The sequence below is a fragment of the Oryzomicrobium terrae genome (assembly GCF_008274805.1).
Classification (GTDB): Bacteria; Pseudomonadota; Gammaproteobacteria; order Burkholderiales; family Rhodocyclaceae; genus Oryzomicrobium; species Oryzomicrobium terrae.
On sequence record NZ_CP022579.1, the window covers coordinates 3455887 to 3511109 of the forward strand.

The following is a 55223-nucleotide window of genomic DNA, read 5'->3' on the forward strand; positions in this document are numbered from 1 at the left end:
GTGAGCCGCTTCAGCCCAGTGAGCTCAAAAGTAAAAAACGCCGCACGTCCACTTCTCTGGCCGTCTTGTTGAGTTCGGCAAGCCGTCAGATTGAGCGGGGTGCCAGTGATGCCAGCATGCGTTCGTGGCTGGCCGGGCAGACACATGCGTTATGCAACGACCTGGAACCCAACAGTTATGAGTGGGTCGAGGCAGGATATGCGAACCACCTCTGTGGGCGACGGATTGAGATCTCCTCCATCCGGAAATATCTCAACGATGCCACCCCATTTTTGCGGCCACTCACGAATCACCTGTTTGAGCAGGGCATCAATGGCATTGATTGGCAGAAGGCATTTGCGGACGTCAAAGACGAAGCGCCCCTCACGGCGATTCGTCACTTCCAACGGTGGTTGGGGATCACCCCCGAATCTCCTCGAGCCCGCCCTCTTGGCGCTCAGCAATACGCTGAAACGCTCTCCCAAGAAGAAGGAAAGGCGGCGTTTCAGTATCTGGTTCGGGAGGCCAAGGCCACCGGCGACTTGTATGACCGGGCAGCCACGGTTCTGCTGCTTTTGCTGAACTGCCCAATGAGATGGCAAGAAGTCATGGGCTTGCGGGTGCTGGATGTCTGTGCTGAAGAGAAGCATCCTCATGTGGTCGTGACTGCTGAGGCAGGGACTGATCTGAAATCCGAAAATGCCAATCGTGTCATTCCATTTTCAGATCCGGTATTGCAAAAACGCCTGCAGGCGTTACACACCTTACAGCGGCAACGACACCCGAGCCAGCAGCGGGTCCCGCTCTTTGGAAACCCATTGGATGTGCAGCGGAACTCCGCTGACGACCGTCTTCATGATCTGTTAAGCATGGCTTTGCGGCTGGCGACGGGGAATAGCCAGATTCGCATTCATGCTCTGCGGCACACAGCAATCAACTGGCAACTGCAAGTGCTGCTGTCGCCAGAAAAGTCTTGGCGAGATTGTCTGGACCAGCGGCAAGCGTTGTTTGTGTTGTCCGCTCAGGCAGGGCATGGCACGCCGGAGACGACGTGTGAGCACTACGCACAGGGGTTGGATTGGGCCCGCCGGAAATGGCTAGATCGATTACAGCCTCAACAGACATCCAACTACGGGGATGCGTTTTTAGGGGTACTGACGGGAGCCACCCCTGCAGCCATCCGGCAGCGGCGTCATCGGCATGGCAGTGTCGAGTTGCCGTCTCAGGAAGGGTTTCAGATCTCTGGCAATGACTTGGCAGCAGGGCTGCAGGAGCGCCCTTCAGCACTGCCACCTAGCGAATTGGTGGCGGATCGAAATCGGCGAGCCGCTATTCTGGTGGGATTGCTGATTTTGGGTGACTCGCTCGAAATTGCGGCGCTGGTGGCTGGGGTGGAACAGGCTGACGCCAAGTCCATTCAGCAGGGCTTGCGAAGGCATCTCGACCGGTACGGCATCTCGGATCCTGTGATGACGGGAATCTGCCGAGAAAAATTTCTTGAGCAAATGGAAACGATTCCGTTCGTCGAGTCGATGGCAAACGGAGCGCCAACCAAGGCCATTCTTCGACAACTCTGTGCACGAGTTTTACCGGCGGGAAATCCTTGGTCTTTTACATTTTATGAGGATTTGACGGAGCTACGGGACTGGATATCCCGCTGGCACGAGTTGGACATCAATCCCATTGTTTTACTCAAGCAGGAAGGACAGTCTCAGTACCGTCAGCAGAGAAACGTTATGTTACGTGCTACAGGCTACCAATTAATCAAAGAACTCAAACCCCGCCATTTTTCAACTGGTGTACAGGCCTATCTCAAGTTCGGGTACAGAAACCCTTCCCAGTCGGCCCCACTTCGAGGTGTCCAGCTCCTCAATTTCCTGCTCTCAGTTAGCGTACTTTCGATCTACCTGCAAACGACTTGATCATGAGGACTCAATGAATCCCAACCTGAATAAAAGCCATATCGACACCTTACTAGCCGAGGGGAAATATGCCGTTGTAAACTTCGCCCACCCGGTGTTTTTCTGCACTGTTGTCAGCATAAAAACATTTCTCAACGTGATGAAACATACCATCAAGGCGATTAGGGCCTCCATCCCATCCAATAGCAAGGGGCAAGTCGCCGTTCAGATAAAAGGCGAAATTCTGGTGATGCAAGTTGTTGACCACAGCGAAGCACCGGGTGGGGATTTGTTTAGTCAGACTGAGAGTGACGAGTCATCGGCGGAAACATCAGCTCGTGCCGCCCAGTCAACCGCGGAAATCAAAGCAGAAGCAGCCCGCCAAGCCTCCTCAAAATTCGTCAACGCTGCACAGGAGCTGGCAAGCGATGCAGAAACTCATCCCCGCACACTTGAAGATATTAACGCTGTGATTGCGCTTAACGACGACCCTACTGCCTTGCGAAGTGCCTATGTCGCAGCCCTCCAGCCAGAAGTCACCCTCGATTTTATCGAGCACCAGCAGATTCTGGGGGGACATGGTAGTGCCCCGGCCGGTTTTGTTTCCAAGGAAACATTCGTCTTACATAACTGCCGGCTCACCATCAACAACACCCAACTCTCGGTGACGGCTCCCAACCACGACGCAAACTGGCAGCGAATTCAAAAGAGTTTTGGGAAAACGACTCCGCTTCGAGCACACAATACTGACATCATGCGCCGTCTGCGAATTGCGGCGGCCCTAGACGTCCAAGTCAGTCTCGAAGTCAGTGTTTTTGAGTTAACCGGAAAGCGCAAACGATATCTGACCCCCCTGCGGATTCTCAACGAATCTGAAATTGTTGAAAGCTGCAAACAGGAGCTAGAGCTACTGAGCAGTAGCTAGATGCCATGACCTCGATACCTTAAGTTTTCGAAATTTCGACCAAGAAGGAGGAGTACTTAGCCACATCGCTCCTCCGACTACATTTCGTCTGGTCACCACGCCAGTGAAAAAACATCGTGATTCAGTTGTACAACAACAGCCGACATTGCGCCACTGACCAGACTACGGCGGCAATGCGCGGGGGATCTGCCGCTCAGGCGCTGAAGGCGGGTAATGGATACTGTATCGAGATTGACCATACCATTCAGCTGTCGTCCGGAGTACAGGCGCAGGAGAATTCCCAGAAGGTCCGATCAGCAAGAGAAAAGCGATCAGGCATCATTCCCCCGTCTTGGCACTGCTTTGCCGCCACCGGATTGGCCCTGTACTTGGTGCAATGCCACGTGAAAGTGGAGTGCTTAAACGTCAAACCCCGCTAATCAGCAGCTTGTTCTCGCCTGATGAGAAAAGGCTTTTCAGCTCCCGATCCCGACTCAAGATGCTTCCTGAAAGCTTGTTTCCCTTGACTGCGAGCTTTACTTGATCATTGCACCAGCCTTTGTAGGTGGCCATCAAGCCGACATAGCGATTTCCGGCATGCTCTATCAACAAATCAGATAATCCATATTTCTCGATGAAAGCGTAGAGTTCCTTTTCGACGAAGGCGCCCTTCGGCAGCATATCGAGGGCCATCGAGACAAAGTCGACGATCAACTCATAGTGCCGTTGAGACAACGTATCCGTCTTGGCAAGTTCCAAAATGTTTTCGATAAACGAGAAGAGTTGATTTCTGCGGATGGCCAAGTCAGCAAGGACTGGTACGGCGATATCTTTAACCTCATCTTTCAAACTACGGTCCAGCATAAAGATGCGTGCCGACTCGACGGACCCGAAATAGTCCGCAACTTTGTTCATGTAAAAAACAATGTTCTGCGCGTGAATTTCCTCAGAGACAAGGTCAATCGTCTTTTGAAGCTTGTCTAGCTTCCGTGCGAGATACATCGTTTGAATGACGATGGCACCGACGATCACGCCGGTTGAAATGCCAAGAGCGACCAACTGAGCTTGTTGTGCGGCCTGAATAATTTTTGCGGCATCCATAAGGTTGCCCGCATCGGGCATGTTCGCGGGAATAAACGGAAGGTGCTGAACCGCCCCCGTATTGCCCGATCCGCGCGCCCAGTAAGCCACTCCGTTTGCAGACGACATCCGCATCGTGCCTTCACTTAGCCCCTTGACAACCTCTGGCGTAACAGCGCTCCAATCGATTCTGAAAAAAGTCTCCATCTCATAGCCCTCAAATCAATATCGATCTGCCTGAGCCAATGCTCGACGCATGTAAGCCACTTGAATCACGCACGGAACGGTAACGCGATAAGCGGTGCCTGTGAGCAATGGCACCGAAAACAACAACGAGATCAACCAGCCTATCGGGCCAGCAAAAATTCCCAACATGCGACCTAGGCCAAGGTTCGCAACGACCGGTATACCTCGGCCAAGCAGTGACAGAGCCAGACCATCGGCAAGTAGCATCGAAATCTGATAGGAAACCACCGGACTCCGTTTCAGCGCTTCGAATATTTCATCCAGCACCACCTTCCCACCGGTGAAGGCACTCGTGCCGAGTGCATCTGCCATTTCGCTCCTGTGCTCTGGTGTTAAGTACTCCCAGGATTTCGCAAAAATTTTGCTGAGTGCGGCATTTTCGATGTCATAGGCGGAATTATTCTTGTTTACCTTGACACCTAGAAAGTCACAAACGTCACAAAGAATTTCCTTGTATGGCACGCCGTGACCACGAAAAAAATTGACGAGAGAATCACCGCCAAAGAGCTGCAATTCACCAGCAATCAGGTCCCAGACCTGTGTCAGGTTGCCTCCGGCACTCTGGAAGCGAGGCTCCTTCAGCAGTTCCTGCGCCCAGCGAGTTTCCCCGTCTTTATCTCTGGAAAGGTATCCAACCAGAATCGCCAAGTCGTCATTTTTGGCGTACGCCAAAAATTGGAGATCTACGTCTCCAAGATACTTAATGCCCATGCTTGCTCACTCGACCATTATCTTTTGCAAGGACAGCACTTAGTCGTTTGTGTCCTTGTGCCACCACAAATGCACTTTCGGCCCTTCGCGCCATTCTTGAAGCCCTATCCCGCGTGCAACTTGCCACGAAGGTTCTCGATTAGTTCGGAAATATGATCCTGAAGCAAAGATACATTGAAATTTGACCAGTGGTGATAGTCGTCCGTCATCGGCCTTCGAGGGCGACCAGTTCGGCGTCCATGTCGGTGAGGATCGACACTATCGCATCTTGCTCATCGCCACACCGCCACCAAGGAGGCGAAGTACCCCTTCGGCGTTTCCTTCGCCCCCTTGCAAAACCCTTCCTAGAAATCGTTCATGACATCCGCCTCGATTTCTTCAGCAGGAGACTAGCCCATCCAGCCTCCCGCCGAGGGAGCAATTATGGATTGAGCACCAGCCGCAGTTTTGGCTGCTTCGGTTTGCGCTGATGGTTTTGTCCTTGTACCAGCAACCACGTCAATTCGGCCAGGGCTTTGCCAGACAGCCCAGCGTTATGCATTCCGGCCTCCGCCAACCAAAGCAACGCCTGACGTACGGTGGGTACTCCCCCACCTTGATTTGCTGCTGCCCACAGCAACATTCGAGCAAGGCCTTCGCTGGGATTGGTGATTGAACGCGCAGTGTTTTTGGCTTCATCGAGCCAGCCTGCTAGGCCACCGCCAGTTAGGAAATGCTCCAACCGTTTATGCTCCCAGAAAACCTGGTTGAACACATGGCGAACCAAGGTTGGCAGCTTGTTGATCTGTTGCTTGGCTTCGCTCAGCAGCATTGGGCTCACGCCCCAACGATCTGGAACGGTCTCGAAGAGATTGATCCCAGAGACAGCCTGCTCCACCCGCACCAGCTTCCCGAGCAGGATCGGGCCATAGCCTTCAACCTCGATGATCTTGCCGAACACTTTCACAAGGCAGCCTACGGTGAGATGTGGATCAGTGACTTTGTCCCACCATTCGACGCTGCACCGGAAAGGGTGGCAATACACCTCGGCCTTCACATGCTGACCACCCCAGGGATGCGGTAAACGGATGATCGAGAGCAGCCGGTAGATCTCGGGATACTTAGCCATGACTCACCTCCTGTGGGAGAGATGGGGTCATGGTACTGACCAGTAACCGTTCAAAGGCCGAGCCGTCCCGGCGGGTAAGGTTGGGGACGTAGCGGGAATACACCCGGAAGAGCATCTCGGTGGTGGTGTGTCCCAACTGGCGGGCAATCCACTCGGGGTTTTCTCCCGCACCGAGCCATAAGGTGGCGGCAGTGTGCCGACACTGATAGGGACGCCGGTCTTTGAGGCCCAAGTGCCGGAGTAACGGTTTCCAGACCCGCTTGGTCACGTTCTTGTAGTCCAGCGCTTTGCCTTCCCGGTTACAGAACACGAGCTCGGACAGTTTCCGGGTGCCGGCTTGCTGGCGACGCAGGGCTTCGAAAACCATTTGCGACATCTGGATCTCCCGCTGGGAGCCATCTGTCTTGGTGTAGCTCTCTTCACCATCGACCACGGTTTCCCGCACCAGGATCAGTCGCCGATCAAAGTCCACATACTTCCACTTCAGCCCATGGACTTCCCCGGTACGCATCCCAGTGAAGAAGCGCACGATGAAGTAGTCTCGAAAATCGGCTCGGACGGTATCGATGATCCGTTTGACCTCTTCCAGGCTGAAGGGATCGACGTCGGTACGCTTGACCTTGAGTTGTTTGATGTTCTGGAAGGGCGTGCGAAAATCGAAGCGGTCGGCGGCTTCGCAAAGGATTTGCCGCAGCGGGTTCAATATCTTGTTGATCCGTGGGTTGGATAGCGTTTGTTGCTTGCCCCGCGCCTGAACTTTGGCGAGATCTGCGCGGAAGGCAAGGATGTCCGCCTTGGTGATGCAGCCGACCTCCATTTCTCCGAACCGGGGGATGAGTCGTTTATCGAGATCGTCCCGGATCGTCTTCTGGTGGGAGTTTCTCCACTCCACCGATTTCTCTCCGAACCAGACCTCAGCAAAGTCCTTGAACAATGGCGTCGGCGGCTTGGCCGGTTGCAGGACCTGCACAGGAGTCGAGATCACCGGGCTGACTTGGGGAGTGACCGCGTCAAACTTCTGGGCGTTCTTGCTGGTGGGGAAAAACTGGCGGTAGTTGAAGGTACCGGAGGCAATCTCCTGTTCCAACCGTTCGAGAACCTTTCCCAAGCGTTTCCGGTTTGTCGCCGTGTCGGGTAGTGCTGTCTGTTCGCGACAACGGATGCCTTGGTAGTAAAAATCGATTATCAAACACCCCGTTTCTTTGCGAACCTGGATGCTAGCCATGGCACACCCCGCCGTTTGCCATAGGAATCCCGAATTGCTGCGGGGTCATCCCGATCATGTCTGATTCGATTTTTTCCCAAAGGAAAAGAATCTTCCGACCACCAAAGGGACGGATGTAATGCACCCCCTCAAGCAGCACGCTGTCCTTTAAGCGCTCGCGAATAGTTCTGGCGTCGTACTTGATGCGGAGAGCCAGTTCATCAGTTGTGAGATATGTGGTCGTAGCCATGATTCGCCTCCTGTGAGCAATTAGCATCGTTTGTTCGCATTTCGATCCAAACGTTAATATAAATTAACACACAGGGGCGTGTTTGCAAGTATTTTTTTACAAGCGTTAAGATATGCGAACAATGATTCGCTTTCGCTTACAAGAACTACTTGCCGAAAAACACTTTAAAGAGGGGCGTCGAGTGACGCTGCTGGAGGTGTCACAGGCCACGGGTATCAACCGTGTCACGCTGTCCAAGATGGTTAATCATCTTGGCTACAGCACTGTCACGGACAACTTGGACAAGCTGTGCAAATACTTCGATTGCAAGCTAGAGGATTTGGCTGTGTACGTGGATGCCCCTGCAGAGCAGGAAGACGGTCACAGAGAGAAGTAGTCGCTTTGTGCGGCTAATGAGAGATCCCAATCAAAACCCAGTCACATCGCAGTCACGACTTGGTCACAGATTGGTCACCAAATAAAAAAGGGTTAGACCATGACGGTCTAACCCTTTGATTTTTTTGGCGCGCCCGGCGCGATTCGAACGCACGACCCCTGCCTTCGGAGGGCAGTACTCTATCCAGCTGAGCTACGGGCGCTTGGGAGAGGCGTGAGAATACCGAATTTCCCTGCCAGTGTCCAAATTTTCCACGCAAACCTCGCCAAAACAAGGGGTTCCTGCGGTTATAATCGCCGTTTTTCCCACTGTGCATGTAAAAGGATTCAGCATGGCCGAGCAGAAAGGTTCTTCGTCCAAGATCATGGTGATCACCCTGGTCGCCGCCGTGGCCCTGATGGCCGTGGTGGTTCCCTTCGCCTACGTCGGCAAGCCCATCGGCAAGGCCGGCAACGCGGACGACGTGGATTCCCGCATCGCCCCGGTGGCCCAACTGGAACTGGCCAAGGCCGCTCCCGCCGCCACCGGCCCCCGCGACGGCAAGACGATCTTCGAAACCGTTTGCGCCGCCTGCCACGCCACTGGCGCCGCCGGTGCTCCCAAGGCGGGCGACAAGGCCGCCTGGGCCCCGCGTATCGCCCAGGGCATGCCCGCTCTGATCAACAGCGTGACCAACGGCAAGAACGCCATGCCGGCCAAGGGCGGCGCCAACCTGTCCGACGATGAAATCAAGTCGGTCGTGAAGTACATCACCGACCTGGCCAAGTAAGCGCCCTGCGCTTTACGCGCCGGTTCAAGCAAAACGGGATGCCTAGGCATCCCGTTTTGCTTGGTGGCACTGCCTGCCGATTACTTGGCGGCAGGAGCAGCGGCCGGAGCGGGTGCAGCTTCGGTGGCCGGCTTGGCTTCCTTGCCTTCGGCCTTGTGCGCCTTCTTGGCGTGGTGCTTTTCGGCCTTCTTCTCGGCCTTGGCTTCCATCTTGGTTTCGTCCTTCTTCACTTCCGGCTTGGCCGCTTCGGCCTTGACCGCGGGAGTGGCCGGGGTGGCGGGAGCAGCGGCCGGAGCCTGGGCGAAAGCAGCGGCGGCGAACAGGGAAGCGACGGTGGCGGCAACGATCTTCAGCATGATGTTTCTCCTTGGGTGACGGGCGGGCCCTCTGGGTTAGGGGCAACCGCCGCGTAATCCGGGGAGCGGGACGCTCCCCGGCGGATAGCGATACGGGTGATGGGGCTTGTGTGGGACTCAGGCCGACTTATTTCGTGGCGGGAGCAGCGGTTTCACCGGCGGGCTTGGCTTCCTTGCCCTCGGCCTTGTGGGCCTTCTTGGCGTGGTGCTTTTCCACCTTCTTCTCGACCTTGGGAGCACCTTCTTCCTTCTTCACTTCCGGCTTGGCGGCGGCTTCGGCCTTCACCGGGGCTGCCGGGGTAGCAGGTGCAGCAGCCGGAGCCTGGGCGAAAGCGGCGGCAGCGAACAGGGAAGCAACGGTAGCGGCAACGATCTTCAGCATGATGAAACTCCTTGAACGGGCACAACGTTAGTAGCGAAAGGCACTGCTTGAAGTCCGGCCCGGGCGGCGCTTGGTTCACCGCGCCGGGCCTTGAGTGCATTAACGCTGCCGCTGACGAATTCGATGTCAGCAGCCACGTGACAAGGCGTTTCAACTTGTAATCGGGCTAACTGCCGCTCCCCGGGCCCGGGCCGCCACCGGCGAGCATGGCCTTGAGGTTGCCGAAGCGCTTTTTCACTTCCTGCTTTTCCGGCGGGGCCGATTGCTTGCCGCCGGAGATGCGCAGGTCCTCCTTGCCCATTTCCTCGATGAAGCGGGACGGTTCGCAGGGAATCCACTCCTTGGCCTGCTTGCGCCGCTCGCAATAGGACAGATGCAGGCTGCGCTGGGCCCGGGTGATGCCCACATACATCAGGCGGCGCTCTTCCTCCAGCTTGTCCGGGGCGGTGGATTCGCGGTGGGGCAGGATGCCCTCCTCCACCCCGACCAGGAAGACGTGCTTGTACTCCAGCCCTTTCGAGGCGTGCAGGGTGGACAGTTGCACTGCGTCGATCTCGCCACCGTCGGCATTCTTCTTTTCCAGCATGTTGATCAGGGCGATGGTCTGGGTCAGCTCCACCAGGGTCTTGCCATCCTCGTCGCCCTTCTTGGTCAGCCAGGCGGCGAATTCCTGGACGTTGGCCCATTTGGATTCGGCCGCGCGGGCCTCTTCATGGTCGAACAGCCAGCGCTCGTAGCCGATGGCGGCGAGCAGGTCGGCCAGCACCGGCCCGGCCGGTTCCTTCTTGGCGCGCCATTCGAGACGGTTCATGAACTCGCCGAATTCGAGCAGGGGCTCGAGCTGGCGGGCACCGACGCGTTGGGCGAAGCCTTCCTCGAACAGGGCGGCGAACAGCGAGATGTGCCGCTCGCCGGCGTAGCGCCCGAGCACTTCCAGGGTCGAGGTACCGACGCCGCGCTTGGGCGTGGTCACGGCGCGGATGAAGGCCGGGTCGTCGTCGCTGTTGGCCAGCAGGCGCAGGTAGCTGGTGATGTCCTTGATCTCGGCCTTGTCGAAGAAGGACTGGCCGCCGGAGATCAGGTAGGGGATGCGGGCGTCGCGCAGGTACTGCTCGATAGTGCGGGCCTGGTGGTTGCTGCGATAGAGGATGGCGTAGTCGGCGAAGCGGGTGCGGTTCTCGAACTTGTGCGCCTGCAGGCGCATCACCACCGATTCACCCTCGTGCTCGTTGTCCTTGCACACGGTGACGGTGATCGGGTCGCCGATGCCCAGGTCGGACCACAGGGTCTTGTCGAACAGCTTCTCGTTATGGGCGATCAGGGTATTGGCGGCCTTGAGGATACGCACCGTGGAGCGGTAGTTCTGCTCCAGCTTGATCACCTTCAACTTGGGGAAATCCCGGGGTAGGCCGCGCAGGTTCTCGATGTCGGCACCACGCCAGCCGTAGATGGCCTGGTCGTCGTCGCCCACGGCGGTGAACATCGCCCGGGGGCCGGTGAGCAGCTTCAGCAGCCGGTACTGGCAGGCGTTGGTGTCCTGGTACTCGTCCACCAGCAGGTAGCGCAGCTTGTTCTGCCAGCGCTCGCAGACGTCCGGGTGTTCTTCGAACAAGCGCACCGGCAGGCCGATCAGGTCGTCGAAGTCCATGGCCTGGTAGGCCTTCAGGGTCGCTTCGTAATCCCGGTAGACCCGGGCAGCCAGGGCCTCGGTCTCGCCCTGGGCAACGCTGACGGCGGCGTCGGGGCTGACCAGGGCGTTCTTCCAACTGGAAATCTGGCTCTGCACCGCCCGCACCACCTTCTTGTCCACCGTCTTGGTCAGCTCGCCAACCAGGCCGAAGCAGTCGGTGGCATCGAGGATGGAAAACCCCGGCTTGTAGCCAAGCGCCCGGCATTCCTGGCGTAGCAGGCGCATGCCCAGGGAGTGGAAAGTGGAAATGAGCGGCGACGGACCGCTGCGGTGGGTGAGCAGGGAGCCCACCCGCTCTTCCATTTCCCGCGCCGCCTTGTTGGTGAAGGTGATGGCGGCGATGGAGGCGGGCGGGAAGTCGCAGTCCTCGATCAGGTAGGCGATCTTCTGAGTGATCACCCGGGTCTTGCCCGAGCCGGCGCCAGCCAGGACCAGCAGGGGGCCGTCGAGGTAGCGGATCGCTTCGCGCTGGGGAGGATTGAGTTCAGCCATGACAAAACAGCGCGCCCCGCGATGAGCGGGGCGCCGAAAAAGCAAAGCGCCATTTTAGCCCAGCCCCCGCGCCATGCTGCGGCAATGGGCGGGGCCCGAGAGGGATCGGCCGGTTTGTGCAATAATCGGGCCATTCTTGCAAAGGACTTGCGACATGGACGAAAACAAAGCCAAAGCCCTGACGGCCGCCCTGGCCCAGATCGAAAAGCAATTCGGCAAAGGCTCCATCATGAAGATGGGCGAAACCGAGGTGGATCAAGGCCTCCAGGTGGTTTCCACCGGCTCCCTCGGCCTCGACATCGCCCTGGGCGTCGGCGGCCTGCCGCGCGGTCGCGTGGTCGAGATCTACGGCCCGGAATCCTCCGGCAAGACCACCCTGACCCTGCAGGTCGTGGCCGAAATGCAAAAGATGGGAGGCGTGGCCGCCTTCATCGACGCCGAGCACGCCCTGGACCCTCAGTACGCGCAAAAGCTCGGGGTCAAGATCGGCGACCTGCTGATTTCCCAACCCGACACCGGTGAGCAGGCCCTGGAGATCGCCGACATGCTGGTGCGCTCCGGCGGCGTAGACGTGATCATCATCGACTCGGTGGCCGCCCTGGTGCCCAAGGCCGAAATCGAAGGCGAGATGGGCGATTCCCTGCCCGGCCTGCACGCCCGCCTAATGAGCCAGGCCCTGCGCAAGCTCACCGCCAACATCAAGAAGACCAACACCCTGGTGATCTTCATCAACCAGATCCGCATGAAGATCGGCGTGATGTTTGGCTCCCCGGAAACCACCACCGGCGGCAACGCGCTCAAGTTCTACGCCTCGGTGCGCCTCGATATCCGCCGCATCGGCGGCATCAAGAAGGGCGATGAGGTAATCGGCAACGAGACCAAGGTCAAAGTGGTGAAGAACAAGGTCTCGCCCCCGTTCCGCGAAGCCATCTTCGACATCCTCTACGGCGAAGGCATTTCCCGGGAAGGCGAGATCATCGACATGGGCGTGGCCCACAAGATCGTCGAGAAGTCCGGCGCCTGGTATGCCTACAACGGCGAGAAGATCGGCCAGGGCAAGGACAACGTGCGCGAGTACCTGCGTCAGCACCCGGAAATGGCCGCCGAGATCGAAGCCAAGGTGCGCGCTGCCGTCGGCGTGGCCTCGCCCACCGGCGTCGCGGCGCCGGCCGAAGCGTAAGGCGGGTTGCGGGGGAGAATGCGCGCGCCGGTGGAACGCACCCTGCGGGAACGGGCGCTCTCCCTGCTCACCCGGCGCGAGCATGCCCGGGCCGAACTGGCGCGCAAGCTGGCGCCCCACGCCGAAAGTAGCGAGGAGCTGGAGCGGCTGCTCGACGAGTTAGCCGCCCGCAAACTGCTGTCCGACAGCCGTTACGCCGAAATGCGCGTCACCGTACGGGCCGGTCGCTACGGCGATCAGCGTCTCCGCCAGGAACTGGCGGCGGTCGGCGTCGATGAAGACACCATCGCCACCGCCCTGGAAAGTACCGACGACGAGCTGTCCCGGGCCCGCTCGGTCTGGCTGAAGAAATTCGGCACCCCTGCCGCGGACGCGGCGGCACGGGCCAAACAAATGCGTTTCCTCGCCCAGCGGGGTTTTTCCATGGAGATCATCCGCCGCGTACTACGTGGCCTCGATGATGAATAAAACCGCATGAAAGCTGCCACCCTGTCCCCTGCCGAGACGGCCTCGCCGGTGCCGCCCAGCCACAGCCGCCTGTCCGCCCACAACCTGAAGAAGCGCTACAAGAAGCGCACTGTGGTTCATGACGTCTCCTTCGACGTGGCCAGTGGCGAGGTAGTGGGTCTGCTCGGCCCTAACGGCGCAGGCAAGACCACCTGTTTCTACATGGTGGTGGGCCTGGTGGCCGCCGACGGCGGCGAGGTTTACCTGGACGAGGCCCGCCTAACCCACCAGCCGATCCACCAGCGCGCCCACCAGGGGCTCTCCTACCTGCCCCAGGAAGCCTCGGTATTCCGCAAGCTGAACGTGGCCGAGAATATTCAGGCGGTGCTGGAACTGCAGAACCTGCCGGAAGACGAGGTGAAGAACCGCCTCGAATCCCTGCTCGACGAACTGCACATCGGCCACTTGCGCGGCACCCTGGCGGTGGCCCTGTCCGGCGGCGAGCGGCGCCGCGTCGAGATCGCCCGGGCCCTGGCCACCAACCCGCGCTTCGTGCTGCTCGACGAGCCCTTCGCCGGGGTGGACCCGATCGCCGTGCTTGAAATCCAGAAGATCATCCGCTTCCTCAAGGCCCGCGGCATCGGCGTGCTGATCACCGACCACAACGTGCGCGAGACCCTGGGCATTTGCGACCGGGCCTATATCATCAACGAAGGACGGGTACTGGCAGCCGGCCGCCCCGACGAGATCGTGCACAACGAAGAAGTGCGCAAGGTCTACTTGGGCGAGCACTTCCGCCTGTAACGGTCCGCGCCATGCTCCTGTTTCACCTCCCCCGCCGCATCGCTGCGCCGCCCCGCCGGGCGGCCTGCTGCCGTAGCCGATGAAACCCAGCCTCCAGCTCAAGCTCTCGCAACACCTGGCGCTCACGCCCCAGTTGCAGCAGTCGATCAAGCTGCTGCAACTGTCGACCCTCGAGCTGAACCAGGAGATCGAGCATTACCTGCTGGAAAATCCGCTACTGGAACGGGAGGACGATTACGAGCCCAGCCCCCCCCCGACCGATGCCGGCTTCGCCGACGCCCCGGGTGGCGCCCTGCCGAACGACCGGGACGAAGCGGACGCCCGTGGCGAGCGTGAGGAGGCGGCGGACCCTGGCGATAGCAACGAATTCAGCGCCGAGAACAACGCCGAAGGTAGCCTCGACGACGGCTGGTTCGCCGAAGGCAGCTACCCGAGCGGCAGTCGCGACAACGATGGCGACGACGAGGGAGATGGCCAGGACATCCAGGCCGCCACTACCAGTCTGAAGGAACACCTGACCTGGCAGTTGGGGCTGATCCCCCTGTCCGACCGGGACCGCAGCCTGGCCTGTTTCCTGGTCGAGGCCCTCGACGACGACGGCTACCTCGACCAGTCCCTGGAAGAACTGGGGGAAGCACTGCCCGCCGAACTGGAGGTCGAGCCGGAAGAGCTGGAGATCGCCCTCAAGCACATCCACAACCTGGAGCCGACCGGGGTGGGGGCCCGCAGCCCTCAGGAATGCCTGGCATTGCAACTCAAGGCGCGTCCCGCCGAACCGCTGCGCAACCTGGCCCTGACCCTGGTGGAAAAATACTTGGACCTGCTGGCCAGCCGCGACTTCACCCGGCTGAAGCGCCAACTGGGCTGCGACGACGATACCCTGAAGGCGGTGCAAACCCTGATCATGGGCCTCAACCCCCGCCCCGGGGCCCAGTACGCGCCCCTGGAAACCCGCTACATCGTGCCCGATGTCATCGTGCGCAAGGTGCGCAACCAGTGGGTGGCGAGCATCAACCCGGACGCCTTCCCGCGCCTGCGGGTCAACCGCCTCTACGCCGACCTGCTGCAGAAGCACCGCACCCGCGGCGACGGTGGCGGCATGTCCGGCCAGTTGCAGGAAGCGCGCTGGCTGATCAAAAACGTGCAGCAGCGCTTCGACACCATCCTGCGCGTCTCCCAGGCCATCGTGGACCGGCAGCGCGCCTTCTTCGACCACGGCGAGGTGGCGATGCGCCCCCTGGTGCTGCGCGAGATCGCCGAGATCCTCGATCTGCACGAATCCACCGTCTCCCGGGTGACCACCCAGAAGTACATGGCCTCGCCCCGGGGCATCTTCGAACTGAAATATTTTTTCGGTAGCCACGTGGCCACCGATACCGGTGGCGCTTGCTCGGCCACCGCCATCCGCGCCCTCATCAAGCAATTGGTGGGGTCGGAAAACGCCAAGAAACCCCTCTCGGATAATCAAATTGCCGATATTCTCGGACAGCAGGGCATTGTCGTAGCCCGCCGGACGATAGCAAAATACAGAGAGGGGATGGGCATTCCAGCGGCCAATCTCCGTAAGTCCCTCTAAAGGAGTAGAACCATGAATCTGCAGATCAGTGGGCATCACCTGGAAGTCACCCCGGCGATCCGTGAATATGTGACCGGCAAACTGGACCGCGTCATCCGTCACTTCGACAACGTGATCGACGTGAGCGTGATCCTGTCGGTCGAGAAGCTGAAGCAAAAGGCCGAAGTGACCGTCCACGTACGCGGCAAGGACATCTTCGTCGAAAGCGAAGATACCGATCTGTATGCCGCAGTCGACAGCCTGATCGACAAGCTGGACCGCCAGATCATCAAGCACAAGCAGAAAATCCAGGATCATCACCGCGACGAGAAGAACATCCCCGTCGCCGAGTGATCTAATCTTGCGGATCGGCCAGGCCCCGACGGGGCCGGCCGTCTGTTCCCTCACGGGCCTTTTTCACGCTTCCGGCAAGCTTTTCGCCCCCGTCAGCGCAACCTTCCGGAAATCCTGTATCCTCCCGGCCACATTGCGTGGTTGGTGCCCAAACGCCCCGGCCCGCTTTCCTTTCCCGGCCCGCCCCGTATTCACAGCCACCGTACTATCCCGTGTGCTCGGGCAGGCTCATTCAACGTCTCCGTGGATCATCCTATGGAGCTCATCGCTAAACTTCTCCCTCCTGAAAACGTCGTCCTGGACCTGGAAGCCACCAGCAAGAAACGGGTCTTTGAACAGGCGGGCATTCTTTTCGAAAACCAGCACGGGGTTGCCCGCGCCACGGTGTTCGACAGCCTGTTCGCCCGGGAAAAGCTCGGTTCGACCGGCCTCGGCCAGGGTGTCGCCATTCCCCACGGCCGCATCAAGGGCCTCAAGGAAGCCGTTGGTGCCTTCCTGCGCCTGACGGCGCCGGTGCCCTTCGATGCGCCCGACGGCAAACCGGTGAACCTGGTGTTCGTGCTCCTGGTGCCGGAACAGGCCACCGAGCAGCACCTGCAGATCCTCTCCGAACTGGCCCAGCGCTTCTCCGACCGGGGCTTCCGCGAGCAGCTGGCGAGCGGCAGCGATCCGGCCGCCCTGCGCGACCTGTTCATCCACGGGGCCTCCCATGCGCCAGATCAGCATCGCGCAGCTGTTTGAGGATCACCGCGACAAGCTCGACCTGACCTGGGTTGCCGCCAGCGGCGCCAAGCGCCATCTCGAACTCAAGGAACGGGGCAACTACGGGGCCGACGTGGTCGGCCACCTCAACCTGATCCACCCGGAGCGCCTGCAGGTGTTCGGCCTGGCCGAGCGGGAATGGTCGCTGCGGGTCGCCCCCCAGCGCCTCAAACAGCAGGTGGACGACCTGATCGCCGCTCACCCCCCCGCCATCATCATTGCCGACGGACTGGAAGTCCTGCCCACCATCCAGGAGGCCTGCGAGGCCACCGGCACGCCCCTGTTCGCCACGCCCAAGCCATGCTCGGCAGTGATCGACCTGCTGCGCATCTACCTGTCGCGCCGCCTGGCCGACACGGTGGCGGTGCATGGCGTGTTCATGGACGTGCTCGGCATGGGCGTGCTGATCACCGGCGACTCCGGCGCTGGCAAGAGCGAACTGGCCCTGGAGCTGATCTCCCGTGGCCATGGCCTGGTGGCCGACGACGTGGTGGAGCTGGCACGTATCGCCCCCACCACCATCGAGGGTCGCTGCCCGGGGATGCTCAAGGACTACCTGGAAGTGCGCGGCCTCGGGCTGCTCAACATCCGCACCATCTTCGGCGAGACCGCCTCGCGGCGGAAGATGAAGCTGAAGCTGATCGTGCACCTGCAAAAACCGGTGGCCGGGGTGGAAAGCCCGCGCCTGCCGCTGGACGCCCAGACCCAGGACATCCTGGGGGTACCGGTGCGCAAGGTGATCATTCCCGTGGCCGCCGGGCGCAACCTGGCGGTGCTGCTGGAAGCGGCGGTGCGCAACACCATCCTGCAGCTGCGCGGCATCGACAGCATGGAAGAATTCATTCAGCGCCAACAGCGTGAATTGTTGGACGAAGACCTGTAAGCTAGGCTGACGTCATTACCCCACCAGGAGGAAGTGCCATGAAGTCGATTGCTGCCGCTGTTGCCCTGACCTTCGCCACCCTCGCCGCCGGCTCCGCTCTGGCGGCCGAGGAAAAGAAACCCACCCCACAGCAGGAACGCATGAAGTCCTGTAACAAGGATGCCGGCGAACAGGCGCTCAAGGGGGATGCACGCAAGAAATTCATGAGTTCCTGCCTCAAGGGCGAAACCGCCGCGGCCGACACCAAGGCCACCCCCCAGCAGGAAAAGATGAAGGCCTGCAACAAGGAAGCCGGCGACAAGGCGCTCAAGGGCGACGAGCGCAAGAAATTCATGAGCGGTTGCCTGAAGGGCTGATCCCGCCTTTCGCATCCCTGCCGCATCATGCAAAAGGGCCGGTCAGCTGACCGGCCCTTTTACGTGGTTCGATACGGCGTTCAGAGGTGCTCGAAGGTCACCACCTCCACTCCCGGAATGGTGGTGGAATGGCCAAACGCCAGTTGCCCGGCACCACGCAGGACGATTTCCTCGCGGCGCAGGAACAGTTCCGGATCACCGGCGAACACCAGGTAGGTGCCGTTGGTGCTCTGGTCCACCAGCACGTAGCCGTCGTCGCGCCGCTCGATGCGGGCATGGCTGCGCGAAACCTTGCTGTCGGCGACGATCACGTCGTTGCCATTGCCCCGGCCAATCATCAGGGCGACCGAACCCGAATCGAGCAGGTAGGCCTTGCCCCGGTAGCGCACGCAAAAGCGCCCGCTGCTGGCAGCCGGGCTCGGGGTTGCGGCACGAGGGGCGGCGGTGCGACTGCTGGCGGCATTGAGGCCGGCAACCGTGGTCGCAGCCAGGGGTGAAGCGCTGGCCGCAGGCTCGCCCGCTTCCGGATCAAAGACGTAGACCGGGGCCAGTTCGCTGGGCACCTCGGCCACCTCGACCAGCTGCTCCTGCTCCTCGGCGCTCAACAGCGCCCGGGTACCGCTGTCGAGGGCGACCCGCCCAGGCACGCAGACATCGGCAAGACGCCCCGCCCGCTCGACAACGGCCGCGTCGTCCAGCGGGCCGGCGCAGAGGCCAAGTTGCAGGTCGAGCTTGATTCCCGATACCGGCGGCAGGTCCTCGACCCGCACCAGCATCTCCAGAGTGCCTTGCCAGGCCGCTTCGGCGGCGGGAAAACCGGCCACCATCTGGCCAGCCACGCACTGCCCGACGGTGCCCCCCGCCCCCAGGACGGAACGCTCCACCCGCTTCAGGCAGCGGTCCACCGCGTGCTGGGCCTCCAGCCGGCCGATCTTGCCTGCCAGCCGGGCCGCGCCCACCACGTCGATGTGCAATACCAGCGCAGCCGGACTACTCATGGCGCCCCTCCCGTTGTTGCCATCCCCTTACCACCCCCATGATGTACTGATCCCTTGTTGAGTTATTGGTATGAGGCTGCCCCCGATCCCTCCCGAAATCGGCGGGACAACCCAGTGTAGCAAACCTCGGATTGTCAAAAATCCACGTTGCCGGCGGATGTCACCGGGTCACCACCGGCAACGGAAAACCTGCGGCCACGACGCTGTCCTGCTCATCCCCAGCCATACCGCCGGCTCGGGCCCAGGCGCCATGGTCGATCGAAGGCAGTTCCGGCGCGTCGAAGGCCAGGTCGCCGCCATCGGCATCGGCGGGGTCCATGCCCAAGCGCAAGCCCTTGAAGTCGAACAGGTTGTTATCGGCCAGGTGGGACGGCACCACGTTCTGCAACGCCGTCAGCACCGCCTCGGTGCGGCCGGGGAATTTCTGGTCCCAGTCGGCCATCATCTCGCGGATCTTCTGCCGCTGCAGGTTCTCCTGGGAGCCGCACAGGTTGCAGGGGATGATCGGGTAGCCCATACCCCGGGCGAAGCGGGCAATCTCGGCCTCGGCGCAGTAGGCCAGGGGACGGATCACCACATGGGCGCCGTCGTCGGTCACCAGCTTGGGCGGCATGGCCTTGAGCTTGCCGCCGAACAGCAGGTTGAGGAACAGGGTATGCACCATGTCGTCCCGGTGGTGTCCCAGGGCGATCTTGTTGGCGCCCAGCTCCTTGGCGGTGCGGTAGATGATGCCGCGGCGCAGCCGCGAGCACAGGGAACAGGTGGTCTTGCCTTCGGGGATCTTCTCCTTGACCACCGAGTAGGTGTCGGCCTCGACGATACGGAAGTCGATGCCCAACCCGGCCAGGTAGGTGGGCAGCACCTCGGCGGGAAAGCCCGGCTGCTTCTGGTCCAGGTTCATGGCGATCAGGCGGAAATCCACCGGCGCCCGCTCGCGCAGGGCCATCAGGATCGACAGCAGGGTGTAGGAGTCCTTGCCGCCGGACAGACACACCAGCACGGTATCGCCGTCCTCGATCATGGCGTAATCGCCGATAGCCCGGCCGACCTGGGCCTCGAGCTTCTTCTTGAGCCGCAGGAAATTATTCGAAAAATCCACGATACCGCTTCTTTCATCGGCGGCGGAACCGGGCCCGCCGCCCAAAACAGGGTCAGAGATGGGCGCTGCGCCCACCATCGACATTGATCACCTGGCCGGTGACATAGCTTGCCTCGGCCAACAAAAACCGTACCGCCCGGGCGATATCGTCCGGGCTCCCCTCGCGCTTGAGCAGGGTATGGTCGACGATGGCCTGGCGCTCCGCCGCCGGAAAATCCTCACCTTCCGGCCACAGGATGGGACCCGGCGCCACCGCATTGACCCGTACCTCGGGCCCCAACTCTACCGCCAACGCCCGGGTCAGAGTCAGCAGCGCTCCCTTGGCCGCACAGTACAGGGGATAACCGGCCAACGGGCGCTCGGCATGGATATCGGTGATGTTCACCACGCCTCCCCGGCTCGCCTTGAGGGCGGGCCACGCCGCCTGGGTCAGAAACAGGGGGGCCTTGAAGTTGCTGCCGACCAGGTCATCCCAAGCCGCCTCGGTGATCTCCCCGACCGGGGTGGGGTAGAAACTGGAGGCGTTGTTGACCAGGCCGTCGAGGCGACCGAAGCGTTCCAGCACCGCCGCGATCAAGTCGGGCACCCGCGCCGTATCGAGCAGGTCGGCCTGCAAGCAGGCCGCCGAGCCGTGGCGCAGGGACTCGAACTCGGCGGTCAGGGCCTGGGCGTCCTGGGCGGCGTGGCGATAATGCAGCACCACCGTCGCCCCGGCCCCGTGCAGGTTGCGGGCAATCGCCCGCCCCACCCGCCGGGCAGCCCCGGTCACCAGAATCACCTTGCCCGCCAGCTCGTTCATCGCTCCCTCGGTGTTTTGCCAGACTTTGCGCTAAGTTTGCGAATTTTAACGGATTGCCCGATGATTCCGGCCTTTTCCTGACGGCGGACCGCCGTTAAAAATTTCACAAAAGCGGAAATATTTCACACTTCATTTCCGGCAATCTTTCCCGCCTCCCCCAGCCCATGGCCTTGCCTCCGCCCTCCTCCGACGCCCAAGCCGCCAGCGATGCCCTCGTCGCCCAGATCCGCCAGCAGATCCAGGACCAGGGCGGCTGGATTTCCTTCGCCCGCTTCATGGAAACGGCGCTGTACGCCCCCCGCCTCGGCTACTACGCCGGCGGGGCGCACAAATTCGGAGCCGCCGGCGATTTCGTCACCGCACCGGAACTGACCCCCCTATTTGCCTACGCCCTGGCCAATCAGGTCGCCCAGGGGATGGCGCTGAGCGCCCCCCAAGTGCTGGAAGCCGGCGGCGGCAGTGGCCGCCTGGCCGCCGACCTGCTGCTCGCCCTGGAAGCCCGGGGCGCCGTGCCGGAGACCTACGCCATCCTGGAAGTGTCCGGCGAACTGGCCGCCCGGCAGCACGCCACCATCGCCGCCGCCGCCCCACACCTGCTGCCCCGGGTGCAGTGGCTCGACCGATTGCCCGAAACCTGGCGCGGGGTGGTACTCGGTAATGAAGTGCTCGACGCCATGCCGGTACAACTGGCGCACTGGACGGCGCACGGCGTGGAGGAGCGGGGCGTCGCCCTGGCCGCCGACGGCCGCTTCGTCTTCGCCGACCGGCCGGCCTCGCCCTCCCTGGCCAGCGCAGCCGCCCGCGTCGGCAGCGACTACCGCATCGCTCCGGGTCACCTGTCGGAGATCAACCTGGCCGCCGAAGCCTGGATGGGCGAATGGGGCCGGCGCCTGGAAGCCGGCCTGGTGCTGCTGCTCGACTACGGTTTTCCGGGGCGGGAGTACTACCACCCGGACCGGACGGGGGGCACCCTGATGTGCCACTACCGTCACCACGCCCACCCGGACCCGTTCTACCTGCCCGGGCTACAGGACATCACCGCCCACGTCGATTTCACCGCCATGGCCGAGGCCGCCTACAACGGCGGCCTGGACGTGCTGGGCTACACCAGCCAGGCCGGCTTCCTCTACGACTGCGGCCTGCTCGATGGGCTCAACGCCCTGCCGGCGGACAGCACCGCCCGGATCAAGGCGACCAGCGCGGTCCACAAGCTGACCTCGCCGGCGGAAATGGGGGAATTGTTCAAGGTACTGGCCTGCGGCCGGGGCCTCGCCGCGCCGCTGCTGGGCTTTGCCCACCACGACCGGCTGGCCGCCCTCTAAACCGGCCGCGGCACCGCCCTAGCGGCCGTCCTTGACCTGCCACAGGGCCTTGGCGAAGGCCTTCCAGGCATCGTTACCATGGGCCAGGATGCCCTGCTCGGCACTGTGCTCCATGGACTTGAGCATGATTCCGGACAGGCCGAACAGGTCGAGCTTGGCCTGGGCCAGGTGATCGCCGCCCCCCGCCTGTTCGCGGATCTTGTGCAGGGTGGTCGGGGAGAGCATTTCCTCGGCCAGGGCGCGCATTTGCGCCGGGTCGGCCCAATCGGCGCCGAGGGCGATCAGGCGGCGGGTGATTTCGTGGGAAATGGCGTCGGCGTCTTGGCCGTAGCGCAGGGCATCGATCATGGAACAACCTTATGGACGTGCCGCCGGCGGGAGGGCGACCCGATGGCGGCGACTGGGACGTCTATAATAAGGTGGTTTTCGCGCCCGCCGAATAAAGGAATTCCATGGACATCAACAGCATTGCCTCCACCGCGACGGCCATGACCACCCTCAACCAGGTCAACCAAGCCCAGCTGAGCGTGCTCAAAAAGGCCCTAGATATCGAGCAGCAAGGCGCCATGGCCCTGATCGACGCCCTGCCCCAATCCGGCGGCCCCAATCTGCCGCCCAACCTGGGCCAAAACGTCAACACCACCGCCTGAGCGCCAGGCGATCCAGGGCCTGGCGGATTACAGCCCCTGGGCGTGCAGCCAGGCGGCCAGATGTTCGGCCACCTGCTGCCACTCCGCTTCCAGCATCATGCCGTGCCCCATGCCGGGGAAAATGTGGGCGGGGACATCGTAGGCCGCCGCCGTGGCCCGTACCTGGGCGGCAGGAATCAAGCGGTCCTCTTCCGCCCCGAGCACCAGCAGCGGCGGCACTTCCATCGAATACAAGCGGGGCAGGTCGAACAGGCTCATGTCCCACAGCGCCCGAGCCGATTCGCCCTGCATCAGGCCGTAATAGCGCTCCAAGCGCTCGGCGGCCACCGGCTGGGCAAACAGCACCTCGGCGAGCAGGTCCGGGTGGGTGGCATGCCCGGCCATGTAGCGGTTGATCTCACCGAACAGGTCCGGACGCGCCACCGCCAGGTGCATGGTGCTGGCGGCCAGCCCCTGGGGCGGCACCGAGGCCAGCAAGGCCGCCGCCGGCCAGGGTTCGTCCTTGGCGTATTCGAGGCACTTCTGCACCACGAACCCGCCCATGGAGTGGCCGATCAGCACCGGTGGGCGCTCCATGCCGGCGGCGACGAAGCGCACGTCGCGCACGTAGTCGCCGATGCTCCACCAGTCCAGGTGGTCGTGGCCTTCACTCTCGCCGTGGCCGCGCAGCGACACGGCATGCACCGTATAGCCCTGGGCGGCAAACCAGGGCAAGAAATATTCGTCCCAACACCAAGCGCCGATAAAGGCGCCGTGCACGAACAGCAGCGGAACAGGCTTGCGCGCCATGCCGCTGGGCGGAATGCGCGTGATGATTTCCAGTTTGGGGGTCATAGGGTCGATCCAGGGGGCGCCGGCAGGGCGCCGCAGGAGAGGCTGGCCGCGGCCCGGCGGCGGTGCGCGGGTCCAGCCAGAAAACACCGGAGCGGCGTGGTTAAATGGCGGCTTCGGTTACTGGTTTTTCTTCATGTTGAAGTGGATTATTGCATTGGGACTGGCCGTTCTCGTCATCGGCGTGCTGAATCCGGCCCTGGCCCGGCGTCTGCCCCTGGGGCGCCTGCCCGGGGACGTGAGGGTGGTGCTGCGCGGACGAGCCTACCATTTCCCGTTTACCACGACCTTACTGCTGTCCCTATTGCTCAGCCTGGTGCTGCGCCTGTTGTAGTGCCGGCCACGCTGGCGGGACCCCCACTGCCATGACCCGATCGCCCTCCCCCCCTGTCCTCCTCCTCGCCCTGCTGCTGGCCCTGGGTGCCGCCCCGGCCAGCGCCCAGATGTACCGCTACATCGCCCCGGACGGGCGCACGGTGTTTGCCGATACGGTGCCGCCGGGCGCCCGACAGGTGGAGAAGATCGCTCCGGCGGATGAGGCCTCGCCCCAGGAGGCGGAAGCCGCCCGCCAGCAGGTCCGCCAGCAGTTGGAGCGGGAAAAGGCCGAAGTCGAGCAGATCCAGCGCCGCCAGGAGCGCTTCGATGCCGCTTACGACCAGATGAAGGCCGCCGAACGGGAGCTGGAGGCCGCCCGGCAGCGCCAGAAAGACGGGGAGGAGCCCTTGCCCGGCGAGCGGGTCGGCAACCGGGGCGGCGGCTCCCGCCTGCGTGAAACCTACTTCCAGCGCCAGGACCGGCTCAAGGCCGACGTCCAGCAGGCCGAACAACGGGTCGAGGCCCTGCGCGCCAAGACCCGGGCCCTGGAATAAGCCCCGGGGACAGGCAGGCACGCCGCCCCCGCCTCGGGTGTGGACCGGCCCAGCCCACCACGTGGAAAGGCGCGCCCCTCCTTGATCTCCGCGGCATGTCCGTGGAAACCCGCGCCAATGCTTGCTTTCCGCAGCCAATGCCTGAAGATCGGCCAGGGGCGCGGACTTTCATCGGGTAGCGGTTAAACCGGGTGATCGCTGGCCGCTGACCCCGGAGTCGTTAACCCGCCGCGGCCAACGCCTGGGCCACGGCGGCGACCCGGGCCTCGTGCAGCCGCGCCGGGATGGTGGCCGGCTTGCCCGCCTGCTGGCACAACCGGGCGATGGCGCCGCCATCGACGGCCGCCGCCGCGGCCAGGGCCCGTTGCCACAACGCCGTCGCCGGATAGGGATCGTTGCCGTGGCCCAGCCGGCCCTGGGCGTCGCAGGCGCAGGCGGCCAGCAGCAGGACGAAGCGCTCCGGGCGACGGAACGCGTCGCAATGCTCCAGCACCTTGACGAAGGTGGACGGGGTGAGGTGCTCATCGCGCCCGGCGGCCCGGTGGATGGTGCCGTGGTAGCGGGTGCACAGGCGCGCCAGGTCGCGGCAGTCGGTCGGCACCTTCCAGCGGGCGCACAGGGCCTCCACCAACGGCACGCCGCGCTCCTCGTGACCGTGGTGGCGCGGCAGGTACTCGGCCGGGGTGGTGCCCTTGCCCAGGTCGTGGCACAGGGCGGCAAAGCGCACCGGCAGGGGCTCGCCCCGGGCCGCCGCCCGGTCGATGACCAGCAGCAGGTGGGCGGCCACGTCGCCTTCCGGGTGGAATTCGTGGCGCTGCGGCACGCCGAACAGGGCGTCGATCTCCGGCGCCAGCCGGGCCAGGGCGCCGCACTCGCGCAGCACCTGGAGCATGCGCGACGGCGCCGGCTCCATCAGCCCCCGGGAGATCTCCTGCCAGACCCGCTCGGGCACCAGATGGTCGGCTTCGCCGTCGTCCACCATGGCGCGCATCAGGGCCAGGGTTTCCGGCGCCACGGTGAAATCGGCGAAGCGGGCGGCGAAGCGGGCCAGGCGCAGGATGCGCACCGGGTCCTCGGCGAAGGCCGGGCCGACGTGGCGCAGCACCTTGGCGGCCAGGTCGGCTTGGCCACCGTAGGGGTCCACCACCGTCCCGTCGCCGCCCACTTCCTCGGCCATGGCGTTGATGGTCAGGTCGCGCCGGGCCAGGTCCTCTTCCAGGGTGACGTCTTCCGCCGCGTAAAAGGCAAAGCCGTGATAGCCGCGCCCCGTCTTGCGCTCGGTGCGAGCGAGCGCATACTCTTCCTTGCTTTTCGGATGGAGAAAGACCGGAAAATCCCGCCCGACGGGAAGAAAGCCGCGGGCCACCATGGCCTCGGGGGAAGCCCCGACCACCACGTAGTCCCGGTCGTTGACCGGACGGCCGAGCAGACGGTCGCGCACGGCACCGCCGACGATGTAGGTCTTCATCTCCATACCGTTGCTCCGGACGAAATGGCGCGGGTCAAAGGAAAAAGGCCCTCGCGGGAGGGCCTTGCAGCGGGCGCCGCCTTGCCGCCGAAACCATGCTCCGGCGGCAAGCGCGTTGCGGCGGAATCAACGCCCGGCGTGGGCGCGGAACACGTCGAGGCGCAGCTTGGGCTGGTGGCGGCCCAGGTAAGTGGGCGCCACCGCTTCCAGGTATTCCGGGTTCCAGGCGGCCGGCTTGAGGCTGTCGTTGCCATACACGCTGTCGGTTTCCATGGAACGCAGGTTGTCCGGGGACAGGGGCGGCTTGGGCAACAGGGTCATCAGGCCAGCCTGCAGGTAGGCCCAGCCGTCGGACAGGGCCACCACGCGGCGGCGATGGCCGGTCAGCTGGCCGACGTACTCGACGATCTGGCGCAGGCTGTAGACCCGCGGACCGGCCAGGTCGTAGGCACGGCCGAAGGTGGATTCGTCTTCCAGGCAGGCGATGAAGGCGCGGGCCACGTCTTCGACCCAGACCGGCTGGAAGCGGGCGTTGGCACCGCCCAGGGGCATCACCGGGAAGGTCTTGAGCAGGCGGGCGAACATGTTGAGGAAGGCATCGCCGCGGCCGAAGATCACCGAGGGGCGGAACACGGTCACGTCCAGCTCGCCCTGGGCGGCCAGGACGATGGCTTCGCCGGCGGCCTTGGAACGCAGGTATTCGGAAGGCGCGTCGGCGGCAGCCTTGAGGGCGCTCATGTGCACCAGGCGGCGTACGCCGGCCTTCTTGCAGGCGGAAACGATGATCCGGGGCAGATCCACGTGGGCGCGCTTGAAGGCCGGGCCGTAGGGCAGGGCCGGGTCGCTGTGCAGCACGCCGACCAGGTTCACCACCGCATCGACCCCCTCCATCAGGCGCACCAGGGCGGCTTCATCGAAGACGTCGGCCTGGATCATGTCCACGGCGGGCAGCAGGATCAGCTGCTTGGTGCGCTCGCGGCGGCGGGTCGGCACCACCACCGAAACGTTCCGTTCCACGAGCTGGTTGGCCAGGTGAGTGCCAACGAAACCGCTACCGCCGATTACCAGAATCTTGTTCATCGCCATGGGTGCAACACCGTCGTTTGGAGGGAAGGGGACGGGCCAGGCCAGGGCCGCGCCGTCCGGGAGCGTCTTTACTCTGGCATTTTACGCCAAAACCCGGGGTTTTCGGCCCCGGGCCCCGTTTTTCGCCGATTTACGGCAGTTCCTCGCCCTTTTCCAGCAGGCTCGCGTCGCTGCCGCCCCGTGCCGCCACGGTGCCGAGCAGGCGTTTTAACGACGGCGGCGTACCGGTGAACAAGGCACCGTAATAGACCGCGTTGTTCATCACTTTCTTGACGTAATCGCGGGTCTCGGAGAAGGGAATGGTTTCGGCGTACACCGCCCCTTCCAGGGGCTTGATGTCCTTCCACTTGCGCGCCCGCCCCGGGCCGGCGTTGTAGGCGGCGGTGGCCAGCACCGGATGGTTGTCGAGGCTTTCCTTGACCAGACGCAGGTAGGAGGTGCCAAGCATCAAATTCACCTCGGTGTCGGTGACCCGGCCCGGGTGGTAGTCGTTCAGGCCGACCTTCTTGGCTACCCAGCGAGCGGTGGCCGGCATCAGCTGCATCAGGCCGGAGGCACCCACCGCCGACTTGGCGTTGGAGACGAAGCGCGATTCCTGGCGCATCAGGCCGTACACCCAGGCCTCGTCGAGCTGCACGGAGCGGGCGGCAGGGCGCACCTGCTCGGCGTAGGGTGCCAGGTAGCGCAGGGAATAGTCATGCTCGCCCCGGGTCTTTTCCGCGGCATAAATGGCCCGGTCGTAGAACTCGGCGCGGCGTGCCACTTCGGCGGCGGCCAGCAGGTCCCGGTCGGCCAGGCCCCGGGTGCCCCAGTTCCATTCGCGCACGGCCTCGGTGCGCAGGCCCAGACGGTTGAGCGCCAGGGCGCGGCGGAAGGACGGGTTGGCCGCGGCCTTGGCCAGCTCCTCGGCGCTCGGTACCTTGGCCTTGGGCGGTACGGCGACGCTGCGCCCCAGCTCCTCGTCGGCCAGAGTGCCGTAGAAATGGGTCTGGCCGGACAGCCGAGTGAACAGGGCATTGGCCGCTTCCAGCTGGCCGCCGGCCTTCTTCGCCCGACCGAGCCAGTACACCCATTCCGGCTGGGCGGCCTGGGTGGGGCCCATGGCCTCGATGCTGCGCAGCACCTCGCCCCAGTCCTGGGCGCGCAGGGCGGCCCGAGTGCGGAAGGCCAGGGTGTCGTCGGACACCTGCGGCGCGGCGACCTGCCGGCCGCCCTGGGCGGCATCGGCCTTGCGGTAGTAGCCCAGGGCTTCCGGCATCAGGCGGAAGGCGGCCTGCCAGCCGGTGTAGGCCCAGGCGTAGGCCCGGTCCTCGGGGCTGAGGCGGGCGCCGAGGCGTTCCAGCTGCTCGGCGGCCATGGCCGGGTCGTTCTTGGCGATGCGGCCGATGGCCAGCACCGCCAGTTCCCGGTTGGTACGGTTGTCCAGGGCGTTGGCAGGTTGCTTGACCAGGTAAGGCAGGGGCTTGTCGAGCACCAGGTCGAACAGTTTGGCGGCCGGGGTCTGGCCCTCGGGCAGGTACTGGGTGGTGTTGCGCGCGGCGCCGGCCTTGCCGGTCTCGACCTGGCGACGCACCCGGGCCCAGACGTCGCTGGTGCCGACTTTGCCCTGGGCGACCAGGGCGTTGAACACCGGCAGGCAGCCCTCGGGCACGTCCAGCTGGGTCAGCCACAGGGCGCGAGCGTCGTCCAGGGCGGTGGCCTCGCCGCGGGCCAGGCGGGATTGCAGGGCGTAGCAGTTCAGTTCCGGATCGCCTTGAACGAGCTTCGGGTATTCGCCATCGAACACCGCCCAACGGCCGTAGCGACCGAGTTGTTTGAGCCATTCGCCGCGCAGCTTGTCGGCCAGGTAAGTGCCCTCTTCCCGGGCGAGGAAGGCGCGGATGGCGTTGTCGTCCACCTCATTGGGGCGCTTTAGGCTGGCCGAGAGCAGCCAATAGGCGGGGTAGGCCCCCAGGTCGCTGCCCTGCAGGTCGGCGGCCAGGGCAGTCAGCCGGCCCCGGTCGCCGAGGCGGGCGGCGTCCTTGGCGGCAAGCAGGCGGTCGTCGTCGCTCTGAGCCAGGGCGGTGCTGCACACCAGCGGCGCCAGGGTCAGGGCGAGGGAGAGCCGGACGGCCGCGGTGAGGGGGGAAAGACGGGCGGAACGGGGGGAAAGACGACGAGACGGCATGTGATAGGCTGCAGAAAAGTGCGGGCGGACCGGGCCGCTGGGGGCAGGCAGGCCCGGGAGCGGCTGGTACGGACAGACGGGATCGATCGAGGATAACACGGTGAACGCAGGGGATGCCGGCAGGATGACAGGAGCGCCGCCAGACGGTGCAGAGGCCCGCGCCGCAGCGCGCAAACGGCTGCGCCAGGACATGATCGCCCGGCGCGAAGCCCTGGCGCCGACCGATGTGGGGCAGCGTTCCGCCGCCTTGCGCGCACATTTGACGGCGCGCTTCTCCGCCGATTTCTTCGCCTTTTTTCCCGACGGCCGGGCCAAGACCATCGGCTTTTGCTGGCCGGTGCAGAATGAACCGGACATCCGCCCGGCGATCCGCACCTGGCTGGCCCAGGGCGGCCATGCCTGCCTGCCGGTGGTGGTGGCCCCCGGCGAGCCCCTGGCCTTCCGGCCGTGGACGCCGGACACCCGGCTCGTGCCGGACCGCTACGGCATTCCCACGCCCTGCGAGGGCGAACTGGTGCTGCCCGACGTGCTGCTGATCCCGGTCAACGCGGTGGATGGGGCGGGCTTTCGCCTCGGCTACGGCGGCGGCTTCTTCGACCGCACCCTGGCGCGGCTGGCCGCCATCGGCCACCCGGTGGTGACCCTGGGGGTGGGCTTCGACTTCCAACGGGTGGACACCATCCACCCGGAACCCCACGACGCGCCGCTGATGGGCCTGGTGACCGAATCGGGCTTCGTCGAGTTCGACTGAACTCGACGAAGCCGGTGTAGCCCGGCGGATTCGCCACGCGCCGCTGCGATCCACCACAATCCGACCGCCTAAAAACCGACCGGCGCAAACCCCGCGCCCAGCGTTGTTCTTCAGGCATGCACCTTGGAACGCCGCGCCAGTCCTTGATCTCCGGGAAGCCTGCCTGGAGATGCCCGCCCCGCCTAGGGTTTGGCCGGGGCCGATCCCGGGCCCCGCCGCAATCGCCGGCTCAGCTGAGGAACAGCTTGTAGGCCGGATTCTCGCTCTCGTCCCAGTACTGGTAACCGAGCTGGTCGAGGAACTGGTTGAAGGCGCCGATCTCCTCCGGCGGCACCTGCATGCCCACCAGCACTCGGCCGTAATCGGCGCCGTGGTTGCGGTAGTGGAACAGGCTGATGTTCCAGCCGGCGCTCATCTTGTTGAGGAAGTTCATCAGAGCGCCCGGCCGCTCGGGGAATTCGAAGCGGTAGAGGATCTCGTTCTGCACGTTGGGCGCGTGACCGCCGACCAGGTGACGGATGTGCAGCTTGGCCATCTCGTCGTCGGTCAGGTCCAGGGTGGCGTAGCCATTCTTTTGCAGCAGTTCCACCAGCTTCAGCGACTCGGCCCGGCTGGCCACCTGCAGGCCGACGAAGACGTGGGCTTCGGACTTGTCGTTGTAGCGGTAGTTGAACTCGGTGATGTTGCGCGAGCCGATCAGGGAGACGAACTTCTTGTAGCTGCCGGGCTTCTCCGGCAGGGTCACGGCCAGCACCGCCTCACGCTGCTCGCCCACCTCGGCCCGCTCGGCGACGAAGCGCAGGCGGTCGAAGTTGGTGTTGGCGCCGGAGGCCACCGCCACCAGGGTCTGGCCCTTGAGCTTGTGGCGCTTGGCGTATTCCTTGGCACCAGCCAAGGCCAGGGCGCCGGAGGGTTCGAGGATCGAGCGGGTGTCCTCAAAGACATCCTTGATCGCGGCGCAGATGGCGTCGGTGTCCACCAGCACCACCTCGTCCAGATATTCCCGGCACAGGCGGAAGGTTTCCTCGCCGACGAATTTCACGGCCGTGCCGTCGGCGAACAGGCCCACGCTGTCCAGGCGCACCCGCTTGCCAGCGGCGATGGAGCGCTTCATGGCGTCGGCGTCGAAGGTTTCCACGCCGATGATCTTGATGTCGGGGCGCACCCGCTTCACGTAGGCTGCCACCCCGGCGGCCAGGCCGCCACCGCCGATGGCGCAGAAGATGGCGTGGATCGGCCCGTCGTGGCGCGAATGCTGGCGCAGGATCTCCATGCCGATGGTGCCCTGGCCGGCGATCACGTAGGGATCGTCGAAGGGATGGACGAAGGTCAGCTGCTGGGCCTTTTCCAGCTCCACGGCATGGGCATAGGCCTCGTCGAAGGATTCCCCGGCCAGCACCACCTCGCCGCCCCGGGCCGCCACCGCTTGCACCTTGATCTGGGGCGTGGTGGTGGGCATGACGATCACCGCCCGGCAGCCGATCTTGGCTGCCGACAGGGCCACGCCCTGGGCGTGGTTACCGGCCGAGGCGCAGATCACCCCGCGCTTGAGCTGGGCCGGCGTCAGGTTGGCGATCTTGTTGTAGGCGCCGCGCAGCTTGAACGAGAACACCGGCTGCATGTCCTCGCGCTTGAGCAGGAAACGGTTGCCGAGGCGGGCCGACAGGTTGGAAGCGAAATCCAGGGGGGTCTCAACAGCTACGTCGTAGACCTGAGCGTTGAGGATTTTTTCGAGATAATCGTGGGGATGGTGCATGGCGGTGGCCGGCAGACCAACCGGGGCAGAAGTCGTCCCGATGCGTCCCGATGCCGGTTTCATTGGGCTTGGGAAGCATGCAAGGGTAGCACGCGGCCCCCCCACCCCGTCCATGCGGAACGTTCCCTCCGGGCGCCCTGCGCGCCGCAAGCGCAAATTATGATCGATTTGCCCAGCTGGCTTCCCGTCTGGCTGCAACCGCAGCTGTGGAGTATCGAGGCCGGACTGGCCAGCCTGTTCGTCGCCGCGTTTCTCGCCGCCACGTTGCTGCCCCTCGGCTCGGAAGCTCTCTTCTTTGCGTTCCTCTATGCCCACCCGGATACCCTGGTGCCGGCCCTACTCCTGACCACCCTGGGCAACACCCTGGGCGGCATGACCTCCTATGCGGCAGGGCGGGCCCTGCCCCATGGCAGCCGCTGGGAAAAACTGAGCAGTGGCCAAGGGCCGATTTCCCCCGCCCTGTTCGCCCAAGTTCAGCGCTGGGGGAGCCCCAGCCTGCTGCTGGCTTGGGCGCCGTTGGTAGGCGACGCCCTGTGTCTGGCCGCCGGCTGGCTGCGCCTGCACTGGCTGCCCTGCGCCCTGTACATGGCCGTCGGCAAAGCCGCCCGCTACGGCGTGCTGGCCGCCGGCGCCGGCTGGTTGGTCCATTGAGCCCACGTAGCGAGCCACCAGCAGCGCCCCATCGCCCCGCTTAACCCCATGATGGATAGGGGCTTTGCCCGCAGCGTCCGGCGTTGCGCCACGGTTTTCCGCAGCGCAATACTGTAAAATTCTGTTTTTAAGGACTGCGGCAAACGCCTCACCTCTCCATGACTGCACGCCTGCGCGAAATCCCCTACAACTACACGTCGTTTTCCGATCGCGAGATCATCATTCGCCTGCTCGGCGAGGAAAACTGGCAGATCGTCGAAGAACTCCGCAGCGAGCGGGTTACCGGCCGTTCCGCCCGGATGCTCTACGAAGTCCTCGGCGACGTGTGGGTGGTCACCCGCAACCCCTATCTGCAGGACGACATGCTCGGCAACCCGGGGCGCAGCAAGGCCCTGGTGGACGCCCTGCGCCACCGTCTGCGCGAGGTGGAAAAGCGCCGCCGCGCCACCGAGGCCGAAGACCCGGCCCGCTCCGAGAAGGTGCGCAAGCTGGTGGTGGCCGCCGGTGAAGCGGTGGACCGCTTCGAGCAGTGGTTCGACAAGACCGGCGAGCTGCGCAAGAAGGCCCTCAAGTCCCTGTCCCGCCACACCCGCCGCGACAACATCGCCTTCGACGGCCTGGCCCGGGTGTCCCATGTGACGGACGCCACCGACTGGCGCGTCGAATACCCCTTCGTCGTCCTCTACCCGGACACCGAGGAAGAAATCGGCCCCCTGGTGCGCGACTGCATCGCCCTGGGCCTGACCATCATTCCCCGTGGCGGCGGCACCGGCTATACCGGCGGCGCCGTGCCCCTGTCGCCCTACTCGGTGGTGATCAACACCGAGAAGCTGATCGACATGGGCCCGGTGGAACACGTGGAACTGCCGGGCGTCGACCACAAGGTCGCCACGGTGCGCACCGGCGCCGGCGTGGTCACCCGCCGCGTCATGGAACGGGCCGAGGATGCGGAGCTGGTGTTCGCCTGCGACCCGACCTCGGCGGACGCGTCCTGCATCGGCGGCAACATCGCCATGAACGCCGGCGGCAAGAAGGCCGTGCTGTGGGGCACCGCCCTCGACAACCTGGCCTGGTGGAAGATGGTCACCCCCGACGGCAACTGGCTGGAGGTGGAGCGGCTCAACCACAACATGTCGAAGATCCACGACCAGGAGCTGGCCACCTTCCGTCTGCGTCGCTACGACGCGGAAGGCAAGACCCTGCTGGGCGAGGAGCTGCTCGAGATCCCCGGCCAGAAGTTCCGCAAGGTCGGCCTGGGCAAGGACGTCACCGACAAGTTCCTGTCCGGCCTGCCCGGGGTGCAGAAGGAAGGCACCGACGGCATCATCGTCGCCGCCCGCTGGGTGCTGCACAAGATGCCGCCGGTCACCCGCACCGTCTGCCTGGAGTTCTTCGGCCAGGTGCGCGAGGCCGTGCCTTCCATCGTCGAGATCACCGACTACTTCAAGCCGGGCGGCGCCGGCGCCCAGTCCGGCGTGCTGCTGGCGGGCCTGGAGCACCTGGACGAGCGCTACGTGAAGGCGGTGGGCTACGCCACCAAGGCCAAGCGCCACGGCCGGCCGAAGATGGTGCTGATCGGCGACCTGGTGGGCCACGACGAGGCCGCGGTGATGGCCGCCGCCTCGGAAGTGGTGAAGATGTGCAACCTGCGCGGCGCCGAGGGCTTCATCGCCGTCTCGCCCGAGCTGCGCAAGAAGTTCTGGCTCGACCGCTCGCGCACTGCCGCCATCTCCAAGCACACCAACGCCTTCAAGGTGAACGAGGACGTGGTGATCCCCCTGCCGCGCATGGGCGATTACTGCGACGGCATCGAGCGCATCAACATCGAACTGTCGATCCAGAACAAGCTGGAGCTGTGCGACGCCCTGACCGAGTTCCTGCAGGGCGACCTGCCGGTCAACGCCGGCGACTCGGCCCTGGACAAGGACGTGCTGATCGGCGACCGGCGCGAGGCGGCCCTGGAGCACGTGGCCCAGGTGCGCGCCCGCTGGGAATGGCTGCTGGCCAACCTGGACCTGCCCCTGGCCGAGGCCGAGGCCCGCTTCGCCGAGTTCGGCATCAACGCCGGCGAGCTGACCAACCGGGCCGCCAACCCGACCCTGTTCCACCGCCTGCAGGACTATTCGGTGCGGGTGTCGTGGAAGAAGGAGCTGAAGCGCCCCCTGGAAACCATCTTCGACGGCAACGTCTACCGGCCGACCCTGGAAAAGATGGAAGAGGCCCAGAAGGCCGTGCTGCGCGGCCGGGTCTTCGTCGCCCTGCACATGCACGCCGGCGACGGCAACGTACACACCAACATCCCGGTGAACTCGGACCACTACGCCATGCTGCAGACCGCCAACGCGGCGGTGGACCGCATCATGGCCCTGGCCCGCAGCCTGGGCGGGGTGATCTCCGGCGAGCACGGCATCGGCATCACCAAGCTCGACTACCTGACCGACGCGGAGATGCAGCCGTTCCGCGACTACAAGGCCAAGGTGGACCCGGAAGGCCGCTTCAACAAGGGCAAGCTGTTGCCCGGCGGCAACCTGGTGAACGCTTATACCCCGTCGTTCAACCTGATCGGCCACGAGTCGCTGATCATGGAGAAGTCCGAGATCGGCGGCGTCGCCAACATGATCAAGGACTGCCTGCGCTGCGGTAAGTGCAAGCCAGTGTGCTCGACCCACGTGCCCCGGGCCAACCTGCTCTACTCGCCGCGCAACAAGATCCTCGGCACCGGCCTGCTGATCGAGGCCTTCCTCTACGAGGAGCAGACCCGGCGCGGCGTGTCCCTGGCGCACTTCGACGAGTTCAACGACGTGGCCGACCACTGCACCATCTGCCACCGCTGCGTGAAGCCCTGCCCGGTGGACATCGACTTCGGCGACGTGTCGGTGGCCATGCGCAACTTCCTGCGCAAACAGGGCAAGAAGCGCACCGACCCGGGCAAGGCCCTGGCCATGGCCTTCCTCACCATCAAGGACCCGGCCACCATCAAGGCGATGCGCGTCGGCATGATGGACATCGGCTACAAGGCCCAGAACCTGGCCCACAAGGTGGCCAAGTCCCTGGGGCTGATCCAGGACCAGCTCAAGCACCCGCCCGCCACCCTGGGCACCGCGCCGATCAAGGCCCAGGTAATCCACTTCATCAACAAGCCGATGCCGGGCAACCTGCCCAAGCGCACCTCCCGGGCGCTGCTCGACATCGAGGACGATGCGGTGATCCCGGTGATCCGCAACCCGAAGAAGACCACCGAGGAATCCGATGCGGTGTTCTACTTCCCCGGCTGCGGCTCGGAGCGCCTGTTCTCCCAGGTCGGTCTGGCGACGCAAGCCATGCTCTACGAGGTCGGTGCCACCACGGTGCTGCCCCCGGGCTACCTGTGCTGCGGCTACCCACAGACCGCTGCCGGCGAGGAGGACAAGGGCCAGAAGATCACCACCGACAACCGGGTGCTGTTCCACCGCATGGCCAACACCCTCAACTACCTGGACATCAAGACGGTGATCGTCTCCTGCGGCACCTGCATGGATCAGCTGCAGAAGTACGAGTTCGAGAAGATCTTCCCCGGCTGCCGCCTGCTCGACATCCACGAGTACCTGATGGAAAAAGGCGTCAAGGCCGAGGGGCTGGGCGGGGTGAAGTACATGTACCACGAGCCCTGCCACACGCCGATGAAGACCCACGCCTCGGCCAAGGTGCTCGAATCGCTGATGGGCGCCCCGGTGCCCCTCAACGACCGCTGCTGCGGCGAATCCGGCACCCTGGCGGTGTCCCGCCCGGACGTGTCCACCCAGGTGCGCTTCCGCAAGCAGGAAGAGATCGAGAAGGGCGCCGCCGCCCTGCGCGGCGACGATGCCAATGCCAAGGTGAAGATCCTCACCTCCTGCCCGTCGTGCCTGCAAGGTCTGCACCGCTACCGGGACGACGCCAACCTGGACGCCGACTACATCGTGGTCGAGATGGCCAAGGCCAACCTGGGCGACAACTGGATGGCCGACTACGTGCAGAAGGCCAACCAGGGCGGCATCGAGCGGGTGCTGCTGTAAGCGCGGCATGGAACTAAGCGGTTCCCGGGGCATCCAGATGGATGCCCCTTTTTTTCGGCCCTACCCGTCGACCGAGCCTGAAGTCCCATACGCCGGCCCAGTCGGGGCGGCCCTTGGCAGCGGGCACCAGGACGCGGCACAATCACAACGTTTATTTGTGTGAAATATTTCACACTTCGAATCCCCACCGCGACCGCCACGGAGGCCCACCCAATGTCCGTGCTTCACCTGCCGACCCCCCAGGCCGCGGCGACCTATCTGGCCAACCTGCCTCTGGCCGACCCTCTGGCCACCCTGGAGCGACTGGTGCCCTACGCCACCACCCTGGCAGCCCAGCCCTTCGCCGGCCTGGCCCAGCTGGCCCCGTTGCAGGCAGCGGAAGAACCCCTGGCCCTGGTCCTGGAAGAGGTGGAAAAGCGCTTGCGTGGCCGCCCCCTGCCCTACGCCGAAACCGAAGCCACCCTGCTCGGCCAGACCTTGCGACTGCTGACGGAAAGCGCCGCAGCCTGGCGCCACCTGGCGGGCAACGGCGCCCCCTCCCGTTCCACCACGCCGGGCGAGGCGTTCGAGCCGGCGATGGCCTTTGAACGGGCCCTGTACTACCGCAGCCAGGCCTTGCAACTGGCCCTGCTCGCCCGTACCGAACCCCCCGCCGGCCTGTGGCGCAGCCTGCATGCCGATTTTGCCGCCGCCGAGGCGGCCGGCGTGGCCGCCCAGGCCTGGCCCGATCGCAAGGGACGGAGCATTGGCCCCCTGCGCCACTACGCCGCCACCGTGCTGATCGACATGGCCAAGCCGGCCTCCCAAAGCTTCCGCGATCAACGCCTGACCCAGCGCTGGGCGCGACGCCTGGCCAAGCTGGCCCTGGTCACCCCCCTGCCCGACGGGGAGCTGCCTGTCTTCGTCCTCGATCTCAAAGCCGACCGAGGTCTGCGCAAACAGTCCAGCGGCGACGTGGCCGACAAAACCGCCCTGCGGGCGCTGGACACGACAGCCCTGGCCGACCATCTGCGCCGCCTCAAGAGCCGCCTCAAGGAAGGCCATCCTCCCGCCGATCTGGGTCTGGGCGAGGGCCTGACGGCAGAAGAATGCAGCCGCCTGCTCGACCACCTGCGCCCCCCCTGGTCCCAGCGCGGCCTGGCCCGGGCCTATGTCCCCGAACCCGTAATCGGCCAGGCCCGGCTGGCCACGGCCTTTTCCGCTCTGGCCTGGCACCTGGGTCAGCTGGCCCCGGGCGATGGTCAGCAGGTGCATACCCGTACCGAATTCGACCGGCTGGTGGTGTTCGGCACCACCACGGCCCGGGAAGCCCCCAAAATTCCCGATGCGGGCGAATGGGGCATCACCGAACGGAGCGACGATGCCTGGCGCCTGTTTCACCCCCAGCCTCCGGAACGACTGTTCCACGACCAGCTGGTAGCGCTGGCCGATGCGGCGGGCCGCTTTCAGCTCGGCCGCATCTCCAGTCTGCTGGTGCCGCTCGGCGGCGGGCTGGCGATCAAGGTGCGCCGCTTTGACGGCCCGGTCGTCGGGGTTCAGGCCCGCTTTGCCGACGCCGGCGAGACGCACCCCGCCCTGCGGATCGACCACCACCACACCCCGGCTCTGTTGCTGCCCCGGGGGGTGTACCGGCGCGGCCGCATCGCCGACGTGCAGCCTTCCGCCGCCGGGGGGAGTGCGCGCCACCAATGGCGTCTGGAAAGCATTCTCGCCTCGGGCCAGGACTGCGAACTGGCGGCGGTGCAGCTGGCCTGATGGTCCGGCGGCGTCGCCGGGTCCCGGAGGCGCCTGGACAACCGTGACGAATTCCCTTGTTGCGCCCCTGGCCCGGGCGTAGAAATCCTCTGACACCGTCTCCACCGATACCGCCCAGGCCTCGTCCGTCTGGCGTCGTCGTGCGGGGACGGAATGCTTGGCCGCGCCCCATTCTCAACAGGAGTACCGCATGACCGCCGTTGCCCCCCTTCCGGACTGCCCCCTCTGCACCAGCACGGGCGGGCCGTTGTTGCTGGAAGGCCAGACGCTGCGCATCATCCGCGCCGAGGAGCCGGACTACCCCGGTTTTCTGCGCGTAATCTGGAACCGCCACTGCGGGGAAATGAGCGATCTGACGGACGCCGAGCGGCAGCGCCTGATGACCGTGGTCTGGGCCTGCGAGCGGGTGGTACGCCGCCTCTACGCGCCGGACAAGATCAACCTGGCCAGCCTCGGCAACATGGTGCCCCATGTGCACTGGCACATCATTCCCCGCTGGCGCGACGACCCGACCTTTCCCGGGGCGATCTGGGCCGCCCCGCGCACCGATGGCGTCCACCCGGCCAGCCGCCCCGTGGTGGCCGACAGTACCCTGCGCGACGCCTTGCTGGCCGAACTGCGGGACCTCGCCCCTCTTTGATCGCCAGGGGCCCTCGCCGTGACTAGTGCCCTTTCCTATCCCGCGGCGACCCCACCGACCCCGCCCGCCATCCCGCATCTTGAGGCGGGTCTCGCCTACCTGGCCCGCTTACCGCTGGCCAACCCGATCGAGGCCCGCAACGCGCTGTCCCTGCTGCTCGACAGTCTGCGCCTGCATCCGCTGCCCCCGGTCGACTACCTGCTCCTGCTCGAGCAAACCCGGCTGGTCTGCTCCTACGTACAGGAAGAAACCGCCCGGACCTTCACCGAGCGGGCCGTCCCTCTGGGCGATCGGGAAAACGCAGCCTTCGTCCGGGTAGTCGAGGATTGGCGGCGCCTGGCCGGGGCCTACGCCCATTGCGCCCAGCTGGTGCCCCGGGAAGAACCGTTTCCCCCGGAACAACTGGCCCTGATCCTGCAGCGCTGCCTGCACTGCATCGCCCACGCCCTGTATGACCATTACCGGGCACGACGGGAAGCCGGCGCCGGGCTGTGGCTCGATCTGCACGGCTACTACGCCAGTGCCGAGGAATGGGGCGTGGCCAACCTGCCGGTGGAGGACCCGCTGAACCCGGGCAGCGGCTCGACCCAGGCTGCGGCGACCTACGTGGAAGCGTTGCTCCTCGACCTGGCCACCCCCTACGCCCTGGACCTCAAAGCGCTGCGCTTCGTCCGCCGCCTGGCCTCCCGTTGGGCTCCGCTGGTGCAGCTCCTACCCGTGGACGCCGCTACGCCGCCCCGCTTTGCCGTGAACCTGCTCGATGACGCCGGCCTGCACCCGGTCGCGGCTACCAACCAGGCGGACCTGCGTCGTCTGGAGACGGGGAGCCTAACCGCCCAGTTGCAGCACACCCAGGCCCAACTGGCCCACCGGGAGCACCCCGCACAACTCGGCCTGGGGGAAGACATGGCCGCCGACCGCTGCGCCCATCTGGTTGGCCAACTCAGCCGCCCCTGGTCTCTCACTGCGGCACCGCGCCGTTACCGCCGCTGGGCGGGGAGCGGAACCGCCCGGGTCTGCAGCGGGGTCGAGGCCATCTACCATTTTTTGCACGGCCGCCCGTTTGCCCAGCCGACGACGATTTATTCCCGGGAGTCCTTCGAACGCCTCTATGTCTTTCGCCATCAGGTCGATCCGGCAACCGACCTGGAGATCGTCCACGCCCATCAGACCCAAGCCGTCGAAACATGGCAGGTGATCAACCAGTCGGCCACCGGGTTTCGCCTGGGCCGCAGCCGGGCCGGACTGCGCCTGACCCACAACCAGCTGGTGGCCGTAATACCGCCCGATGGCAGCCAATGCCTGCTCGGCCGCGCCACCTGGTTGATGGAGGACCGGGAGGGCGGGGTGGTGCTGGGGATCGCCATCCTGCCCGGACTACCGCTGGCGGCAGCGGTACGCCCGGACCTGGCGGGGGGCAAGGACGAGGCATACCACCCGGCCTTCCTGCTGCCGGGCATGCCCACAGTGGGCCAGGAAGCCTCGCTGGTGATCCCCCGCGGTTGGTACGTAAACGGACGCCAGCTGGAGGTAGTGAGCGATGGACACAGGCGGGTCAGGCTCACCCGGCGTCTGGAGCAAGGGGTGGATTTCGAGCGGGTCAGTTTCGTCCCGGCCGGATAGCAGGTCCGTGCCGCGCTAGGTTTCTCGCTGCGCCGGGGAAACGCCTGGCGACACCGACTCAGGCCACGGCGCGGGCAGTTTCGTCGAGCGCGGAAGGAAAGCGGGTGGCGGGGAAATAGGCGGTGAAAGTACTGCCCTTGCCCGGCTCGCTCTCCACCTCCAGCCGGCCCTGGTGCCGGGTCAACACGTGTTTGACGATGGCTAGGCCAAGGCCGGTGCCGCCCGACTCCCGAGAACGCCCCCGGTCCACCCGGTAGAAGCGTTCGGTCAGGCGGGGAATGTGCTGGGGCGGGATACCGATGCCGGTATCGGCCACCACGAAGGCGGCGCCATCGGGTCGCCGTTGCCAGCGCAGGCTGATCCGTCCACCCTCCGGGGTATAGCGCACCGCGTTCGAGGCCAGGTTGCCGAAGGCGCTGCGCAGTTCGCTGGCCACGCCGAGGATGCGTGCCGGCCCGTCCATTTCCAGCGTCACCTCGTGACGTCCGCTGGACAAGGCCAGGGAGTCGGCCCGGACGGCTTCGAGCAGGGGAGCCACCTCCACCAGTTCGGTTTCGGCGCTGCTGCCGCTGGTCTCCAGGGCCGACAGGGTGAGCAGGTCGGCAATCAGGTGCTGCATGCGGATCGACTGGTCGTGGGCCAGACTCAGGTAATGCTCGACCTGTTCCGGGCTGAGGCTGTCATGCAGGTCCTGGAGGGTTTCAATGAAACCGGCCACCACGGTCAGGGGCGTTTTCAGTTCGTGGGAGACGTTGGCGACGAAATCGCGGCGCATGGTCTCCAGCCGCTCCAGCTGGGTCACATCGCGCACCAGCAGAAGCTGCCGCTCACCGGCGTACGGGATCACCTGGATCTGCAGGCAGACGCCGTCGGCGCGGACGTTGCGCAGGATTAGCGGCTCGCCGAACTGGCCGCCGTCCAGATAAGCGACAAAATCCGGCTGGCGCAGCAGGTTGGTGATGGTCTGGCCCACGTCGCTGCGCAGATTGAGGCCGAGGAAAGCCGCCGCCTTGGTGTTCATGCCCTCGATCTGGCGATGTTGGGAGAGGATCACGACCCCGTCGGGCAAGGCTTCGCCGGCACGGCGGAAACGCTCCAGGGCGTTGCTCAGGGCCTGCTGCTGTTCAACCCGGATACGCACTCTGCGGTGCAGACCGGCGAACACCTTGTCCCAGATTCCAGCGCCCTCGGGGACCGGAGTATCCAGAGACCCCTTCAGCCAGGCCATCAACTTGTGCAACTGGTGGAGGTGATGCAGGCCGAGCAGGACGGTGAGGGCCAGGACGACTTCCACGGCCCGGGTGGTGCCAAGGAAGATACCCACCCCGGCGCCCACGGCCGCCAGCAGGAGGGCCGTAAGTACGGCGCCGATCCACAGGGTTTTCACGGCGGTGCGGCCTTAATCCTGTTGGGCAGAAAAACGGTAGCCGCTGCCGCGCACGGTCTGCACCAATCCCTCGTTGCCGCTAGGCTCCAGGGCACTGCGCAGGCGGCGGATATGCACGTCCACCGTGCGCTCCTCGACGAAAACGTGGTCACCCCATACCTGGTCGAGCAGTTGGGTGCGGCTGTGCACCCGCTCCGGATGGGTCATGAAGAAGTGCAGCAGGCGGAATTCGGTGGGTCCGAGATCCACCGGCCGACCGTTGCCGGTGACGCGGTGGGTGGCAGGATCGAGCTTGAGACCGCCCACTTCCACCGAATCCTCGGTCATCTGCGGGGCGCGCCGGCGCAGTACGGCCTTGATACGTGCAACAAGCTCCCGCGGCGAGAACGGCTTGGTGATGTAGTCGTCGGCGCCGGTTTCCAGGCCAAGGATCTTGTCCTGCTCGTCGCTGCGGGCTGTGAGCATGATGATCGGCACGTCCCGGGTCCGCTCTTCGGCGCGCAGCTTGCGGGCGAACTGGATACCCGACTGGCCGGGCAGCATCCAGTCGAGCAGCACCACGTCGGGAAGGGCGTCGCGAACCAGGCGGCTGGCGACTTCGGCATCGTCGGCGCGGAGCACGTGGTGGCCAGCATGCTGGAGGTTGGCGGCAATCAGTTCCTGGATAGCCGGTTCGTCTTCGACCACGAGAATGTTGGCGGGCATGACGGGCACTCGATTAGCACATTAAGAATTGGCGGCCAGTCTATTAAAGACCCGTGACAGATTCATGACAATGCGCCTGGAGGCCGGACCTTACATGGTTTTGCGCGGAAAGGGGGGTGCTTTGCGCTAAGATAGGCGCCCTGGCACGCCCTACCGCCGGGTCGTTGCCGCATTTTCCGTGAGCTTGCCATGGCCGGACTGACCAAAGACACCCCTCTGCCCACCGCCATCACCTTGCACCAGAAATCCCGGGTGCTGGAAATCGCCTTTGATGATGGCCGTTCCTTCTCGTTGCCCTACGAATACCTGCGCGTCTATTCGCCTTCGGCTGAAGTGCGCGGCCACGGCCCCGGTCAGGAAAAGCTCCAGGCCAACAAGCGCGATGTAGCGGTGGAACGGGTCGAGCCGGTCGGCAGCTATGCGCTCAAGCCCGTCTTTTCCGACGGCCACGACAGCGGCTTGTATTCGTGGGACTACCTGCACGAACTCGGGATGAACTACGAGACTTGGTGGGCCGACTACCTGGCCAAGCTCGACGCCGCCGGCCTCTCCCGGGACCCCCAGCCCCCCAGTGCTGCGCCCAGTGGCAGCGGGTGCGGTTCGGGCAGCTGCGGCTGCAAGAGCTAAACCCCAGGCCCCTCCGTCCGCCCTTCTCATTCCGCCGCCGTACCACAGCGAAAGCATTGCCATGCGCGAAACCGACTCCTCCCCCAGCACCACCCACTTCGGCTACCAACAGGTTGCCGAGAACGAAAAGGCCAAGCGTGTCGCCGGAGTATTCGATTCCGTAGCCACCCGCTACGACGTGATGAACGACCTCATGTCCGCTGGCCTCCACCGGCTGTGGAAGGCCTTTACCATCGGCAAGAGCGGCGTCAAGGCCGGGGATCGGGTGCTCGACGTGGCCGGCGGCACCGGCGATCTGTCCCTCGCCTTCGCCAAGCGGGTCGGCCCGAGCGGCCAGGTGTGGCTCTCCGACATCAACGCCTCGATGCTCGGCGTCGGCCGCGACCGCCTCACCGACCGGGGTCAGATCGTGCCGGCCGTGCAGTGCGATGCCGAGGCCCTGCCTTTCCCCGACCAGTATTTCAACGTGGTCACCGTGGCCTTCGGCCTGCGCAACATGACCCACAAGGACCGGGCCCTGGCCGAAATGCGCCGGGTCATCAAGCCCGGTGGCAAGGTGATGGTGCTGGAGTTCTCCAAGGTGTGGGAGCCGGTGGCCCCCCTCTACGATTTCTATTCATTCCAGGTCATTCCGCGGGTCGGCCAGGTGGTCACCAACGATGCCGACAGCTACCGCTACCTGGCCGAGTCGATCCGCATGCATCCTGACCAGGAAACCCTGAAGGGCATCATGGAAGGCGTCGGCTTCGACAAGGTTGAGTACCACAACCTCACCCTCGGCGTGGTGGCGCTGCACATCGGCTACCGTTTCTAAGCCCCCACCGTCACACTGCGTAAGCCGTGATACCAATCGTTACTGATGAAGCACCGGTTTGATGGTCTAGTCGGGGCACATTGTCATCAAAGGAGACCCTAGTGGCCCGCCGTTCCTTCTTCAAGTCTTTTGTCATCGCCACCGCCGCCATCGCCGTGGTCGCGGTGAGCCCCGTTGCCGAAGCCAAGCGTCTGGGAGGCGGCAAATCCTACGGCATGCAGCGGCAGGCCACCCCGACGTCGCCCGCCCAGGCGCCCTCTGCAGCGCCGAGTGCGCCGCAAAAAGCCCCCACCCAGGCCTCCCCCAATCAGCCGGCACCGGCGCCCGCAGCTGCAGCACCCAAGCGCAACTGGCTTGGACCCATCGCTGGTCTGGCCGCAGGCCTCGGCATTGCCGCCCTGCTGTCGCATTTCGGTATGGGTGAAGGCGTTGCCAACTTCCTGATGATCGCCCTGCTGGTGATGGCTGCTGTCTTTGTCTTCCGCCTCATCTTCGCGCGCCGGGCCACGCCCGCCAATGCCGAGCCGCTGCAGTACGCCGGGGTTGGCGGTCCCTCCTACAATCCGATGCCCGAACCGATGGCCTCTACACCGGGCGGCGCCACGGGCGAGCCGAACCCGAATGTCGGCAATGCGCCGGGCGTGCAAGAAACAACGGCCCGCATCCCCGCCGATTTCGACGCTGCCGGTTTCCTTGAGGTGGCCAAACGCAATTTCGTCCGCCTTCAAGCGGCCAACGACGCTGGCCATATCGACGAGATCCGTGACTTCCTGACTCCGGAAATGTTCACCGTGATCAACGCCCAGCTCGCCGAACGGGGAGGTGCCAGCCAGACGACCGATATCGTGCAGCTGCACGCCAGCCTGCTCGAAGTCGCCAGCGAAGGGGCTCGCCACATCGCCAGCGTGCGTTACTACGGCTTGCTGCGCGAAGAGAAGGATGCGCCGCCGACAGCGTTCGACGAGGTCTGGCACTTGGTCAAGGCCGCCAGCGGCAATGATGGCTGGCGTGTTGCCGGGATCCAGCAACTGGACTGAACCACGCCCTTCCCATGAGCTCCGGCAGCACCTTCCCTTCCCCGCGCACCGTGCTTGAAACGGTGATTGCTCCCGTGTTCGCCCGTTTCCCCGCCCTGCCCCTGCCCCGGGGCGCGGGGAAATCGTCGGGCCATCTGTTCGTCACCGTCGCCAACCATCTCTTGGTGCAAACGGGCTGGGCGGCGCAGCGGCTGCGCCCGTTTGCCGGGCGCCACGCCCAGGTGGTGATCGGTGCCCAGGGGAGTGGCAGCGCGGCCGCGCTACGCTTTCCCTTTGCCATCGGAAGCGATGGCCTGCTCGTGACCAGTCTTCCCGACATCCCGGTCGATGTGACCCTGTGCCTGCCGATGGAAGCTCTTGGAGCCTTGCCAGGTAGCGGCTTGGAGGCGGTTCTTGGACGTGTGCAGGTCAGCGGGGCAGCCGATCTGGCCGAAACCCTTGGCTTCGTTTTCCGCCATCTGCGCTGGGACGGCGAAGCTGATATGGCACGGCTGCTTGGCGATATCCCGGCCCGGCGCCTGAGCCTGTGGGCCGCCATGGCTTGGCGCTGGCAGCAGGATGCCGGCCGCCGGCTACTCGCCAACGGTGCCGAATATCTGGTTGAAGAGCGAGGAATGGTGCCATCGCGTCAGGCCGTGCAGGAATTCGGCAGCGCCGTTGATCGTCTGCGCGACGATCTGGCACGCCTGGAAAAGCGCCTGCAACGTCTGGGCGAGCAGTCCCGCCACAGCACCTAGCAGCACTTCAACACATCAGAAGTTTTTGGATAAAAAAAGGCAGCCTGGAAGGCTGCCTTTTTCTTTGGTGCTTTAAAACCTGCGACCGGTGGGGCCGAAGCCTTAGTGCGCGCGCCGCTTGCGCAGCTTCTCGATGGTCGCCAGCTGGGCCACAGCTTCGGCCAGCTCGGACTCGGCCTTGGCGTAGTCGATGTTGCCACTGCGATTTTGCAGGGCTTCTTCGGCTGCCTTCTTGGCTTCCAGCGCCTTGGCTTCGTCCAGATCGGCACCGCGGATGGCGGTGTCGGCCAGAACGGTGACCATGTTGGGCTGAACTTCGAGCATGCCACCGGAGACGTAGATCACCTCGGCTTCGCCGTCCGGCACCTTGATGCGGACCGCGCCCGGCTTGATCCGGGTCAGCAGCGGCGTATGCCGCGGCCAGATACCCAGTTCGCCGGCTTCGCCGGGAAGCACCACGTATTCCGCCTCGCCGGAGTAGATCTGCTCTTCGGCGCTGACGACGTCAACGTGAACTCTCAATGCCATAGTCTGTCCTCTCGCCCACCCGGCTCACCGGAGTCATGCTCCGGGAGCGGGAGGCAGGTCGGTTGCGTCCGTGCAGGATTACTGCAGGGTCTTGGCCTTTTCGAAGGCTTCCTCGATGGTGCCGACCATGTAGAAGGCCTGCTCGGGCAGGTGGTCGCACTCGCCGGTAACGATCATCTTGAAACCCTTGATCGTTTCCTTGAGCGGCACGTACTTGCCGGGGGAGCCGGTGAACACTTCGGCCACGTGGAACGGCTGGGACAGGAAACGCTGGATCTTACGCGCCCGGGCCACGGACTGCTTGTCTTCGGGAGACAGTTCGTCCATACCCAGAATCGCGATGATGTCGCGCAGTTCCTTATAACGCTGAAGGGTCATCTGCACCTGACGGGCCACGCTGTAGTGCTCTTCACCCACGATCAGCGGATCGAGCTGACGGGAGGTGGAGTCGAGCGGATCCACAGCCGGGTAGATACCCAGGGCGGCGATGTCACGGGACAGCACCACAGTGGAGTCCAGGTGGAGGAAGGTGGTCGCGGGGGACGGGTCGGTCAAGTCATCCGCGGGCACATACACGGCCTGAATGGAGGTGATGGAACCGGTCTTGGTGGAGGTGATGCGCTCCTGCAGACGGCCCATTTCCTCAGCCAGGGTGGGCTGGTAACCCACGGCAGACGGCATCCGGCCCAGCAGGGCGGACACTTCGGTACCGGCCAGAGTGTAGCGGTAGATGTTGTCCACGAAGAACAGGATGTCCCGGCCTTCGTCGCGGAAGCGCTCGGCCATGGTCAGGCCGGTCAGCGCCACGCGTAGACGGTTGCCCGGGGGCTCGTTCATCTGACCGAACACCATGGACACCTTGTCCAGCACGTTGGAGTCCTTCATCTCGTGGTAGAAGTCGTTGCCCTCACGGGTACGCTCACCCACGCCAGCAAACACGGACAGGCCGGAGTGCTGTTTGGCGATGTTGTTGATCAGCTCCATCATGTTCACGGTCTTGCCCACACCGGCGCCACCGAACAGGCCCACCTTACCGCCCTTGGCGAACGGACAGACCAGGTCGATCACCTTGATGCCGGTTTCGAGCAGGTCCACGGAGGGGGAGAGATCCTTGAACTCGGGGGCCTTCTGGTGAATAACCCGCAGTTCGTCGGCTTCGATCGGGCCGGCTTCGTCGATGGGACGACCCAGCACGTCCATGATGCGGCCGAGGGTACCGTGGCCCACGGGCACGGCGATCCCCTTACCGGTGTTGTTCACCGGCATGCCACGACGCAGGCCGTCGGTGGAGCCCAGCGCGATGGTACGCACCACGCCGTCACCGAGTTCCTGCTGCACTTCAAAGGTAAGGCCCTTCTCGACGTTCTCATGCTCGGCAGAGGCGTCGAGCATCAGGGCGTCATAGACCTTGGGCATCGCGTCACGGGGGAACTGGATATCCACCACCGCGCCGATGCACTGAACGATTGCACCTTGACTCATCGTCTTTTCCCTTAAACCAATAAACCGTTAAACGGCCGCAGCCCCGCTGACGATCTCCGACAGCTCTTTGGTAATGGCAGCCTGACGGGTCTTGTTGTAGACCAGTTTCAGCTCGCCAATCACCGTTTTGGCGTTGTCGGATGCCGCCTTCATCGCCACCATCCGGGCGCTCTGCTCGGAAGCCATGTTCTCTGCTACCGATTGGTAGATCAGTGCTTCCACGTAGCGCACCAGCAGTTCGTCGATGACGGACTTGGCGTCAGGCTCGTACACATAATCCCAGCGGGTCGACTCGGTGCCGACGGTATCGTCGGACAACGGCAACAGCTGTTCCACCACCGGCTCCTGCTTCATGGTGTTCACGAAGCGGTTGTAGGCGATGTACAGGCGGTCGATCTTGCCTTCGTTAAATGCGTCGAGCTGCACCTTGACCGGGCCGATCAGCTTTTCCAGGTGGGGGGTATCCCCCAGGCCAATCACTTGGGACACCACTTCGACACCGGCCCGCTGCATAAAGCCCAGGCCTTTGTTGCCGATGGCGGTGGCTTGAACGGCAACGCCGCTTTCGTCCCATTCCTTCATTTTCAGAAGGACGGCACGCAGCACGTTGGAGTTCAGCCCGCCGCACAAGCCCTTATCGGAGGTCACCACGATGAGGCCGACTTTCTTGGCCCCATCGCGGTTGATCAGGAAGGGATGCTTGTACTCGGTGATCGCGTGGGAGAGGTGGGCGGCGACGCGCCGGATCTTCTCGCCGTACGGACGCGACTGACGCATGCGTTCCTGCGCCTTGCGCATCTTCGAGGCGGCCACCATCTCCATGGCCTTGGTGATCTTGCGCGTGTTTTCGACGCTCTTGATCTTGTTGCGGATTTCCTTGCCGCCAGCCATTACGCTCTCCTCGACGGATTAGACCCAGGCGGCCTTGAATTCCTGGATGGCGGCGACGAGTTGCTTCTCGCCTTCGGAATCCAGATCCTTGGTCGTCTCCATCTTGGACACCAGATCGGCGTACTTTTGGCGGACGAAGCTGTGCAGGCTCTTTTCGAACTCGAGCACGCGCTTGACGTCGATTTCATCCATGTGGCCGCGAGTCACGGCAAACAGGGTCACCGCCATGTCGGCGATGTTCATCGGCGCGTACTGCAGCTGCTTCAGCACTTCCACGGTACGACGACCACGCTCCAGCTGCTTGCGGGTGGCTTCGTCCAGGTCGGAGGCGAACTGAGCAAAGGCCGCGAGTTCGCGGTACTGGGCCAAGTCGGTACGGATACCGCCGGACAGTTTCTTGATCAGCTTGGTCTGAGCAGCACCACCGACGCGGGACACGGAGATACCGGCGTTGATGGCGGGACGGATACCGGCGTTGAACAGGTCGGTTTCCAGGAAGATCTGACCGTCGGTGATGGAGATCACGTTGGTCGGCACGAAGGCGGACACGTCACCGGCTTGGGTTTCGATCACCGGCAGGGCGGTCAGCGAACCGGTCTTGCCCTTGACCTCGCCGTTGGTGAACTTCTCGACGTACTCTTCGGAAACGCGGGAAGCGCGCTCGAGCAGACGGGAGTGCAGGTAGAACACGTCGCCCGGGTAAGCTTCACGGCCGGGAGGACGGCGCAGCAGCAAGGAGATCTGGCGATAGGCCCAGGCTTGCTTGGTCAGATCGTCATAGATGATCAGGGCGTCTTGGCCGCGGTCGCGGAAGTACTCACCCATGGTGCAGCCAGAGTACGGTGCGATGAACTGCATCGCGGCGGACTCGGAAGCGGTGGCGGCAACCACGATGGTGTATTCCAGGGCGCCGTGCTCTTCGAGCTTGCGCACCACGTTGGCGATGGTGGAGGCCTTCTGGCCTACCGCCACGTAGATACACATCATGTTCTGGCCCTTCTGGGCGATGATGGAATCCACGGCAACGGCGGTCTTACCGGTCTGACGGTCACCAATGATCAGTTCGCGCTGACCACGGCCGACGGGCACCATGGCGTCGATCGCCTTGATACCGGTCTGCACCGGCTGGGACACGGACTTACGCCAGATCACGCCCGGCGCGACCTTTTCGATCTTGTCGGTCAGCTTGTTGTTCAGGGGACCCTTGCCATCGATCGGCTGACCCAGCGCGTTGACCACGCGACCGAGCATTTCGGGACCCACGGGCACTTCCAGGATGCGGCCGGTGCACTTGGCAATGTCGCCTTCCTTGATGTGCTCGTACTCACCCAGCACCACGACGCCGACGGAATCGCGCTCGAGGTTGAGCGCCATACCGAAGGTGTCACCCGGCAGTTCGATCATTTCGCCCTGCTGGGCGTCGGCCAGGCCGTGCACGCGGCAGATGCCGTCGGACACGGACACGATCACGCCCTGGGTGCGGGTCTCAGCGCCAACGTTCAGGCCCTGGATCTTGCTTTTAATCAGTTCGCTGATTTCAGAAGGATTCAGCTGCATGGAAATCTCCTAGCTCTTGAGCGCCGTGGCCATAACATCCAGCTTGCCGCGAACGGAGGCGTCGAGCACCTCGTCGCCCACCACGGCCTTGATACCGCCGATCAGTTCGGGATCGACTTCAACGCGGGCGGTCAGCTTGGATTTGAAATGGGACTCGAGGTGGGCGACCAGTTGCTTGAGCTGGCCATCATCCAGGGGGAAGGCGCTGTGAATCACAGCCTCCTTGACCCCTTCCTCGGTGCTCTTGAGTTGCTCGTAGAGCTCGTAAATTTGCGGAAGGACGGCGAGGCGCTCGTTTTCGGCAAGCGCCCGGACAAAGTTCGCGAATTCGGCGTTCTTTTCCTCACCCACCACCGCCAGCGTCACTTGCACGCGCTGTTCAGAGGACAGGCTCGGGTTGGAGAACACCTCGGCCATGTCCGGATTCTGCGCAGCAAGGTAGAGCGCCTTGAGGCGCTCCGACCAGGCGGCGAGAGCCTTGGCATCCCGCGCGAGGCGGAAAACCGCCTCGGCGTACGGACGGGCGATGGTGACGTTTTCAGCCATACGCGTTACAGGTCCTTCTGGATAGCCGCCACGATGTCGGCATGAGCCTTGGCGTCGATTTCACGACGCAGGATCTTGCCAGCACCCGCCACGGCCAGCTCGGCCACACGGGCACGCAGCTCTTCCTTGGCACGGACGACTTCCTGAGCGACTTCAGCACGGGCAGCGGCGATGATCTTCTCCGCCTCGGCCTTCGCGGCTTCCTTGGCTTCCTCGACGATCTGCTGGCCGCGCTTGTCGGCTTGAGCGATCAGTTCGGAGGCCTTTTCCTTGCCTTCGCGCAGGGCGTCCGAGGAGCGCTTGGTGGCAAGCTCAAGATCATGCTTACCGCGCTCGGCGGCGGCCAGGCCGTCGGCGATTTTTTTCGCACGCTCGTCGAGTGCCTTCACGATGGGCGGCCACACGAATTTCATCGTGAACCACGCCAAAATGAAGAACACAACGAGCTGGGCGAACAGCGTTGCGTTCAGATTCACGGCTTCAACTCCCTATGAATTGATACGGGAAGGGGAAGTCCGGGATTACTTGAGCACGAACGGGTTGGCGAAGGCGAACATCATCGCGATACCGACACCGATCAGGAAGGCGGCGTCGATCAGACCGGCCAGCAGGAACATCTTGGTTTGCAGCTCGTTCATCAGTTCGGGCTGACGGGCGGACGCTTCCAGGTACTTGGAGCCCATGATGCCAATACCGATACAGGCACCGATAGCACCCAGACCAATGATCAGACCGGCGGCGAGAGCAACAAAACCGAGGATGTGTTCCATGACGACTCCTTAAAGTGGGTTAAAGGTTGAAAACAAAAAGGGGGTTATCGATCACCGAAAGAAACGGGCAACCTGGGGTTGCCCGTCGCTTTTAGTGGGATTCGTGTGCCTGACCGATGTACACCAGGGTCAGCATCATGAAGATGAAGGCCTGCAGGGCAACGATCAGGATGTGGAAGATGGCCCAGACGGTCCCGGCAACCACGTGGCCGACCCACAGGGCAGCCCCGGTAGCGGTACCGGCCCAAGCGGCGCCCATCAGGGCGATCAACATGAACACCAGTTCGCCGGCGTACATGTTGCCGAACAGTCGCATGCCGTGGGAAACGGTCTTGGCCAGGAACTCGATCATCTGCATGGCGAAGTTGATCGGGTAGAGAACCGGGTGGCTACCGAACGGCGCGGTGAACAATTCGTGCACCCAACCGCCCAGGCCCTTGATCTTGATGTTGTACCAGAGGCAGACCAGCAGTACGCCGACGGACATGCCAAGGGTACCGTTCAGGTCGGCGGTGGGAACGACGCGCAGGAACGCATGCTCATCACCGGAAGCCGCCGCCCAAATCTTCGGCAACAGGTCCACCGGCAGGAAGTCCATCGAGTTCATCAGGAAGATCCAGACGAACACGGTCAGGGCCAGGGGCGCCACGAACTTACGCGACTCTTCGCTGTGGACGATGCCCTTGGCCTGGTTGTTGACCATTTCAAGGACAATTTCCACGGCGGCCTGGAGGCGACCCGGCACGCCGGAAGTCACGCTCTTGGCGACACGCCACATCACGAACAGGCCGAGCACGCCCATCAGGACGGAGAAAAAGACCGTATCGAGGTTTATCACCGAGAAGTCGATGACCGACTGCTGGGGATGACCCGTGGTGTTCAGCTGGGTAAGGTGGTGGACGATGTATTCGCCCGCGGTGGGGGCATGTGCTTCGTGACCGGTTGCCATATCAGGACGTCTTCCAAAAAGCCAAGAAATTCGCTTGCAGCACCACCACCAGACCAATCAACAGGGTGGGCCAATGCACATCCCCGTAGGTCTTGGCGGCGAGCGCCAATAATCCGATCGTTGCGGCTATCTTGACGAATTCGCCGAAAAAGAACCCGGCGGCGCTAGGCGCACGCTTTTGCGCGGAAACGGCCAGACGGACGGCGAAGAGCAGGGTTGGCACCACGTAGGCGGCTGCCCCCAACGCCGCCGAAACCGCACCACGGATTCCGACGAACCAGCCACAGAGGACCGCTGTCACAGTTGCTATCGCCAGCTGCAGAAAAATTACCCGAAACACGCTTGCCGCCTTTTTCTCACCTGCTGCAAACCCATCGGGAACCTTGCATCCGCTCGGCCAGCTCTGGGCACTCCCCGCCCGGGCATGGCTGCTGGGCGCACCTTGACCTGCGGTCGCCACAAAGACGGTCTACTATAAGACGTGATCGTTATTACGTCAATGTTGGTGCGCTGCAATAAGAAGGCGCCGCCCCTCTCTGGTGCTGGATTTTGCCTATCCGAACGCCTTACGTTATTCGCAATTTGGGCAACGTTCGGCATAGGCTGGAACATATTGCCGAACGGCCCTTCTCGCTGAGCGCAACTCCTGGCTGAATTAACGCAAACGCCCGAGCAGGCCGTCCAACTCTTCCAGGGAATCGAAAGCGATATGCACCTTGCCGGTGCCTTTCTTATTGGCCCGGATCTCGACCCGGGCGCCCAACACGTCGGACAGCTCTTCTTCGAGACGCAGCAGGTCCCGGTCCACCTTGCGCGGCTCGGGTTCCTTGGGGGGTTGCAGCGCCAGTTGGGCGAGTTTTTCGGTTTCACGTACCGACAGACCCTTGCTGGCGACGCGCTGGGCCAGAGATAGCTGTACCTGGGTGGGCAAGGGCAACAGCGCGCGGGCGTGGCCCATGTCGATCTGGCTCTCCAGCAGCAGATCCTGGATCGGCGCTGGCAGTTGCAACAGGCGCAACAGATTCGACGCTGCCGGGCGGGAACGACCCACAGCATCGGCCGCCTGCTGGTGGGTCAGGCCGAACTCGTCCACCAGGCGTTGCAAACCCATGGCTTCTTCGAGCGGATTGAGGTTCTCACGCTGGATGTTCTCGATCAGCGCCATGGCCAGGGCAGCTTCGTCGGGAATTTCCCGGATCAGCACCGGCACCTCGGACAGGCCGGCCAGTTGGGAGGCACGCCAGCGCCGCTCGCCAGCAACGATCTCGTACTTGTCGCCCAGAGGGTCGCGGATCGGCCGCACCAGGATCGGCTGCATGATCCCCTGCGCCTTGATCGAGGCCGCCAGCTCCTGCAACGACTCGCTATCCATGCGTGTGCGCGGCTGGTACTTACCCGGCAGCATCAGGGTGACCTTGAGGCTACGCTGCACGTCCTTGTTGGCAGCAGGCTCACCCGCCAGCAGGGCATCCAGCCCGCGACCCAATCCCTTTTGTTTCATGACGCGTTGTTTTCCTTGAATTCGTTGTGATCGGATCCGGCGGACCCCACTGACAGCGCTGCCGTCCCGCTCACTGCAGACCGGACGGTCCCTGGCCGGTGCCCTGGGCATGACGCGCGAGCATTTCCTCGGCCAAGGACATATAGGCCTGGGCGCCCCGCGAAGCCCGGTCGAAGGCAATCACCGGCTTGCCGTAGGACGGCGCCTCGGCCAGGCGTACGTTGCGGGGGATGAGGGTGGCGTAGACCTTCTCACCGAAGTGACTTTCCAGTTCCCCCGAGACCTGCTGGGTGAGGGTACTCTGGGGGTTGTACATGGTGCGCAGCAGACCCTCGATCTCCAGCCCCGGGTTGAGGTTGGCGCGTACCTTGCGCAGGGTGGTGACCAGGTCGGTCAGGCCTTCCAGAGCGTAGTACTCGCACTGCATCGGGATGATCACTGCGTTGGAGGCCACCAGGCCGTTCACCGTAAGCAGGTTGAGGGCCGGCGGGCAGTCGATCAGCACGTAATCGTAGTCGTCGGCGACCTTGGCCAGTTCGGCCTTGAGACGGGTCTCGCGCTGGTCGATTTCGATCAACTCCACCTCGGCGCCGGCCAACTCCCGGTTGGCCGGCAGCACGTCGTAGCCGAACTCGGTTTTAATGCGCACCTGGTCCAGGGTCGCATTGCCGATCAGCATCTGATACACCGAAGGAAGGGCCTCGCGCTTGAAGATGCCGCTGCCAGTGGTGGCGTTGCCCTGGGGATCCAGGTCGATCATCAGCACCCGCTGGCCCTGGGCCGCCAGGCAGGCAGAAAGGTTCACGCTGGTGGTCGTCTTGCCGACACCGCCCTTCTGGTTCGTGATGGCCAGCACGCGCATGGGTGCTTTACTCCCTGTAATCGCCGGATCGGCGCAGTTGAATGACGTTGAAATGATCGATGATGCAGCGCGCCATGTTACGCCGTGACGGGGACGCTGGTCGGCACGATGATCACCACGTGGCGTTCGCCTTCCACCTCCGGCACGCTGAGGGGATGCACCGCTTCTACCTTGACCCCCAGGTCGGCGGCGTCCAGGCGAGCGATCTCGTCGGCCGGATAGACCCCTTTCATCGCTAGCCAGCGGCCGGTCGGGGCAATCAGGTTGCGGGTCAGGCGGATGAAATCCACCAGTTCGGCAAAGGCCCGGGACGTGATCTGGGCATAGCCCTCGGGCCGCGCCAGTTCTTCGACCCGGGAACAGCGAGCGCTCACGTTGGGCAGGCCCAGTTCGATGGCCGCCTGGGTGAGGAAAGCCACCTTCTTACTGTTGCTGTCCACCAGGGTCACCGCCAGGTCGGGACGGGCGATCGCCACCGGAATGCCCGGCATGCCGCCGCCGCTGCCGACGTCGAGCAGGTCGCCGTCGCCGACGAAGGGTAG

General features: G+C 64.0%; 57 protein-coding genes and 1 tRNA gene (2 of these 58 only partly in view). 26 read left to right on the forward strand and 32 right to left on the reverse strand.

Annotated elements, in window-relative coordinates; translation table 11 throughout:
- Together OTERR_RS15605 and OTERR_RS15610 are read left to right on the forward strand one after the other, a co-directional pair.
- On the forward strand, positions 1-1901 hold the 3' portion of the coding sequence (locus OTERR_RS15605; RefSeq protein ID WP_149426333.1) for a site-specific integrase. The gene continues 2815 nt to the left of window position 1, outside the view; 1901 of the gene's 4716 nt are visible here — the last part of the coding sequence; its start codon lies off the left edge, out of view; its stop codon occupies positions 1899-1901.
- Between the two features lie 13 nt (positions 1902-1914).
- Entirely contained in the window at positions 1915-2805 is an 891-nt protein-coding gene (locus tag OTERR_RS15610; protein ID WP_149426334.1) for a hypothetical protein, read from the forward strand.
- A 405-nt stretch (positions 2806-3210) separates the two neighbouring features.
- Here the strand turns inward: OTERR_RS15610 and OTERR_RS15615 are convergent, their stop codons facing one another.
- The 5 genes from OTERR_RS15615 to OTERR_RS15635 form a co-directional block, all read right to left on the reverse strand.
- Positions 3211-4071 carry a hypothetical protein gene (locus OTERR_RS15615; RefSeq protein ID WP_149426335.1) on the reverse strand — a complete coding sequence of 287 codons (861 nt, stop codon included), beginning with the start codon at positions 4069-4071 and terminating at the stop codon, positions 3211-3213.
- 15 nt (positions 4072-4086) lie between these two features.
- The gene (locus OTERR_RS15620; RefSeq protein ID WP_149426336.1) at positions 4087-4821 is read right to left on the reverse strand and encodes a YaaW family protein; all 735 of its coding nucleotides are present in this window, start codon (positions 4819-4821) and stop codon (positions 4087-4089) included.
- 421 nt (positions 4822-5242) lie between these two features.
- The gene (locus OTERR_RS15625) at positions 5243-5929 is read right to left on the reverse strand and encodes a hypothetical protein (RefSeq protein ID WP_149426337.1); all 687 of its coding nucleotides are present in this window, start codon (positions 5927-5929) and stop codon (positions 5243-5245) included.
- Positions 5922-7154: an Arm DNA-binding domain-containing protein gene (locus OTERR_RS15630; RefSeq protein ID WP_149426338.1), complete on the reverse strand. Its 1233-nt coding sequence runs from the start codon at positions 7152-7154 to the stop codon at positions 5922-5924. Before OTERR_RS15630 ends, OTERR_RS15625 begins: the two co-directional genes overlap by 8 nt.
- Positions 7147-7383, reverse strand: coding sequence for a hypothetical protein (locus OTERR_RS15635; RefSeq protein ID WP_149426339.1), 237 nt, complete (start codon positions 7381-7383; stop codon positions 7147-7149). The genes OTERR_RS15630 and OTERR_RS15635 overlap by 8 nt, the downstream gene beginning before the upstream one ends.
- 121 nt (positions 7384-7504) lie before the next feature.
- Between OTERR_RS15635 and OTERR_RS15640 the strand changes: the two genes are divergently transcribed.
- On the forward strand, positions 7505-7759 hold the full coding sequence (locus OTERR_RS15640; protein WP_149426340.1) for a helix-turn-helix domain-containing protein: 255 nt from the start codon (positions 7505-7507) through the stop codon (positions 7757-7759).
- 125 nt (positions 7760-7884) lie between these two features.
- On the opposite strand, the gene OTERR_RS15645 is transcribed toward OTERR_RS15640, so the two are convergent.
- A tRNA-Arg gene (locus tag OTERR_RS15645) sits at positions 7885-7961 on the reverse strand.
- A gap of 129 nt (positions 7962-8090) precedes the next feature.
- On the opposite strand from OTERR_RS15645, the gene OTERR_RS15650 reads away from it, so the two are divergent.
- On the forward strand, positions 8091-8528 hold the full coding sequence (locus OTERR_RS15650; protein ID WP_054619930.1) for a c-type cytochrome: 438 nt from the start codon (positions 8091-8093) through the stop codon (positions 8526-8528).
- 80 nt (positions 8529-8608) lie between these two features.
- On the opposite strand, the gene OTERR_RS15655 is transcribed toward OTERR_RS15650, so the two are convergent.
- The 3 genes from OTERR_RS15655 to OTERR_RS15665 all read right to left on the reverse strand — a co-directional run bounded on the left by OTERR_RS15655 (position 8609) and on the right by OTERR_RS15665 (position 11448).
- The gene (locus OTERR_RS15655; protein ID WP_054619929.1) at positions 8609-8884 is read right to left on the reverse strand and encodes a hypothetical protein; all 276 of its coding nucleotides are present in this window, start codon (positions 8882-8884) and stop codon (positions 8609-8611) included.
- A 127-nt stretch (positions 8885-9011) separates the two neighbouring features.
- Positions 9012-9266, reverse strand: a complete 255-nt coding sequence (locus OTERR_RS15660; protein WP_054619928.1) for a hypothetical protein — start codon at positions 9264-9266, stop codon at positions 9012-9014.
- 166 nt (positions 9267-9432) lie between these two features.
- Positions 9433-11448: a UvrD-helicase domain-containing protein gene (locus OTERR_RS15665; RefSeq protein ID WP_149426341.1), complete on the reverse strand. Its 2016-nt coding sequence runs from the start codon at positions 11446-11448 to the stop codon at positions 9433-9435.
- A gap of 154 nt (positions 11449-11602) precedes the next feature.
- Here OTERR_RS15665 and recA point away from each other — a divergent pair, with 154 nt between their 5' ends.
- The 8 genes from recA (at position 11603) to OTERR_RS15705 (ending at position 17789) form a co-directional block, all read left to right on the forward strand.
- Positions 11603-12628: a recombinase RecA gene (gene recA, locus OTERR_RS15670; RefSeq protein ID WP_149426342.1), complete on the forward strand. Its 1026-nt coding sequence runs from the start codon at positions 11603-11605 to the stop codon at positions 12626-12628.
- 30 nt (positions 12629-12658) lie between these two features.
- On the forward strand, positions 12659-13096 hold the full coding sequence (gene recX / locus OTERR_RS15675) for a recombination regulator RecX (RefSeq protein WP_246154220.1): 438 nt from the start codon (positions 12659-12661) through the stop codon (positions 13094-13096).
- 6 nt (positions 13097-13102) lie between these two features.
- Positions 13103-13879, forward strand: coding sequence for an LPS export ABC transporter ATP-binding protein (lptB, locus tag OTERR_RS15680; RefSeq protein ID WP_149426344.1), 777 nt, complete (start codon positions 13103-13105; stop codon positions 13877-13879).
- Between the two features lie 79 nt (positions 13880-13958).
- Positions 13959-15455: an RNA polymerase factor sigma-54 gene (locus OTERR_RS15685; RefSeq protein ID WP_149426345.1), complete on the forward strand. Its 1497-nt coding sequence runs from the start codon at positions 13959-13961 to the stop codon at positions 15453-15455.
- 12 nt (positions 15456-15467) lie between these two features.
- Entirely contained in the window at positions 15468-15788 is a 321-nt protein-coding gene (gene hpf, locus OTERR_RS15690) for a ribosome hibernation-promoting factor, HPF/YfiA family (RefSeq protein ID WP_054619923.1), read from the forward strand.
- A gap of 255 nt (positions 15789-16043) precedes the next feature.
- A complete protein-coding gene (gene ptsN, locus OTERR_RS15695) occupies positions 16044-16529 on the forward strand; it encodes a PTS IIA-like nitrogen regulatory protein PtsN (RefSeq protein ID WP_054619922.1) in 486 nt (161 codons plus the stop codon).
- A complete protein-coding gene (gene hprK, locus OTERR_RS15700) occupies positions 16498-17433 on the forward strand; it encodes an HPr(Ser) kinase/phosphatase (RefSeq protein WP_054619921.1) in 936 nt (311 codons plus the stop codon). The genes ptsN and hprK overlap by 32 nt, the downstream gene beginning before the upstream one ends.
- A gap of 38 nt (positions 17434-17471) precedes the next feature.
- Positions 17472-17789: a PsiF family protein gene (locus tag OTERR_RS15705; protein WP_054619920.1), complete on the forward strand. Its 318-nt coding sequence runs from the start codon at positions 17472-17474 to the stop codon at positions 17787-17789.
- 80 nt (positions 17790-17869) lie between these two features.
- On the opposite strand, the gene OTERR_RS15710 is transcribed toward OTERR_RS15705, so the two are convergent.
- The 3 genes from OTERR_RS15710 to OTERR_RS15720 form a co-directional block, all read right to left on the reverse strand.
- Entirely contained in the window at positions 17870-18787 is a 918-nt protein-coding gene (locus OTERR_RS15710) for an FHA domain-containing protein (RefSeq protein ID WP_054619919.1), read from the reverse strand.
- Positions 18788-18947: 160 nt separating this feature from the next.
- The gene (ttcA, locus tag OTERR_RS15715) at positions 18948-19964 is read right to left on the reverse strand and encodes a tRNA 2-thiocytidine(32) synthetase TtcA (RefSeq protein WP_425466041.1); all 1017 of its coding nucleotides are present in this window, start codon (positions 19962-19964) and stop codon (positions 18948-18950) included.
- Positions 19939-20685, reverse strand: a complete 747-nt coding sequence (locus tag OTERR_RS15720) for a pteridine reductase (protein ID WP_054619918.1) — start codon at positions 20683-20685, stop codon at positions 19939-19941. The genes ttcA and OTERR_RS15720 overlap by 26 nt, the downstream gene beginning before the upstream one ends.
- 164 nt (positions 20686-20849) lie before the next feature.
- Here OTERR_RS15720 and OTERR_RS15725 point away from each other — a divergent pair, with 164 nt between their 5' ends.
- Positions 20850-22007: a class I SAM-dependent methyltransferase gene (locus OTERR_RS15725; protein ID WP_149426346.1), complete on the forward strand. Its 1158-nt coding sequence runs from the start codon at positions 20850-20852 to the stop codon at positions 22005-22007.
- A gap of 18 nt (positions 22008-22025) precedes the next feature.
- Here the strand turns inward: OTERR_RS15725 and OTERR_RS15730 are convergent, their stop codons facing one another.
- Positions 22026-22355: a hypothetical protein gene (locus OTERR_RS15730; protein ID WP_054619916.1), complete on the reverse strand. Its 330-nt coding sequence runs from the start codon at positions 22353-22355 to the stop codon at positions 22026-22028.
- A gap of 104 nt (positions 22356-22459) precedes the next feature.
- Here OTERR_RS15730 and OTERR_RS15735 point away from each other — a divergent pair, with 104 nt between their 5' ends.
- Positions 22460-22657 (forward strand): YjfB family protein, encoded by a 198-nt coding sequence (locus OTERR_RS15735; protein ID WP_149426347.1) that lies wholly within the window; start codon positions 22460-22462, stop codon positions 22655-22657.
- 27 nt (positions 22658-22684) lie between these two features.
- Here OTERR_RS15735 and OTERR_RS15740 read toward each other — a convergent pair whose 3' ends face one another.
- Complete coding sequence (locus OTERR_RS15740) at positions 22685-23491, reverse strand: alpha/beta hydrolase (RefSeq protein WP_149426348.1); 807 nt, start codon at positions 23489-23491, stop codon at positions 22685-22687.
- Positions 23492-23624: 133 nt separating this feature from the next.
- Here OTERR_RS15740 and OTERR_RS15745 point away from each other — a divergent pair, with 133 nt between their 5' ends.
- Positions 23625-23822, forward strand: coding sequence for a DUF2905 domain-containing protein (locus OTERR_RS15745; RefSeq protein WP_054619913.1), 198 nt, complete (start codon positions 23625-23627; stop codon positions 23820-23822).
- Positions 23823-23853: 31 nt separating this feature from the next.
- Positions 23854-24357 carry a DUF4124 domain-containing protein gene (locus OTERR_RS15750; protein ID WP_149426349.1) on the forward strand — a complete coding sequence of 168 codons (504 nt, stop codon included), beginning with the start codon at positions 23854-23856 and terminating at the stop codon, positions 24355-24357.
- A gap of 220 nt (positions 24358-24577) precedes the next feature.
- On the opposite strand, the gene OTERR_RS15755 is transcribed toward OTERR_RS15750, so the two are convergent.
- The 3 genes from OTERR_RS15755 to OTERR_RS15765 all read right to left on the reverse strand — a co-directional run bounded on the left by OTERR_RS15755 (position 24578) and on the right by OTERR_RS15765 (position 29078).
- Positions 24578-25825 carry a multifunctional CCA addition/repair protein gene (locus OTERR_RS15755; RefSeq protein ID WP_054619989.1) on the reverse strand — a complete coding sequence of 416 codons (1248 nt, stop codon included), beginning with the start codon at positions 25823-25825 and terminating at the stop codon, positions 24578-24580.
- Positions 25826-25951: 126 nt separating this feature from the next.
- On the reverse strand, positions 25952-26911 hold the full coding sequence (locus OTERR_RS15760; protein ID WP_054619911.1) for a complex I NDUFA9 subunit family protein: 960 nt from the start codon (positions 26909-26911) through the stop codon (positions 25952-25954).
- Positions 26912-27041: 130 nt separating this feature from the next.
- Positions 27042-29078, reverse strand: coding sequence for a lytic transglycosylase domain-containing protein (locus OTERR_RS15765; RefSeq protein WP_149426350.1), 2037 nt, complete (start codon positions 29076-29078; stop codon positions 27042-27044).
- 190 nt (positions 29079-29268) lie between these two features.
- Between OTERR_RS15765 and OTERR_RS15770 the strand changes: the two genes are divergently transcribed.
- Positions 29269-29829: a 5-formyltetrahydrofolate cyclo-ligase gene (locus tag OTERR_RS15770; RefSeq protein ID WP_246154221.1), complete on the forward strand. Its 561-nt coding sequence runs from the start codon at positions 29269-29271 to the stop codon at positions 29827-29829.
- 229 nt (positions 29830-30058) lie between these two features.
- Here the strand turns inward: OTERR_RS15770 and ilvA are convergent, their stop codons facing one another.
- Positions 30059-31585, reverse strand: a complete 1527-nt coding sequence (gene ilvA, locus OTERR_RS15775) for a threonine ammonia-lyase, biosynthetic (RefSeq protein WP_054619909.1) — start codon at positions 31583-31585, stop codon at positions 30059-30061.
- A gap of 159 nt (positions 31586-31744) precedes the next feature.
- On the opposite strand from ilvA, the gene OTERR_RS15780 reads away from it, so the two are divergent.
- The 5 genes from OTERR_RS15780 (at position 31745) to OTERR_RS15800 (ending at position 40288) form a co-directional block, all read left to right on the forward strand.
- The gene (locus tag OTERR_RS15780; RefSeq protein WP_054619908.1) at positions 31745-32236 is read left to right on the forward strand and encodes a YqaA family protein; all 492 of its coding nucleotides are present in this window, start codon (positions 31745-31747) and stop codon (positions 32234-32236) included.
- 158 nt (positions 32237-32394) lie between these two features.
- The gene (locus OTERR_RS15785; protein WP_149426351.1) at positions 32395-36270 is read left to right on the forward strand and encodes a DUF3683 domain-containing protein; all 3876 of its coding nucleotides are present in this window, start codon (positions 32395-32397) and stop codon (positions 36268-36270) included.
- A 213-nt stretch (positions 36271-36483) separates the two neighbouring features.
- Entirely contained in the window at positions 36484-38025 is a 1542-nt protein-coding gene (locus OTERR_RS15790; protein WP_149426352.1) for a hypothetical protein, read from the forward strand.
- A gap of 190 nt (positions 38026-38215) precedes the next feature.
- The gene (locus OTERR_RS15795; protein WP_149426353.1) at positions 38216-38665 is read left to right on the forward strand and encodes an HIT family protein; all 450 of its coding nucleotides are present in this window, start codon (positions 38216-38218) and stop codon (positions 38663-38665) included.
- A gap of 18 nt (positions 38666-38683) precedes the next feature.
- The gene (locus OTERR_RS15800; protein WP_149426354.1) at positions 38684-40288 is read left to right on the forward strand and encodes a hypothetical protein; all 1605 of its coding nucleotides are present in this window, start codon (positions 38684-38686) and stop codon (positions 40286-40288) included.
- A gap of 58 nt (positions 40289-40346) precedes the next feature.
- Here OTERR_RS15800 and phoR read toward each other — a convergent pair whose 3' ends face one another.
- A complete protein-coding gene (phoR, locus tag OTERR_RS15805; RefSeq protein ID WP_149426355.1) occupies positions 40347-41675 on the reverse strand; it encodes a phosphate regulon sensor histidine kinase PhoR in 1329 nt (442 codons plus the stop codon).
- A 12-nt stretch (positions 41676-41687) separates the two neighbouring features.
- Positions 41688-42380: a phosphate regulon transcriptional regulator PhoB gene (phoB, locus tag OTERR_RS15810; RefSeq protein ID WP_054619903.1), complete on the reverse strand. Its 693-nt coding sequence runs from the start codon at positions 42378-42380 to the stop codon at positions 41688-41690.
- Positions 42381-42569: 189 nt separating this feature from the next.
- Here phoB and OTERR_RS15815 point away from each other — a divergent pair, with 189 nt between their 5' ends.
- The 4 genes from OTERR_RS15815 to OTERR_RS15830 all read left to right on the forward strand — a co-directional run bounded on the left by OTERR_RS15815 (position 42570) and on the right by OTERR_RS15830 (position 45595).
- Positions 42570-43007, forward strand: coding sequence for a gamma-butyrobetaine hydroxylase family protein (locus OTERR_RS15815; RefSeq protein WP_149426356.1), 438 nt, complete (start codon positions 42570-42572; stop codon positions 43005-43007).
- Positions 43008-43068: 61 nt separating this feature from the next.
- Positions 43069-43821, forward strand: coding sequence for a bifunctional demethylmenaquinone methyltransferase/2-methoxy-6-polyprenyl-1,4-benzoquinol methylase UbiE (gene ubiE, locus OTERR_RS15820; protein ID WP_149426357.1), 753 nt, complete (start codon positions 43069-43071; stop codon positions 43819-43821).
- Between the two features lie 101 nt (positions 43822-43922).
- Positions 43923-44858, forward strand: a complete 936-nt coding sequence (locus OTERR_RS15825; protein WP_149426358.1) for a Tim44 domain-containing protein — start codon at positions 43923-43925, stop codon at positions 44856-44858.
- Between the two features lie 14 nt (positions 44859-44872).
- On the forward strand, positions 44873-45595 hold the full coding sequence (locus tag OTERR_RS15830; protein WP_149426359.1) for a ubiquinone biosynthesis accessory factor UbiJ: 723 nt from the start codon (positions 44873-44875) through the stop codon (positions 45593-45595).
- 102 nt (positions 45596-45697) lie between these two features.
- Here the strand turns inward: OTERR_RS15830 and OTERR_RS15835 are convergent, their stop codons facing one another.
- The 12 genes from OTERR_RS15835 to rsmG all read right to left on the reverse strand — a co-directional run.
- Positions 45698-46123, reverse strand: coding sequence for a F0F1 ATP synthase subunit epsilon (locus tag OTERR_RS15835; protein ID WP_054619898.1), 426 nt, complete (start codon positions 46121-46123; stop codon positions 45698-45700).
- A 78-nt stretch (positions 46124-46201) separates the two neighbouring features.
- Positions 46202-47605 carry a F0F1 ATP synthase subunit beta gene (gene atpD / locus OTERR_RS15840; protein WP_054619897.1) on the reverse strand — a complete coding sequence of 468 codons (1404 nt, stop codon included), beginning with the start codon at positions 47603-47605 and terminating at the stop codon, positions 46202-46204.
- Between the two features lie 27 nt (positions 47606-47632).
- Positions 47633-48496, reverse strand: coding sequence for a F0F1 ATP synthase subunit gamma (atpG, locus tag OTERR_RS15845; RefSeq protein ID WP_054619896.1), 864 nt, complete (start codon positions 48494-48496; stop codon positions 47633-47635).
- A gap of 18 nt (positions 48497-48514) precedes the next feature.
- Positions 48515-50053, reverse strand: a complete 1539-nt coding sequence (gene atpA / locus OTERR_RS15850; RefSeq protein ID WP_149426360.1) for a F0F1 ATP synthase subunit alpha — start codon at positions 50051-50053, stop codon at positions 48515-48517.
- 9 nt (positions 50054-50062) lie between these two features.
- Complete coding sequence (locus OTERR_RS15855; protein ID WP_054619894.1) at positions 50063-50599, reverse strand: F0F1 ATP synthase subunit delta; 537 nt, start codon at positions 50597-50599, stop codon at positions 50063-50065.
- A gap of 5 nt (positions 50600-50604) precedes the next feature.
- The gene (locus OTERR_RS15860; protein ID WP_054619893.1) at positions 50605-51075 is read right to left on the reverse strand and encodes a F0F1 ATP synthase subunit B; all 471 of its coding nucleotides are present in this window, start codon (positions 51073-51075) and stop codon (positions 50605-50607) included.
- 45 nt (positions 51076-51120) lie between these two features.
- Positions 51121-51369 (reverse strand): F0F1 ATP synthase subunit C, encoded by a 249-nt coding sequence (gene atpE, locus OTERR_RS15865; RefSeq protein ID WP_014235959.1) that lies wholly within the window; start codon positions 51367-51369, stop codon positions 51121-51123.
- A gap of 91 nt (positions 51370-51460) precedes the next feature.
- On the reverse strand, positions 51461-52318 hold the full coding sequence (gene atpB, locus OTERR_RS15870) for a F0F1 ATP synthase subunit A (RefSeq protein ID WP_054619892.1): 858 nt from the start codon (positions 52316-52318) through the stop codon (positions 51461-51463).
- A gap of 1 nt (position 52319) precedes the next feature.
- Positions 52320-52658, reverse strand: a complete 339-nt coding sequence (locus tag OTERR_RS15875; protein ID WP_054619891.1) for an ATP synthase subunit I — start codon at positions 52656-52658, stop codon at positions 52320-52322.
- A 315-nt stretch (positions 52659-52973) separates the two neighbouring features.
- Positions 52974-53819, reverse strand: a complete 846-nt coding sequence (locus OTERR_RS15880) for a ParB/RepB/Spo0J family partition protein (protein ID WP_054619890.1) — start codon at positions 53817-53819, stop codon at positions 52974-52976.
- Between the two features lie 70 nt (positions 53820-53889).
- Positions 53890-54681, reverse strand: coding sequence for a ParA family protein (locus OTERR_RS15885; RefSeq protein ID WP_054619889.1), 792 nt, complete (start codon positions 54679-54681; stop codon positions 53890-53892).
- A 77-nt stretch (positions 54682-54758) separates the two neighbouring features.
- Positions 54759-55223: the 3' portion of a 16S rRNA (guanine(527)-N(7))-methyltransferase RsmG gene (rsmG, locus tag OTERR_RS15890; protein WP_149426361.1), read on the reverse strand. Its footprint extends 183 nt past the window's final position; 465 of the gene's 648 nt are visible here — the last part of the coding sequence; the start codon falls outside the window, past its right edge — the gene reads right to left on this strand; it ends in the stop codon at positions 54759-54761.

Bases quoted from the DNA above. Each gene is read 5' to 3' on its own strand.
- OTERR_RS15610 (WP_149426334.1), top strand. From the start codon at position 1,915: ATGAATCCCAACCTGAATAAAAGCCATATCGACACCTTACTAGCCGAG.
- OTERR_RS15615 (WP_149426335.1), bottom strand. From the start codon at position 4,071: ATGGAGACTTTTTTCAGAATCGATTGGAGCGCTGTTACGCCAGAGGTT.
- OTERR_RS15620 (WP_149426336.1), bottom strand. From the start codon at position 4,821: ATGGGCATTAAGTATCTTGGAGACGTAGATCTCCAATTTTTGGCGTAC.
- OTERR_RS15625 (WP_149426337.1), bottom strand. From the start codon at position 5,929: ATGGCTAAGTATCCCGAGATCTACCGGCTGCTCTCGATCATCCGTTTA.
- OTERR_RS15630 (WP_149426338.1), bottom strand. From the start codon at position 7,154: ATGGCTAGCATCCAGGTTCGCAAAGAAACGGGGTGTTTGATAATCGAT.
- OTERR_RS15635 (WP_149426339.1), bottom strand. From the start codon at position 7,383: ATGGCTACGACCACATATCTCACAACTGATGAACTGGCTCTCCGCATC.
- OTERR_RS15640 (WP_149426340.1), top strand. From the start codon at position 7,505: ATGATTCGCTTTCGCTTACAAGAACTACTTGCCGAAAAACACTTTAAA.
- OTERR_RS15650 (WP_054619930.1), top strand. From the start codon at position 8,091: ATGGCCGAGCAGAAAGGTTCTTCGTCCAAGATCATGGTGATCACCCTG.
- OTERR_RS15655 (WP_054619929.1), bottom strand. From the start codon at position 8,884: ATGCTGAAGATCGTTGCCGCCACCGTCGCTTCCCTGTTCGCCGCCGCT.
- OTERR_RS15660 (WP_054619928.1), bottom strand. From the start codon at position 9,266: ATGCTGAAGATCGTTGCCGCTACCGTTGCTTCCCTGTTCGCTGCCGCC.
- OTERR_RS15665 (WP_149426341.1), bottom strand. From the start codon at position 11,448: ATGGCTGAACTCAATCCTCCCCAGCGCGAAGCGATCCGCTACCTCGAC.
- recA (WP_149426342.1), top strand. From the start codon at position 11,603: ATGGACGAAAACAAAGCCAAAGCCCTGACGGCCGCCCTGGCCCAGATC.
- lptB (WP_149426344.1), top strand. From the start codon at position 13,103: ATGAAAGCTGCCACCCTGTCCCCTGCCGAGACGGCCTCGCCGGTGCCG.
- OTERR_RS15685 (WP_149426345.1), top strand. From the start codon at position 13,959: ATGAAACCCAGCCTCCAGCTCAAGCTCTCGCAACACCTGGCGCTCACG.
- hpf (WP_054619923.1), top strand. From the start codon at position 15,468: ATGAATCTGCAGATCAGTGGGCATCACCTGGAAGTCACCCCGGCGATC.
- ptsN (WP_054619922.1), top strand. From the start codon at position 16,044: ATGGAGCTCATCGCTAAACTTCTCCCTCCTGAAAACGTCGTCCTGGAC.
- hprK (WP_054619921.1), top strand. From the start codon at position 16,498: ATGCGCCAGATCAGCATCGCGCAGCTGTTTGAGGATCACCGCGACAAG.
- OTERR_RS15705 (WP_054619920.1), top strand. From the start codon at position 17,472: ATGAAGTCGATTGCTGCCGCTGTTGCCCTGACCTTCGCCACCCTCGCC.
- OTERR_RS15710 (WP_054619919.1), bottom strand. From the start codon at position 18,787: ATGAGTAGTCCGGCTGCGCTGGTATTGCACATCGACGTGGTGGGCGCG.
- ttcA (WP_425466041.1), bottom strand. From the start codon at position 19,964: ATGGTGGGCGCAGCGCCCATCTCTGACCCTGTTTTGGGCGGCGGGCCC.
- OTERR_RS15720 (WP_054619918.1), bottom strand. From the start codon at position 20,685: ATGAACGAGCTGGCGGGCAAGGTGATTCTGGTGACCGGGGCTGCCCGG.
- OTERR_RS15725 (WP_149426346.1), top strand. From the start codon at position 20,850: ATGGCCTTGCCTCCGCCCTCCTCCGACGCCCAAGCCGCCAGCGATGCC.
- OTERR_RS15730 (WP_054619916.1), bottom strand. From the start codon at position 22,355: ATGATCGATGCCCTGCGCTACGGCCAAGACGCCGACGCCATTTCCCAC.
- OTERR_RS15735 (WP_149426347.1), top strand. From the start codon at position 22,460: ATGGACATCAACAGCATTGCCTCCACCGCGACGGCCATGACCACCCTC.
- OTERR_RS15740 (WP_149426348.1), bottom strand. From the start codon at position 23,491: ATGACCCCCAAACTGGAAATCATCACGCGCATTCCGCCCAGCGGCATG.
- OTERR_RS15745 (WP_054619913.1), top strand. From the start codon at position 23,625: ATGTTGAAGTGGATTATTGCATTGGGACTGGCCGTTCTCGTCATCGGC.
- OTERR_RS15750 (WP_149426349.1), top strand. From the start codon at position 23,854: ATGACCCGATCGCCCTCCCCCCCTGTCCTCCTCCTCGCCCTGCTGCTG.
- OTERR_RS15755 (WP_054619989.1), bottom strand. From the start codon at position 25,825: ATGAAGACCTACATCGTCGGCGGTGCCGTGCGCGACCGTCTGCTCGGC.
- OTERR_RS15760 (WP_054619911.1), bottom strand. From the start codon at position 26,911: ATGGCGATGAACAAGATTCTGGTAATCGGCGGTAGCGGTTTCGTTGGC.
- OTERR_RS15765 (WP_149426350.1), bottom strand. From the start codon at position 29,078: ATGCCGTCTCGTCGTCTTTCCCCCCGTTCCGCCCGTCTTTCCCCCCTC.
- OTERR_RS15770 (WP_246154221.1), top strand. From the start codon at position 29,269: ATGATCGCCCGGCGCGAAGCCCTGGCGCCGACCGATGTGGGGCAGCGT.
- ilvA (WP_054619909.1), bottom strand. From the start codon at position 31,585: ATGCACCATCCCCACGATTATCTCGAAAAAATCCTCAACGCTCAGGTC.
- OTERR_RS15780 (WP_054619908.1), top strand. From the start codon at position 31,745: ATGATCGATTTGCCCAGCTGGCTTCCCGTCTGGCTGCAACCGCAGCTG.
- OTERR_RS15785 (WP_149426351.1), top strand. From the start codon at position 32,395: ATGACTGCACGCCTGCGCGAAATCCCCTACAACTACACGTCGTTTTCC.
- OTERR_RS15790 (WP_149426352.1), top strand. From the start codon at position 36,484: ATGTCCGTGCTTCACCTGCCGACCCCCCAGGCCGCGGCGACCTATCTG.
- OTERR_RS15795 (WP_149426353.1), top strand. From the start codon at position 38,216: ATGACCGCCGTTGCCCCCCTTCCGGACTGCCCCCTCTGCACCAGCACG.
- phoB (WP_054619903.1), bottom strand. From the start codon at position 42,380: ATGCCCGCCAACATTCTCGTGGTCGAAGACGAACCGGCTATCCAGGAA.
- OTERR_RS15815 (WP_149426356.1), top strand. From the start codon at position 42,570: ATGGCCGGACTGACCAAAGACACCCCTCTGCCCACCGCCATCACCTTG.
- ubiE (WP_149426357.1), top strand. From the start codon at position 43,069: ATGCGCGAAACCGACTCCTCCCCCAGCACCACCCACTTCGGCTACCAA.
- OTERR_RS15830 (WP_149426359.1), top strand. From the start codon at position 44,873: ATGAGCTCCGGCAGCACCTTCCCTTCCCCGCGCACCGTGCTTGAAACG.
- OTERR_RS15835 (WP_054619898.1), bottom strand. From the start codon at position 46,123: ATGGCATTGAGAGTTCACGTTGACGTCGTCAGCGCCGAAGAGCAGATC.
- atpD (WP_054619897.1), bottom strand. From the start codon at position 47,605: ATGAGTCAAGGTGCAATCGTTCAGTGCATCGGCGCGGTGGTGGATATC.
- atpG (WP_054619896.1), bottom strand. From the start codon at position 48,496: ATGGCTGGCGGCAAGGAAATCCGCAACAAGATCAAGAGCGTCGAAAAC.
- atpA (WP_149426360.1), bottom strand. From the start codon at position 50,053: ATGCAGCTGAATCCTTCTGAAATCAGCGAACTGATTAAAAGCAAGATC.
- OTERR_RS15855 (WP_054619894.1), bottom strand. From the start codon at position 50,599: ATGGCTGAAAACGTCACCATCGCCCGTCCGTACGCCGAGGCGGTTTTC.
- atpE (WP_014235959.1), bottom strand. From the start codon at position 51,369: ATGGAACACATCCTCGGTTTTGTTGCTCTCGCCGCCGGTCTGATCATT.
- atpB (WP_054619892.1), bottom strand. From the start codon at position 52,318: ATGGCAACCGGTCACGAAGCACATGCCCCCACCGCGGGCGAATACATC.
- OTERR_RS15880 (WP_054619890.1), bottom strand. From the start codon at position 53,819: ATGAAACAAAAGGGATTGGGTCGCGGGCTGGATGCCCTGCTGGCGGGT.
- OTERR_RS15885 (WP_054619889.1), bottom strand. From the start codon at position 54,681: ATGCGCGTGCTGGCCATCACGAACCAGAAGGGCGGTGTCGGCAAGACG.